General features: G+C 51.9%; 34 protein-coding genes and 2 pseudogenes (1 of these 36 running past the window's edge). 26 read left to right on the top strand and 10 right to left on the bottom strand.

Annotated elements, in window-relative coordinates:
• On the top strand, window positions 1–666 hold the 3' portion of the coding sequence (locus K7P76_RS32125) for an S-layer homology domain-containing protein (protein WP_232190181.1). Its footprint begins 5,226 nt before the window's first position; 666 of the gene's 5,892 nt are visible here — the last part of the coding sequence; its start codon lies beyond the left edge, outside the window; the stop codon is at window positions 664–666.
• A gap of 372 nt (window positions 667–1,038) precedes the next feature.
• On the top strand, window positions 1,039–6,582 hold the full coding sequence (locus tag K7P76_RS32120; protein WP_232190180.1) for an InlB B-repeat-containing protein: 5,544 nt from the start codon (window positions 1,039–1,041) through the stop codon (window positions 6,580–6,582).
• Window positions 6,583–6,695: 113 nt separating this feature from the next.
• Here K7P76_RS32120 and K7P76_RS32115 read toward each other — a convergent pair whose 3' ends face one another.
• A complete protein-coding gene (locus K7P76_RS32115) occupies window positions 6,696–7,466 on the bottom strand; it encodes a helix-turn-helix transcriptional regulator (protein WP_232190179.1) in 771 nt (256 codons plus the stop codon).
• Between the two features lie 5 nt (window positions 7,467–7,471).
• Between K7P76_RS32115 and K7P76_RS32110 the strand changes: the two genes are divergently transcribed.
• Window positions 7,472–7,717, top strand: a complete 246-nt coding sequence (locus K7P76_RS32110; RefSeq protein ID WP_232190178.1) for a glycoside hydrolase family 99-like domain-containing protein — start codon at window positions 7,472–7,474, stop codon at window positions 7,715–7,717.
• Between the two features lie 9 nt (window positions 7,718–7,726).
• Here K7P76_RS32110 and K7P76_RS32105 read toward each other — a convergent pair whose 3' ends face one another.
• Both K7P76_RS32105 and K7P76_RS32100 read right to left on the bottom strand, forming a co-directional pair.
• Window positions 7,727–9,166 carry a sensor histidine kinase gene (locus K7P76_RS32105; protein ID WP_232190177.1) on the bottom strand — a complete coding sequence of 480 codons (1,440 nt, stop codon included), beginning with the start codon at window positions 9,164–9,166 and terminating at the stop codon, window positions 7,727–7,729.
• Window positions 9,163–9,858 (bottom strand): response regulator transcription factor, encoded by a 696-nt coding sequence (locus K7P76_RS32100; RefSeq protein WP_232190176.1) that lies wholly within the window; start codon window positions 9,856–9,858, stop codon window positions 9,163–9,165. The genes K7P76_RS32105 and K7P76_RS32100 overlap by 4 nt, the downstream gene beginning before the upstream one ends.
• Window positions 9,859–10,040: 182 nt before the next feature.
• On the opposite strand from K7P76_RS32100, the gene K7P76_RS32095 reads away from it, so the two are divergent.
• Entirely contained in the window at window positions 10,041–14,321 is a 4,281-nt protein-coding gene (locus tag K7P76_RS32095; RefSeq protein WP_232190175.1) for an RCC1 domain-containing protein, read from the top strand.
• Between the two features lie 28 nt (window positions 14,322–14,349).
• On the opposite strand, the gene K7P76_RS32090 is transcribed toward K7P76_RS32095, so the two are convergent.
• Window positions 14,350–14,541, bottom strand: a complete 192-nt coding sequence (locus tag K7P76_RS32090; protein WP_232190174.1) for a type II toxin-antitoxin system RelB/DinJ family antitoxin — start codon at window positions 14,539–14,541, stop codon at window positions 14,350–14,352.
• Window positions 14,542–14,607: 66 nt separating this feature from the next.
• Here K7P76_RS32090 and K7P76_RS32085 point away from each other — a divergent pair, with 66 nt between their 5' ends.
• Both K7P76_RS32085 and K7P76_RS32080 read left to right on the top strand, forming a co-directional pair.
• Window positions 14,608–15,174, top strand: coding sequence for a sigma-70 family RNA polymerase sigma factor (locus K7P76_RS32085; RefSeq protein WP_232190173.1), 567 nt, complete (start codon window positions 14,608–14,610; stop codon window positions 15,172–15,174).
• Window positions 15,146–15,928: a hypothetical protein gene (locus tag K7P76_RS32080; RefSeq protein WP_232190172.1), complete on the top strand. Its 783-nt coding sequence runs from the start codon at window positions 15,146–15,148 to the stop codon at window positions 15,926–15,928. The genes K7P76_RS32085 and K7P76_RS32080 overlap by 29 nt, the downstream gene beginning before the upstream one ends.
• A 202-nt stretch (window positions 15,929–16,130) precedes the next feature.
• On the opposite strand, the pseudogene K7P76_RS32075 reads toward K7P76_RS32080, so the two are convergent.
• A pseudogene (locus K7P76_RS32075) lies at window positions 16,131–17,248 on the bottom strand (RNA-guided endonuclease InsQ/TnpB family protein).
• Window positions 17,249–17,383: 135 nt separating this feature from the next.
• Here K7P76_RS32075 and K7P76_RS32070 point away from each other — a divergent pair.
• A pseudogene (locus K7P76_RS32070) lies at window positions 17,384–17,711 on the top strand (DinB family protein); the annotation flags it as partial.
• A gap of 289 nt (window positions 17,712–18,000) precedes the next feature.
• Window positions 18,001–22,935 (top strand): SGBP N-terminal domain-containing protein, encoded by a 4,935-nt coding sequence (locus K7P76_RS32065; protein WP_232190170.1) that lies wholly within the window; start codon window positions 18,001–18,003, stop codon window positions 22,933–22,935.
• A gap of 38 nt (window positions 22,936–22,973) precedes the next feature.
• Here K7P76_RS32065 and K7P76_RS32060 read toward each other — a convergent pair whose 3' ends face one another.
• The 3 genes from K7P76_RS32060 to K7P76_RS32050 all read right to left on the bottom strand — a co-directional run bounded on the left by K7P76_RS32060 (window position 22,974) and on the right by K7P76_RS32050 (window position 26,183).
• Window positions 22,974–23,585: a DUF1796 family putative cysteine peptidase gene (locus K7P76_RS32060; protein WP_232190169.1), complete on the bottom strand. Its 612-nt coding sequence runs from the start codon at window positions 23,583–23,585 to the stop codon at window positions 22,974–22,976.
• Window positions 23,586–23,709: 124 nt separating this feature from the next.
• The gene (locus K7P76_RS32055) at window positions 23,710–25,440 is read right to left on the bottom strand and encodes a sensor histidine kinase (protein WP_232190168.1); all 1,731 of its coding nucleotides are present in this window, start codon (window positions 25,438–25,440) and stop codon (window positions 23,710–23,712) included.
• On the bottom strand, window positions 25,437–26,183 hold the full coding sequence (locus tag K7P76_RS32050) for a response regulator transcription factor (RefSeq protein ID WP_232190167.1): 747 nt from the start codon (window positions 26,181–26,183) through the stop codon (window positions 25,437–25,439). Before K7P76_RS32050 ends, K7P76_RS32055 begins: the two co-directional genes overlap by 4 nt.
• A gap of 173 nt (window positions 26,184–26,356) precedes the next feature.
• Between K7P76_RS32050 and K7P76_RS32045 the strand changes: the two genes are divergently transcribed.
• From K7P76_RS32045 to K7P76_RS32020, 6 genes are all read left to right on the top strand, one after another.
• Complete coding sequence (locus K7P76_RS32045; RefSeq protein ID WP_232190166.1) at window positions 26,357–27,262, top strand: ABC transporter permease; 906 nt, start codon at window positions 26,357–26,359, stop codon at window positions 27,260–27,262.
• 27 nt (window positions 27,263–27,289) lie between these two features.
• Complete coding sequence (locus K7P76_RS32040; protein WP_232190165.1) at window positions 27,290–28,171, top strand: carbohydrate ABC transporter permease; 882 nt, start codon at window positions 27,290–27,292, stop codon at window positions 28,169–28,171.
• Between the two features lie 40 nt (window positions 28,172–28,211).
• The gene (locus K7P76_RS32035; RefSeq protein WP_232190164.1) at window positions 28,212–29,816 is read left to right on the top strand and encodes an extracellular solute-binding protein; all 1,605 of its coding nucleotides are present in this window, start codon (window positions 28,212–28,214) and stop codon (window positions 29,814–29,816) included.
• A gap of 262 nt (window positions 29,817–30,078) precedes the next feature.
• Complete coding sequence (locus K7P76_RS32030; protein ID WP_232190163.1) at window positions 30,079–31,884, top strand: glycoside hydrolase family 36 protein; 1,806 nt, start codon at window positions 30,079–30,081, stop codon at window positions 31,882–31,884.
• Entirely contained in the window at window positions 31,871–33,856 is a 1,986-nt protein-coding gene (locus K7P76_RS32025; protein ID WP_232190162.1) for an alpha-amylase family protein, read from the top strand. Before K7P76_RS32030 ends, K7P76_RS32025 begins: the two co-directional genes overlap by 14 nt.
• A complete protein-coding gene (locus tag K7P76_RS32020; RefSeq protein ID WP_232190161.1) occupies window positions 33,853–34,686 on the top strand; it encodes a helix-turn-helix domain-containing protein in 834 nt (277 codons plus the stop codon). Before K7P76_RS32025 ends, K7P76_RS32020 begins: the two co-directional genes overlap by 4 nt.
• Window positions 34,687–34,697: 11 nt before the next feature.
• Here the strand turns inward: K7P76_RS32020 and K7P76_RS32015 are convergent, their stop codons facing one another.
• On the bottom strand, window positions 34,698–35,516 hold the full coding sequence (locus K7P76_RS32015) for a phytanoyl-CoA dioxygenase family protein (protein ID WP_232190160.1): 819 nt from the start codon (window positions 35,514–35,516) through the stop codon (window positions 34,698–34,700).
• A gap of 571 nt (window positions 35,517–36,087) precedes the next feature.
• Here K7P76_RS32015 and K7P76_RS32010 point away from each other — a divergent pair.
• From K7P76_RS32010 to K7P76_RS31970, 9 genes are all read left to right on the top strand, one after another.
• On the top strand, window positions 36,088–37,818 hold the full coding sequence (locus K7P76_RS32010) for a sensor histidine kinase (protein ID WP_232190159.1): 1,731 nt from the start codon (window positions 36,088–36,090) through the stop codon (window positions 37,816–37,818).
• Window positions 37,808–39,364: a response regulator gene (locus K7P76_RS32005; RefSeq protein ID WP_232190158.1), complete on the top strand. Its 1,557-nt coding sequence runs from the start codon at window positions 37,808–37,810 to the stop codon at window positions 39,362–39,364. The genes K7P76_RS32010 and K7P76_RS32005 overlap by 11 nt, the downstream gene beginning before the upstream one ends.
• Before the next feature lie 113 nt (window positions 39,365–39,477).
• The gene (locus K7P76_RS32000; RefSeq protein WP_232190157.1) at window positions 39,478–40,857 is read left to right on the top strand and encodes an ABC transporter substrate-binding protein; all 1,380 of its coding nucleotides are present in this window, start codon (window positions 39,478–39,480) and stop codon (window positions 40,855–40,857) included.
• A 67-nt stretch (window positions 40,858–40,924) separates the two neighbouring features.
• Window positions 40,925–41,803 carry a carbohydrate ABC transporter permease gene (locus K7P76_RS31995; protein WP_232190156.1) on the top strand — a complete coding sequence of 293 codons (879 nt, stop codon included), beginning with the start codon at window positions 40,925–40,927 and terminating at the stop codon, window positions 41,801–41,803.
• Window positions 41,803–42,645, top strand: coding sequence for a carbohydrate ABC transporter permease (locus K7P76_RS31990; RefSeq protein ID WP_232190155.1), 843 nt, complete (start codon window positions 41,803–41,805; stop codon window positions 42,643–42,645). The genes K7P76_RS31995 and K7P76_RS31990 overlap by 1 nt, the downstream gene beginning before the upstream one ends.
• Before the next feature lie 6 nt (window positions 42,646–42,651).
• Window positions 42,652–46,119: a glucosidase family protein gene (locus tag K7P76_RS31985; RefSeq protein ID WP_232190154.1), complete on the top strand. Its 3,468-nt coding sequence runs from the start codon at window positions 42,652–42,654 to the stop codon at window positions 46,117–46,119.
• 106 nt (window positions 46,120–46,225) lie between these two features.
• Window positions 46,226–49,858, top strand: coding sequence for a LamG-like jellyroll fold domain-containing protein (locus K7P76_RS31980; protein ID WP_232190153.1), 3,633 nt, complete (start codon window positions 46,226–46,228; stop codon window positions 49,856–49,858).
• 101 nt (window positions 49,859–49,959) lie between these two features.
• On the top strand, window positions 49,960–50,304 hold the full coding sequence (locus K7P76_RS31975) for a response regulator transcription factor (protein WP_232190152.1): 345 nt from the start codon (window positions 49,960–49,962) through the stop codon (window positions 50,302–50,304).
• Between the two features lie 949 nt (window positions 50,305–51,253).
• Window positions 51,254–54,499 carry an S-layer homology domain-containing protein gene (locus K7P76_RS31970; RefSeq protein WP_232190151.1) on the top strand — a complete coding sequence of 1,082 codons (3,246 nt, stop codon included), beginning with the start codon at window positions 51,254–51,256 and terminating at the stop codon, window positions 54,497–54,499.
• 107 nt (window positions 54,500–54,606) lie between these two features.
• On the opposite strand, the gene K7P76_RS31965 is transcribed toward K7P76_RS31970, so the two are convergent.
• Window positions 54,607–55,536 carry a VOC family protein gene (locus tag K7P76_RS31965; protein ID WP_232190150.1) on the bottom strand — a complete coding sequence of 310 codons (930 nt, stop codon included), beginning with the start codon at window positions 55,534–55,536 and terminating at the stop codon, window positions 54,607–54,609.
• A gap of 230 nt (window positions 55,537–55,766) precedes the next feature.
• On the opposite strand from K7P76_RS31965, the gene K7P76_RS31960 reads away from it, so the two are divergent.
• From K7P76_RS31960 to K7P76_RS31950, 3 genes are all read left to right on the top strand, one after another.
• Window positions 55,767–56,576 (top strand): helix-turn-helix transcriptional regulator, encoded by an 810-nt coding sequence (locus K7P76_RS31960; protein ID WP_232190149.1) that lies wholly within the window; start codon window positions 55,767–55,769, stop codon window positions 56,574–56,576.
• A gap of 91 nt (window positions 56,577–56,667) precedes the next feature.
• Window positions 56,668–57,102, top strand: a complete 435-nt coding sequence (locus K7P76_RS31955; RefSeq protein WP_232190184.1) for a VOC family protein — start codon at window positions 56,668–56,670, stop codon at window positions 57,100–57,102.
• A gap of 196 nt (window positions 57,103–57,298) precedes the next feature.
• Complete coding sequence (locus K7P76_RS31950) at window positions 57,299–57,520, top strand: hypothetical protein (protein WP_232190148.1); 222 nt, start codon at window positions 57,299–57,301, stop codon at window positions 57,518–57,520.
• Window positions 57,521–57,671 lie beyond the last annotated feature (151 nt).

The following is a 57,671-nucleotide window of genomic DNA, read 5'->3' as shown; positions in this document are numbered from 1 at the left end:
GACCCGCGCCCGAGCATGCTGGTCCAATACTTGTACAATAACGGATATAAGAATATCGACGATCTGGTCAAGGCGCTTAAGATTGTGAATTGCAATCCATACGACTACGCCATTAGCTTGTGGTTCGGCCCGTACGGCCCATGGACTTTGGGGACGATCGCTCAAGCGATCGCAAGAAACTCGACGCTGACGCTCGTACAACTGGGACAATCCTTGATGCAGTCCTATGACAATAGTAGATATTTTACGGATATGCAAGTGTACGAGGCGCTTAAGTCGGTCTCGAATATCGGCGTGAGCTTCATCCAAGCGGATCTGGACAGCGCGATCAGCGCGATGCTGACGGATCTCTCCGAGGGCATACCGTTTGCGATTATGCGCGAAGCGGGACTCAGCTCCAATGACGCCGCTCGTGTCATGAGGAAGCTCGGCTGGGACTGGATACCGGCGTGCATCCAATTGGTGCAGGCGGGATATAGCGCCGGCGATACGTGGGGCACGCTGTGGGACGTGTACCATAACGAGCTTGGCTTCCAGGTTTTGAACATCATGTCCGCCGTCGCGCCGCTCGCGTCGCTTGGCTTGGCCGATAATTTAACCCTATTCCAGACCGTCACGAGGGCCGCTTTAAGAAAGGCGATGATGAACTACTTCTTGAGTCAATAAGAATATTGGCGGAAAATCTAACCACATTCCAGTCGGTCTCCAGATTCGCCTTCAGGAAGGCGATGACTTACTACGCTATGAATCGTTAAATCTATCTAAGCTCAAGCAGACACAACGCTTGGGCTTTTTTTTATGCAACTTCATAACCCCATGTATTCTCCCCAACCTCTCGTCCACTACTTTCGACAAAATATTCGTCAATCGATAAAACCCGGTAAGGGCCGTTTTTTTTGTTTTTTTTCCGTTTTCATGATCATTTTCGCAAATACCTGACATGAAGCGCTTTCTTTTCAGTTTAAACCAAGATGGCCGCGCTATGCTGGAGGTAGATTCGACAATTTTAGCTGCCTATTTAAAACGAGGTTAAACCGAATGAACCGTAAAGCAGCGTTGTGGACGCTTATCGTATCGCAAGGGTGGGTTCTCTTCTCCGACGCGTTCGGCGATACGCAAACATGGCTCATTTATCGTCTGGATCGTGTCTTTGGGCGGATTCCTTTTGTATGCCAATTTAAGTTGATCAATCTGGAGGGGAAAATGATGAGATTTAGTTGGAGAAAAGCAAATCTTGCGATGCTGATGGCGATTGGCTGTATGCTTGGACTGCTCGTTCTTGGAGGAAGCTATGCCCATGCATCGATAAGTAAATGGGTGACGGTAGGCAACGCCGGATTTTCGGATGGCCAAGCCGATAATACTTCGCTGTTTATCTATAATGGCACCCCGTATGTTGCATATGCGGATGGCGGGAATCCCAACAAGCTCACGGTGAAGAAGTTCGACGGGAGCAACTGGGTGACGGTAGGCAACGCCGGATTTTCGCCGGGCACCGTTTCCTATGTGCAACTGTATATCTACGAGGGTACCCTTTATGTCTCTTTTAACGATTGGACACAAAGTGGAAAGGTTATGGTGATGAAATTTGATGGGAGCAGTTGGATAATGGTAGGCAGCGGCGGGGCTTCTCCCGGCGAAGCCATCCAAACCTCGTTGTATGTATATCAGGGCACTCCCTATGTCGCCTATCGGGATACGCAAAGTATCTATAAAGTTATGGTGGCGAAGTACGATGGGAGCAATTGGGTGACGGTAGGCAGCGCAGTTTCCGAAGGGATGTCATATAACCCGTCACTGTATGTGTATAACGGCACGCCTTATGTTGCTTATACAAACTACGGAGGTATAGAGAGAGCTAGCGTAAAGAAGTATAACGGAAGCGCTTGGGAACTGGTAGGCGCTGCCGAATTCACGGTAGATGCCCTGAATATATCGGTGAAAGTGGCGGATGACGGGACCCCTTATTTGTCCTATTACGAATATGACGCACCTCGTAGAACCACAGTGATGAAATATAACGGAAGCAACTGGGTGATGGTCGGGGGTGACTGGCCCATATCCACCACTTCCACCAATACGTCGCTTTATCTGGACGGCAACACTCCTTACGTCGGCTTCTGGGATGTAGCTGCAGGCGGCAAGGCCACGGTGATGAAATATAATGGAAGCAATTGGGAGTTCGTAGGCAATCGCGGATTTTCCGCGGGCGGGTCTGGATATATGTCACTTTTCGTCTATAACGGCATTCCTTATGCCGCCTATATGGATTATGCAAATGGCTACAAGGCTACCGTAATGACGCTGAAAAACGCCGTCCTTTACGACGGCAACGGCAGTACGGGCGGGACAGTGCCGGAGGACCCCAACGGCTACGATAACAACACAAGCGCGACGGTTCTGGGCAACACGGGCGGTCTGACCAGGACCGGCCATACGTTCGCGGGGTGGAACACGAAAGTGGATGGAACCGGCACGGACTACGCGGCAGGAAATACGTTGACCATCGGTACGGATGGCGTCATTCTGTATGCGAAATGGAACATCAACAGCTACATGGTTTCTTACGATGGCAACGCCAGCGAGAGCGGCAGTACACCAGCGGGAGGCAGCCGTCTCTATAATTCGGGCGTCACGGTGCCGGGCAATACCGGGAATCTGACGAAGACGGGCTATTCGTTTGCGGGGTGGAACACGAAACCAGACGGAACCGGAACGAACTACGCTGCAGGAAATACTTTTGCGATGGGTGCGGAGGACATCACTCTGTACGCGAAGTGGACGATCAACAGTTACACGGTCTCCTATGATGGCAACAGCGCTACGTCCGGCAGCGTGCCAACGGTCAACAGCCACAATTACAATACGAGCGTTACCGTGCAAGGCAGCGGAAGCTTGGCCAAGACCGGTCATACGTTCACGGGATGGAATACGAAGGCGGACGGAACCGGAACGAGTTATACAGCTGGAAATACGTTTATGATCGGTGCGGCTAACGTAACGCTGTATGCGAAATGGACGATCAACAATTATACGGTTGCATACGACGGCAATGGAAGCGAGAGCGGCAGCGCGCCGGGGGGCGGCAGCCACGTCTATAATACGAGCGTCACGGTGCAGGGCAACACCGGGAACCTGGTAAGAACAGGCTACTCGTTCGCGGGATGGAATACGAAGGCGGACGGAACCGGAACGAACTACGTCGCTGCAGCCTCGTTCACCATCGGTGCGGCAGACGTGACGCTGTACGCGAAGTGGACACCGAACAGCTACACCGTCTCCTACGATGGCAATGGCAGTACGGGAGGCAGTGCGCCAACGGTCAGCAGCCACAATTACAATACGAGCGTTACCGTGCAAGGCAGCGGAAGCCTGGACAAGACCGGTCATACGTTCGCAGGATGGAATACGAAGGTGGACGGAACCGGAACGAGTTATACGGCTGGAAATACATTTATGATCGGTGCGGCTAACGTAACGCTGTACGCGAAATGGACGATCAACAGTTATACGGTTGCGTACGACGGCAACGGAAGCGAGAGCGGCAGCGCGCCTGCGGGCGGCAGCCACATCTATAATACAAGCGTCACGGTGCAGGATAATACCGGAAACCTAGTAAGAACAGGCTACTCGTTCGCGGGATGGAGTACGAAGGTGGACGGAACCGGAACGAACTACGCCGCTGCAGACGCGTTCACCATCGGTGCGGCAGACGTAACGCTGTACGCGAAGTGGACACCGAACAGCTACACGGTCGCCTACGACGGCAACGGCAGTACGGGCGGCAGTGAGCCAACGGGCGGCAGCCACGACTACAACACAAGCGTGACGGTGTTGGACAACATCGGAAGTCTGGAGAAGACGGGTTATACGTTCGCGGGGTGGAATTCGAAAGCTAACGGAACCGGAACGAATTACGCCGCAGGAAATCTTTTTGCCATCGGTGCGGCAGACGTGACTCTCTACGCGAAGTGGGCGATCAACAGCTACACGGTCACTTACGACAGCAACGGGAGCACGGGCGGCAGCGCGCCAACGGACAGAACTCACGTTTACAACACGAATGTCACGGTGCAGGACAATACCGGTAATCTGGTAAGGACAGGCTATACATTCGCAGGGTGGAATACGAAGGTGGACGGAAGCGGAACGAACTACGCCGCTGCAGCCGCGTTTACCATAGGTGCGGCAGATGTGACGTTGTATGCGAAGTGGACGGTCAATATCTATACGGTTACCTACGACGGCAATGGCAGCACGGGCGGCAGTGAGCCAACGGGCAGCAGCCACGACTACAACACAAGCGTCACGGTGTTGGACAACATCGGAAGACTAGAGAAGACGGGTTATACGTTCGCGGGATGGAATACGAAAGCGGACGGCAGCGGAACGAACTCTGGCTCGGGAGACACGTTTACCATTGGTGCGGCAGACGTAACGTTATACGCGAAGTGGACGATCAACAGCTACACGGTTGCCTACGACGGCAACGGCAACGCGGAAGGTACCGCGCCAAGCGGCAGCAGTTACGACTACAACAACATTGTCACCGTGTCGGGCAATACCGGAAGTCTGGAGAAGACAGGCTATACGTTCTCCGGATGGAATACGAAGGCGGACGGAACCGGAACGAACTACGCCGGTGCCGACACTTTTGCGATCGGTGCGGAGGGTTTGACGCTGTACGCGAAGTGGAAAGCGAACAGCTATATGATCGCCTATGACGGGAATGGCAGCATGGGAGGCAGCGCGCCCAGCGGCAGCAGCCACGACTACGACACGATCGTCACCGTGCCGGGCAACATCGGAAATCTGGTGAAGACAGGTTACTCGTTCGCGGGGTGGAATACGGCGGCGGACGGGAGCGGCACGAGTTACCGCGCGGGAGACGCGTTCTCCATGGGGGCAGTCAATCTCACGTTATATGCGCAATGGTTGAGCAGTAATGCTCTGTTGTCCAGTTTATCCGTAGACAAGGGAACATTAGCCCCAGCATTCTCGTTATCGGATCTGAATTACAACGTGGACGTGGATTTTGACGTGTCCAGTCTAAACCTAAACCTCGCCAAGGCGGATGCAAGCCAAATTGTTTCGGTTACGGGGGCCGTATACCTGTCGGTAACGGACGCGGTATATTCCTATCGGGCATCCGACTTGATCGTGGGACCGAACTCCATTCGGATTGGGGTAAAGGCTGAAGATGGAACGGAGAACGTATATACGGTAACCGTGAATCGCGTATCCGGCAGCAACGCGGACTTGAACGGATTCATCCTGTCGAGCGGCACGTTAAGTCCCGTCTTCGCGCCCGGGAGAACGGCCTACGTTTCCAATGTGGCGAATGGCGTATCCAGCCTTACCGTAACGGCGGCAGTATCCGATCTTCGTGCAACGATAACCATAAACGGCCAGCCTGTTATCAGCGGACAAGCAAGCGATGCCATAGACCTTGCGGTAGGCGATAACCCCATTAACGTCGAAGTGAAGGCGCGGGACGGCACAATGAAGAGGTACACGGTAATCGTTAAGCGCGCATCCATCAGCAGTGGAAACAATGGCGACGACGGAAGCGGCAGCGGCGGTAATGGCGGTGGGGCAACAAATAGCGGCAAAGCAATATCCACTAACGGTCAACTAACGCTTCCCGTAGGGAAAGAGGGCGAGGTTAGCATGGATAATGCCGTCATGATCTCTATTCCAGTAGGTGCTTCTGCCAAAGAATTGAAATTAACGATCGAAAAAGTATTGGACACGAAAAGCTCTCTAACGGATAAAGTCGTTCTGGCCAGCCCGGTCTATGAGATTCTGAAAAACTTCTCGGAAAACTTCAGCAAGCCGGTAACGCTGACCTTCGCTTTCGATCCGGCAAGCTTGAAGAGAAACCAAAAGGCAGCCGTATTCTATTTCGACGAAGTGAAGAAGGTATGGGTCGAAGTCGGAGGCAAAGTAAACGGCAATTATATTACCGTAGACGTCAATCACTTTACGAAGTATGCCGTGCTTGCCATAGGACCGATGGAAGAGGCGCCGACAGGGCAACCGATCGTCTTAAGCGATATCTCCGGACACTGGGCGGAAGCAAATATCAAGCAAGCAGTGAACATCGGAATCGCCAAGGGATACGCCGACGGAACGTTTAAACCGGGCAAAACCGTTACACGTGCGGAATTTGCGGTTATGCTGATGAATGCGTTGAATCCGCAAGCAGAAGGGGCGGCGCTGACTTTCGCGGATACGGCGAAAATCGGAGCCTGGGCACAGAAAGCGGTCGCGCAAGCGGTGCAAGCAGGCATTATTCACGGTTATCAGGACGGCTCGTTCAGACCGGATGCGGAAATTACGCGCGCGGAGATGGCTGTGATGATCGCGAGCGCGCTCAATCTAACCGCAGAGTCGAATCCCGTAACCGGTTTCGCGGATGATAAGAAGATTTCGTCGTGGGCGAAAGGCCCAGTGGCTGCGCTGAAGAAGCTGGGCATCATAAGCGGTAAAGGCGCGAATGATTTCGTTCCTGATGGCAAAACAACGAGAGCAGAAGCTGTCACCGTTTTGCTGAACATGTTGGAGCAAGACGGAAAGTAATTTGTTTTTGGACCAAGGGTTATTCGGCGAGCGCTCCAACGAGCTGCTTAAGGAATAACCCTTTTTTCAAGGAACAGTCAAATGTACCGATGTGGAATTGTTGATAGAGCAAATCACAAATTCTTATACGCGCTCGGCGTAAGCCCGATTTCCCTCTTGAATACTTTGAAAAAATATTTTTCATTCTGAAAGCCGACCATTTCGGCAACCTGATGCGCTTTGTAAATCCCTTCCTTCAACAGCCCGCGGGCTATATTCATCCGATAGTTCAATAGATAAGCGAAGAAGTTCTCGCCCACCTCCTCTTTGAACAGCTTGCTTAAGTAGGGCGGGCTTAAATGGACATGATCCGCTAAACCCTCCAGCGTAATCTCTTTGTTGAAGTTTCGTTGAATATACTCCTTTGCTTTTTCGAACAAATTCGTATGGCCGTTTTCTTGTTTGGATCGAATGAGCTCAAAGCAAACGCCCATTTTCAAAGCGAACCAACTGATGACGGAATCGATATTGCTATAGGAATTGACTTGGCTGTACAGCTTAAACTCATCGCCTAACGTTTCTACGGGATTAACGCCCAGATGGTTCATAATTTTAAACATCAGCATAATGAGCTGGAAGTGAAGTTTCATCAGCTGACTGACGTCAATGACGGCCGCACTCTTGAAGGGGGCAAAAAGTTGTTCGATGAATTGCAGGGCTGCCGTTTCGTCGCACTGTTCGAAGTAACGGACTAAGGCTTGCTCCTTCTTCAGGCTGATAGCGTTGAAACTTTGCGGCTCCATAGCGGAGTCGTCGATCATAATCACGCGGTTAATGCCTTTGACCATTCGCTGCATGACGGCTTGCTCGGCTGCATCAAACGATTGTTTGAATCTCGACGCCAAGAACGGTGCAATCCGACATTCACGAACCCCTTGGCTATCCTTTCACGTCCGTATTGGTCGACAATACGCCGGAACATTTCAAAGCTTCCTTGGAAGCGGTCAAAAAGTTCCTGCAGGAAGACGCAACGACGCCCCCGATCGTCACGATCAATTCTTGGAACGAATGGACGGAGGGGAGTTATATTGAACCGGACACTGTGCATGGCATGGCCTACCTTGAGGCTATTCGTGACGTGATCTATGGCAAATGAATTAGTCGATTATTTAGAGTAACTCCCTGCGATTGGGGTTTTTCCTGAGGAATTTAACGGCAAGCTAACCGTAAATATTGTGCTCTTATTCGGAACGCTACGGATGGTGATCCTCCCGCCGTGCCGATTTACAATTTCGTTTGACAGCGACAGACCGATGCCTAATCCATTGCTTTGCCGACCTTTATCCACCCGATAAAACCGGTCAAAAACATGCTCCAGCTCCTCCTGCGGAATTCCTTTCCCTCTATCCTCGATTTCAATTTGTACCGATTCGTTCCCCACGTTTAACCTTATACCTAGAAATTTGCCGTCACCCCCATGAAGGATGGCGTTGTCGATCAAATTTCGAAACACTTGCGCCAAAGAATCGCGGTCGTATTCCAATTGAACGAAGGGTTCCGGCAATTCCGCTTGCCATTCAATGCCCCGATCTTTCAAGAGGAGCACATATTCCGCAATGATCGACTGTAAGAGAAAATGGATGGAGCCGCGTTCCATGCGGAATGCCTTCGAAGGATCGTCGAGTTCGGCAAGCCGGAACAGCTGGTGCAGCAATTCGTTCATATATTCCGACTTTTGCAGGATGATCGTCGAATGCCTGAGCCTCGTCTCAGAATCATGTGCCGAGCCCCGCTGCAACGTTTCCGCATAGCCTTGAATGATCGAAAGCGGCGTCCGCAAATCGTGGGACAAGCTCCCGACCAGTTTGGTGCGAGCTTGTTCGATTTGACGGGTGTGAACATACTGCCGATACAGTTTATCGGACATCTCGTTGAATAGACGGGTTAGCGCTCCGATTTCATCGCCTGAATTATCCTGCAAGCGAACTGGCTTTTCCTGCAAATCGACATGCCGCATCGCGCGATTCAACTTACCAATCCTGCGTGTGACGAACAGGATGAAGACGAACGCAATCGTCGCGGGCAGAACGATAATCAAGAGCAATGGAACAAATAAAAAAGGGTAAGCAGAATATTGATTTAAATAAATAAATAGCTGGACTTGCTGGAACGCCTCTCCTTTCACATCAAATACGACAAAATACTGTTTACCGTCAGCCGCGATATCGTAAGCCAATGTAACGTCCTGTCCTTGGAACATACGGGCGGGCTGATTGGTGAAACGAGCGGTCATTTCTTGGAGGGAGTAGGGTTCTGTCCGGTTCGCGGATGAATACAGCAGAGTCCCATCGCTTCCTAACAATTCCATGTCCACCCCTTCGTAGTTGGCTTTGAACTTTTGCATTTCTTGGGTTAGTTGCGTCTCATTCCGCACTTTCGCACGTTCTAGCTGTTCGGATAACTGCACGCTCATTTCCTGAAGTTTGGCGTGATTATATCCGGATACAAACAAGCTGGTGAAGACGAAGATCATCACCACCAACAAAATGACTGTGAGCAGAACGGATGACGTGATAATCCACACCATCTTAGTCTTCAGCTTCATACGGGATCACCAACCAATAGATAGCCGACTCCCCACACTGTCTGGATGTAACGGGGTTGGCGGGGATCTTCCTCAATTTTTTTTCGCAAAAAGTTCATATAGACATTAATAGAATTCTCATCATAATTCGTATGCCCCCAGACTTCTTCGAACAGTTGGATTTTCGCGATCGTTTGATTGGGACGCTTCATCAGGGCGAGCAAAATTTTCGTTTCCGTGGCGGAGAGCGAAATGGCCTGGTTCTCTTTGTATAAAATTTGCCCAGCAGGGTCGAGCGTCAGATTCCTATACGAATACGATATCATCTTCTCGATTGGCACCGTTTTATTGGCGCGGCGAAGATGGGCCAGCACGCGGGCGACCAGTTCGGAGGGGCTGAACGGCTTCGTGACGTAATCGTCCGCTCCAATGCCGAGACCGAATATTTTACTGTCCAGCTCGTGTTTAGCGCTTAGCAGGATGACGGGCATCTCCATTGCATTGCCGCGGATTCGCTCTAGCACCGCGAAGCCGTCCAATCCGTCCATCATGATGTCCAGAATGACAAGGTCGAACGAAGTTTCGTCAAGACGCTTTAATGCGGCAAGACCGGAATCCACTGTGGTAACGCGTAGATTGGATTGTATGAGATGAAACTCGACAAGATCCAGCAATTCCGGTTCGTTGTCTACGACAAGAATATGTTTGTCCAACAGAAAACACCCGCTCGATTAGTATTTTTGTGAAAAGTATAACGCATATAGAGTCGAAAAATGTAGTGTTTTAAGAATGTTTTAAGATGATTCCAGCGTTCGCTTTGCTAACATGAAAGCGTATCAAAGTGTGTCGTTTTCGCGGGCCTATCTTTCTGTACAAAATGGAGTGTGAAAGATTCATGTTATCGATTAAATGGCGAAAGATCGTTCATCTTGCTTTATCCTTCGTGCTGCTGCTGAGCGTGGCGGTGCCATACGGTCCCCAATTGGCGGATGCAGCGCAAACGGGAATCGGAAGCCGAGTTGTGAAAATCGCCGCGGGAGCATACCATTTGTTGGCGTTGAAAGCGGACGGCACTGTCGTCACCTGGGGGAATAGTAATCGTCAAACGAATGTGCCGGTAGGGCTCTCTGGGGTGCTGTCGATCGCTGGGGGAGGGAACCATTCGTTGGCGTTGAAAGCGGACGGCACTGTCGTCGCCTCGGGGAATAATAGTACTAGTCAAACGATTGTGCCGGTAGGGCTCTCTGAGGTAGTATCGATCGCCGCGGGAGGGTTCCATTCGATGGCGCTGAAAACAGACGGTGCCGTCGTCGCTTGGGGATATAATAGTGACGGTCAAACGACCGTACCGGGTGGGCTCTCTGGAGTAAAGTCGATTGCTGCGGGATACGCGCATTCGATGGCGCTGAAAACGGACGGTGCCGTCGTCGCTTGGGGATATAATAGTGACGGTCAAACAACCGTACCGGGTGGGCTCTCCGGGGTAGTATCGATCGCCGCGGGAGGGTACCACTCGCTGGCGCTGAAATCGGATGGCACAGTCGTAGCATGGGGACAAAATAATAAAGGTCAAACGACTGTGCCGGCAGGACTGAACGGGGTCGTGTCGATTGCTGCGGGATTAGAATATTCGCTGGCACTGAAAACGGACGGTACCGTCGTCGCCTGGGGCGATAATAGTTTGGGTCAGACGACCGTGCCGGCAGGACTGAATGGAGTGGTGTCGATCGCCGCAGGATACTTATATTCGATGGCGCTGAAAGCAGACGGCACCGTCGTCGCGTGGGGAGATAATAGTCGAGGTCAAACGAACGTGCCGGCTGATCTTGTCTCATCGATCAAAGGAAGTAAGATCGCCGCGGGAGGGAACCATTCGATGGTGCTGAAAACGGACGGCACCGTCGTTGGTTGGGGACATAGAGAGCTCATAAGTGATCCGTACGTGCCGCCAGGTCTGAATGGGGTGGGGTCGATCGCCGCGGGAGAATTCCACACACTGGCGCTGAAAGCGGACGGCACCGTCGTCGCTTGGGGTCGTAATGATTCCCGTCAAACGAACGTGCCAGGCGGGCTCTTCAGTGTGGTGTCGATCGCCGCGGGATACTCACATTCGCTTGCGCTGAAAGCGGACGGCACCGTTGTCGCTTGGGGAGATAATAGTAGTGGTCAAACGACCGTGCCGCCAGGTCTGAATGGGGTGGGGTCGATCGCCGCGGGAGGGTTCCATTCGTTGGCGCTAAAAGCGGACGGCACCGTCGTCGCTTGGGGATTTAATGTTGATGGTCAAACGAATGTGCCATCGGGTCTGAATGGGGTCGTATCGATTGCTGCGGGATATTACCACTCACTGGCGCTGAAAGCGGACGGCACTGTCGTCGGTTGGGGCAATAATGATTGGGGTCAATCGAACGCGCCGGCGGGGCTCTCTGGAGTCGTGTCGATCGCCGCGGCAGGGTACTATTCGCTTGCGCTGAAAGCGGATGGCACCGTTGTCGCCTGGGGAGCAAATGATAGAGGTCAAACGACCGTGCCGACGGGGCTCTCTGGAGTCATGGCGATCAGTGCGGGATGGAGGCATTCGCTTGCGCTGAAAGCGGACGGTACTGTCGTCGCTTGGGGAAATAATGAAAGTGGTCAAACGAACGTGCCAGGCAACGATAACCTGAACAATCTAACGATGCAAGAAGGGTCCTTTGACACAACATTTTTACCCTCCGTCACGTCTTATACGTATTCCTATTTCGGACCTTCGGTATCGAACGTGCATGTAACGGCTACGCTGACAGACACAACCAACGCTGTATTATTTGTCAACAATCAGTTGCAAGCAAGCGGTAGCGCCGCGACGGTAGCCGTCTCGGGAGCGTCGACCGTAATCCCCGTGCGGGTCGAGCCGTACTTGAAACCGGGCAAAACGTATACGATTACCGTGCTTAGAGATTCGACGCCTCCCAATGTTCAATTTAATGTGAACGGTAATGCGTCATCGTCGAAAACGGCGGCAAGCATAGTGACCGTAACGGACACAGAAAGCGGCGTCGATGCCGATTCGCTGCAATACGCGTGGACGCAAAGCACGGCCGTTCCTACCGGTGGATGGTTGTCTTTTGCTAGCGGAGATACGCTTAAGCAGATAAGCGGCGACGGCAACTGGTATTTGCACGTTCGCGCGACAGATCAAGTCGGGAATGTCCTTGACGCCGTTTCGAATGCTTTTGTGCTTGACAACACGGCGCCGACGATTGCGTTTAACGGCAGCAATCCGATGAATATCCCGCAAGACGGGACCTATACGGAACCGGGGGCAATCGCAATGGATGCGATAGACGGCGTGATCCCGACATCGTCCATCGTGATTTCGGGCACGGTCGATACCGCAACACTGGGAACTTATTCGGTTCAATATGTTGTTTATGATCATGCGGGGAATCGCGGTGTGGCAACTCGAAGCGTGAACATCTACGATGGAGACGCGCCGGCGATTTATTTGAATGGGTCGAGTCCGATGACGGTAGAAGTGGGAAGCGTGTTTACCGACCCAGGCGCAACGGCGTATGACAAGCAGGACGGCAACATAACTGCCTCGATAACGGTGACCGGAACTGTAGATACGAATACAATCGGAAACTATAAGCTCGACTATAATGTTCTCGATTCGGCAGGCAACGCAGCTTTGTCCGTGTCGCGCGCCGTCTACGTGAAAGATACGCAGCCTCCAGTTCTCGTCTTGCGCGGCAATCCTGCGATGAGACTACCTTATGGCGCGATGTTCAGCGATCCGGGAGCGCAAGCGACGGATGCTTATTCCGGCGATGTATCCGACCGCATTGTCGTAACGGGAACTGTGAATACACTACAAGCGGGCGACTATACGCTTCGTTATAACGTTCAGGACCCGGCCGGTAACGCTGCCGCGGAAGTTACGCGTACGGTAACGGTGGAGCCTGTGCATAGCATCGGCGGCGGCTTTACGCCTCCAATTGCAAAACCAATCATCGACCAGAACGGCGCGCCCTTAGATCCGGCTGCAATCGACACCTCGAAGCCGTCCGTTACGCTTGAATTGACACCGAAGAACGGCACTGCCTATGCGAGCCTGCCGGCGTCTGTGTTAACCGGCTTAGCAGCCCGAAACGCTAATTTCCTGATCGAGATCAAGACCCCTTACGGCAGTTATCAAGTGCCGGTCAATCTGGCGTCGCTCATTCCTGGACTTAATGATTTGCTGGCTGCCAACAACCTTAAAGCCGAGGATGTCAGCTTCAAGATTAACCTGACGGACAAATCCGGCGACAAAAATATCCAGACGGCGTTTGCAAGCGGCTTGCCGCATGGCGAAATTCTGGGCGCAATCGTGGATTTTCACGTCGAGATCATAAGCGCCAAGACTGGACAATCGATCGGAACGGCTGACCAATTCAGTAAGCCGCTTACTAGAATCATCCCCATGCCGAAAAATATGACCCGGTTGCCGGAGCAATGGGGCGCGTTCCGTTATAACGAAAAGATGAAGATGTTCGAGTTTGTCCCTGCTCGAACGATACAGGTCGACGGTTCATGGTACGCAATGATCAGCTCTTATTCAAACAGTGTATACGTAGTAGCCCAAAATTCCGTGAGATTCACCGATGTGCAGAAGCATTGGAGCCAGTCCTATGTCGAGCTTGCCGCAGCGAAAGGGCTAGTTGACGGAGTGGGCGGAGGGAAGTATGACCCTGGTAAAACGGTAACGAGAGCAGAATTTACCGCCATGTTAGTCCGAGCGATGGGACGCAGAATATCGACAGGCAGCTCAGCGGCCTATGACGATGTACAACCTGATGCGTGGTATTTCAGCGCGGTGGCCCAAGCGAGGGAACTTAGTCTGCTTGGATTTGTGAGCGGCAAGCGCTTCAATCCAGATCAGCCGCTGACCCGCGCGGAGATGGCCAGTATGCTGGCGGCGGTCATTAAACTCGATAAGCTGCCGATAACTGGCGAGTACGTAAGCTTGGACGGCTACAAGGATGTCGGAAGCCTGGACCCGGCCGATCTGGAGAACATACGCCTCATGATCAAGCTTAAAATCATGACAGGTACTAATGCCAAATCGTTCGATCCGAAGGGTGCAACAACACGCGCTCAAGCGGCGGTCGTGTTCATCAGGACGCTGCAAACGCTCGAATGGATGGATTGATTAATGGAGGGGCAGTGGTTCGATCCCGTTATGGCCCGCCATTCTTAACCTTTAAAACGGCAGAGATGCCGTTTTTTTGTTGTGGTTTTACCGGCAGCACTTCAAAAGGGATTCCACCTTGCCGCAAAGACTGACGAACAAAGATATTAACCGCTGTGGACATGTTTAACCCCAGATCAGAAAAAAGGGATTCTGCTTCTTTTTTCAGGTCTTCATCCATCGGCGAATGCAACATTATAACGCTAAACTGGATATATATATACGAAAGCCTTTAGGAGGTGGGAAGTTGGAGGAAACGACTCTAATTCAACAGTTAAAACAAGGGCATCATTCCGCTTTGGAAAGGATTATTGATATTTATGCTGCCTACGTAAGTACGGTTGTGAGAAACGTGATCGGTACATACATGAAAGTCGAAGATATTGAGGAAGTCGTATCCGATGCATTTGTCTTGCTTTGGCATAATGCGGCAAAGATTCATGAAAACGGTACATTGAAATCATACCTTGCTGCAATCGCAAGAAATCAGGCTCTCAAAAAGTTGCGAAGCTATTACCCCCAGATTTGTTCGTTAGACGATGATATTTTAATATTGGATGATTCCAGTGATCCCATCGAACAATCGGAGCTAAAGAATATGCTCGAATGGGCACTGTCATCAATGAAAGAGGTAGACCGGGAAATCTTCATTAGGCATTATTTCTTCATGGAGACAACTATTGTTATAGCAGGTCGGCTGGAAATGAATGAATCCACTGTGAGAACAAGGCTTTTACGCGGACGCGACTACTTGAGACAAGTATTAACAGAAGGAGGGTACCTACTTGAAAATAAAAATTTCCGAAATGTTTGAGGATGCTTTTGTAAATACGGATGCCATTCAACTGAAAGAGGATTTAAGCATCGACAAAGACAGGGTTCGGCAACTGGTCATGTCTAAAATCAATTGCCAGCAAGCGGGAACGGATAAGCTTCCCCCCAAAACAAAGAGAATCTCTGCGAAGATCACTCTAATTGCCGCAGCTATTATCGCCTTGTTAATGTCTGCAGTAGCCGTTAATGCTGCTTCTGGAGGCAAGCTATTTGGCGCGATGCTCTTAAATAACGAAAACAGGCATATTGCTAAAGAGCCCAATTATGCATCCATGGAAGAAGTCCCTGCCGGAACTGTAATCGAAACATCTGAAAGGCGGGTTCTCATCAGTGATATTATTAATAAAGATAAACTCCACACGCTCAATGCCGGTTCGGTAACGAATATTGCCGCAGCGGAAAATAACGGAAAATATGCGATACCAGAGTTGCTGACTAATAACGGTGATCTAGTTGTTTTCACAAAAGTTGACGAATCCGGTTGGCATTTGAATAAAGGTGATAAGCTGTCCATCCGGTTCGCGCTTGATATAAAAACCAACAAATACTCAGATCGCACGGGAGAAAGGATGGAAATCGGCTATATAAAAAATGGTGTATTGATCACTGGCTTTGTTAAAAAGGAAAAGGAGTTTTCCTACACCATTACGGCAGATGAAGCAGGGGAATATTATTTCTACGCCGAGAATTATTCTGCCAGCTATATTATCATTCAATCTGGAATCATTAACTGATAACAAAAGACGTACCCAAAAAAGGAGCAGTTCTGTCAATAACCCCCACTTAACTAACTTTTGAAGTGGCGGCTTGTGACAACCCAATCGTGCAAACGTCTTTCGACTCCGATCTTTGGCTGTTCATTAAGAACTTGGTGTCACATCTACGGCAAGCTTACGCTTACCGACGGGCAGATTGACAGCTGCCCTACAAGCATAGTCATGCTATGCTTGCACCTTCTTCAAGGTATTTCTTCCTTTGGCTAAAAGGTTCATCGCCGCTATCCGGTCATCGTTGCTCTGATAGCCGCAATTTCGGCAACAAAAGTGATGCTTTTTCTTGTCCCGATTGGTTTTCTCCTTGTGGTTGCATAGTGGACATTGTTGAGAGGTATATTTCGGGTCCACTGCAATTATCCTAGATCCTGCAAGTTGTGCCTTATACTCTACCATCTTGCGCAGTTGGTGGAACGCCCACGATACCGATACATAACGGTCTTTGAGCTTGACCTTTTCTGTCGCGTTGCGCACACCCGTCAAATCCTCTAGCACAAACAGCGTTTTCGCACCAAATCGGCTAACGAGTGCCTTACTGACCGCGTGGTTTACATCGGTCATCCAACGGGTTTCTCGTTGCCCCATTTGTTTAAGCTTACGGCGGGCGGATGGGGTTTGCTTCTTCTGCAACTGCTGGCGCATTTGTTTGTATTTCGCCCGCTTGCGTTTAATCGCTCTACCCGGAAAAAAGGTGGTTTTGCCCTGCGTGTCATAAGCTGTCGCGAGAAAGTTAATCCCCAGATCGATGCCTACAATCTGTGTCATCTCTTCCAATTGCGGCTCGGGCATCTGCTTGGACATTGGAATATGCAGAAACCACTTGTGATGCTTGCGGACAAGCTTCGCGGTTCCGAACATCCAGGAACCATCAAAGTAGAACTCCATCGCTTTCCTCTCAAAGGGCACCTTGATTCTCCCTTGCAAGGTGTTCACTGAAAACAAACCGGAGGTTAACGAATAGTCGCGATTCCATACGAGATCGTACTCCGGCTGCTTAAACTGTACTTGTGTCCAATCGTGGCCATTGCTTTGATTGGTCTTGTATCTGGCGATGACGGTCTTCATGGCCGATTGAGACATCTGGGATCGAAGGCCAATGGTGCTGCGAAGCGTATTGTAAGTGATTTGATGCAGGGTAGGCTGCCTGAATTGTCTGGTGGTAAACACCACCGAAGATACGAGGTTGCAGCCTTTACGATAAGCGAAGACGGTTTTCAGAAGCGCTTCTGCTTGAGCTTGCGTTGGCTTGATTTTTATTTTCGCTGTCACCGTTACGATCATATGTTCGCCTCCTCACATGCTGATTATAGCACATTTCAGAGGAGAAGGAAGCATCCGAAAAAGGCATTCAGGCTCACGCCTGACACTCATTCCTCCCCGACTTATAGAAGATCGGAGTATCCTGCGCGATTTTTGATGAATTTTAATATGCAAGAAGCCATTGAGGTTCTGGAGCGTACACCGCAAACATTGGAGTATTTTTATCCGGATTATCTTATGGATGGTTGCAATGCAATGAAGGCGATGGAACATGGAACGTCTCTGAAGTGATAGAGCACCTTATTGAAGGGGAGAAAATGAAGGCTCTGAGAGATCGATTGAACAAAAGTTGCTAGAATTTAAAACGATTAGATCACTAAACACAACCAAACTTAAGGTTCTAATCGAACCTGAATTGCATCTTGAATTGACTGGCTCACACCCTGCGTTCGGTGTAGTGAAGTTAAGAGAATTGCTCTCTACGGACCCCGCATGGATGAATTAAATATTACGTCAGTTAACAAAAACCGCGAAGGCTTGATGCTACGCGGTTTTTGTCTATTTATTGCCGCTTCGGCTGTCGGTAAATGTCTTGTCGAAAAATAAAATTATACCAGTGGATAAGAGCTGAAAAGGCTTGATATCATGCGGTTTTTTGTGTTTTCTGTTGTCGATTTTTCATTATTCTTTTATTCGGCTTCAGTAGACTTACATTATTGAGTCGTAATTCTGCCTTTTTTAAGAAAAGGGATAGGCCGGGAGGAGAAAAAGAAATGCGCAAATTGGGAAATAAAGCGATGAAAATGATATTGACGATGATAATGGTGTTCAGTGCCATATCCGGAGGGGCTTTCGGAAGCGGGAAAGCCTTTGCGGCAGGACCTGCTTTTCCGGGAGACGGTACGTCCGTTAACCCTTATCTTATCGGGACGGCTAGCCAACTTAATTTGGTTAGGGGAGCTTATTTAGATCCGAACACTTATTTTAAGTTGACGGATGATATCGATCTGAGCGGTTACACAAGTTGGGTTCCGATCGGAGACTTCGACACCCCATTTTATGGTCAGATGGACGGCAACGAGTTCAAGATCACGGGGCTGACGATAAACGATACCGACATCGACTATATGGGTTTGTTCGGGTATTTGGGATCGGGGAGTTCCTTAATGAGCATGAATATCAAGAATGCGAACCTAAACGGTAATCAACAAGCGGGCGTTTTAGCCGGGTACAACGACGGAGGCACGATCAGCGACAGCTACGTTTCGGGAGACGTTAGCGGTTTCGATAATATCGGCGGCTTGGTCGGCTATAACGCCGACGGAGAGATTCGCAACAGCCGATCGTCAGCGCGCGTCGTCGGCGGAAGCGGGAGCTCCGCGATCGGCGGTCTGGTCGGCTTATCTGGTGGCAATAACGCGATCATCAGCGATAGTTCCGCGTCGGGGGAAGTCAGCGGAAAGAATAGCGTTGGCGGACTAATCGGCAGCGGCTACTCGGGTACGGTCGTCGATAGCCATGCTTCGGGCAAAGTCGGCGGAGAGCGTGAAGTAGGCGGCTTGATAGGTGAAGAGTCCGATATGATCATCGATAAAAGCTTCGCTTCCGGGCAAGTCGACGGGGATATGGAGATCGGCGGCTTGATCGGCAACAATTCGGGAGCCGGAGAGATCCGATCGAGTTACGCTTTAGGCAAAGTCGGAGGGAAGGAAAACGTGGGTGGACTAGTCGGTTGGAACAAAGACGCCCAGATCGCCGACAGCTACGCTTCGGGGGATGTCAGCGGGGAAGCCGGGCGTTTTTCGGTAGGCGGTTTGGTCGGCAACAATCTTTTAGGGAAAATCAGCAGAAGCTTCGCTTCGGGCAATGTAAGCGGAGGCGGCAGCATCGGGGGGCTCGCCGGTCAGAACTATTCTGCAGAAATCTCGTATAGCTATGCCGTAGGAAGCGTGAGCGGAAGCGACGGAAGCAACGCCATCGGCGGCTTGATCGGGAATAACACCTCCGGTGCGATCGTGGCGACATTCGCCTCGGGGGACGTGAGCGGCGACAGTGTTCAAGCCATCGGTGGCTTGATCGGAAACATGAACGGAGGTTCGGTTAGCGAAAGCTATGCCTCTGGGAATGTCATCGGAAACTATGAAAGCTCTTATGTCGGGGGTTTAGCGGGCGAAAATGCGGGGAACGTATCCGATAGTTACGCTTCCGGCGGCGTGACCGGCAAATATTACGTCGGCGGCTTGGTCGGTTACAACCATGACGTCGTCATTGGCAACAGTTATGCTTCCGGCAGCATAGCCGTCGTTAGCGGAAGCCAAGAAGTAGGCGGTCTAATCGGATACAACATGTCCGCGACGACGCTGGATAGTTTCTACGACGCCGATACGACCGGGCGGTCCGCGTCGGCGGGTGGAACTAGCCGATCCATGGTACAGATGAAGACGCAAAGTACTTACAATAGTTGGGACTTTACAAACATCTGGGTGCTGGATGCGACGCGTAATAGCGGATATCCCTATTTGAACAATGCCCAGGTTTACTTGGATTATGACGGTAACGGCAACGACGGCGGCACCGTACCCGATAGCGGATCTTATCCGCCGGGAGCGCCGGTTCTTCTCCCTACGGCGAATTTAGTCAAATCCGGGTACGAATTTTACGGGTGGAGCACGAGCGTGAACGGAAGCGGGGTTGCTTACAAACCGGGGGATGCCATCAAGCTTTCGTCCGAGACGAAGCTATATGCGAGATGGATCGTTCCAAGCGCGGATGCGACTTTGACTTCCGCGATCGGGGACGTGAGCCCGGGCGCATCGCCTATTGAAACGATCGCAAATATCCCTTACGGCACGAAGTTATCCGCGCTGAAGGCAGTGATCACGCCCGCGGCGGATGCGACTTTCGAAGTCTATGACGCGGACGGGACAACAGTCGCAACCCGATTGGCAACGGGGAAAAAGGTGATCGTAACCGCGCAAGATGGCACGACGAAAGTAACTTATACGGTGTCGGTCATCAAGAACAGTGAAAAAGCGATTACGTTGTTCAGCCTGGCGGAGGAAACGAATGCGGCTACGATCGACGGGACCGCTCATACGGTCACCATCGAAGTCGCATATGGGACGAACTTGACGGGCTTAAATGCCGCATTTTCATTATCCGCTGGAGCTACGGCGAAAGTCGGCGGAGTCGGTGGAGTCAGTCAGACGAGCGGCACGACCGCTAACGATTTTACGGGGCCGGTCGTGTACACGGTCAAAGCGGAAGACGGCAGCACGCAGAATTGGACGGTTACCGTTACCGTGTTGATGAGCGCGAAAGACATCACGTCTTTCAGCGTGCCTAATCAAACGAAACCGGCCGTTATTGATTCGAACTCACACCTGGTGGTTATAGAAGTTGTTTACGGTACAAACCGGAACGGTATGATCGCCACATTCGCTTTATCCCCGGGGGCAACGGCGAAGGTGGGCAGCGCCAATCAAACGAGCGGAACGACTCCTAATAATTTTGCGCCGAGTGTTACGTATACGGTAAAAGCGGCTAACGGAACGACGCAGGACTGGATGGTCATCATCACCGCGCCGAACACCGAGACGGACATCAAGTCCTTTAGCCTTGCCGCGCAGACTGGACCGGCCATCATCGACGCAACTACGCATGAAATTGCCATCGAAGTCGCGTATGGGACTAACGTAAGCAGCTTGATCGCCACATTTACGACATCACCAAATGCAATAGTGAAGGTGGGTAGAAGGACGCAAACGAGCAACACGACCGCCAACAATTTCACGACCCCTGTCACTTACGTTGTGAGATCGGAAGAAGGATCGACGGTGCAAAATTGGACGGTCACCGTCACAGTTTCGACAGGCAACGCGAAAGACATCAAGGCTTTCAGCTTGGCTGCGCAAACCAGAGCCGCGACGATCGACGCGACCGCGCACACGGTGGCGATTGAAGTGGCGCATGGCACGAACTTGAGTAACTTGATAGCTACGTTTGTTTTATCCGCGGGAGCCTCGGCGAAGGTCGGTAGCATCAACCAAACGAGTGGTACGACCCCTAACGATTTCTCGAGCCCGGTTACGTACACGGTGACAGCGGCGAACGGAACGACACAGGATTGGAAAGTTACTGTGACCGTTGCGGCGAGCAGTGCGAAAGACATTACGGCTTTCAGCTTGGCGGCGCAAACCGGAGCCGCGACGATCGACGCGACCGCACACACGGTGGCGATTGAAGTGGCGCATGGCACGAACTTGAGTAACTTGATAGCTACGTTCGCCTTATCCGCAGGAGCGACGGCGAAGGTCGGTAGCATCAACCAAGCGAGCGGAACGACCCCTAACAATTTCACGAACCTAGTAACGTATGTAGTAACAGCAGCAAATGGCGTTAGCACGCAGAACTGGACGGTAACGGTGACCGTTGCTCCGGCTTTAAGCAACGCAGCAACGCTAACCTCAACGATTGGGACAGTGAGCATAAACGGAACTGCGAATGAGAGCATTACGAACATTCCCTACGGAACAACGGTAGCGTCATTAAGAGCGGCGATCACGCCAGCGGCTAACGCAACGTTCGAGATTTACGATGCCAGTGGAGTAACCGGCGCGTTCACATTAGCGACGGGCATGAAAGTGATTGTCACCGCTCAGAATGGAACTAGCAAGGTTACGTATACGTTGTCGGTGAATGCTGCACCTTCTAACGGCGGCGGATCAACGCCTCCAACTGACACGAAAGTAAACTCGACGGATGGCAGGCTGACGCTTCCTGCAGGTATGGCGGGCGAGGTCAGTTTGAACAATGAGGTCGTCGTTTCGATTCCGGCCAATGCTACGGATAAACAATTAAAAGTAACGATCGACAAAGTGACGGACGCGGCAAAGCTTCTCTTGAATAATGAAATTCTGAAAACAGCGGTATATGAAATTCTGAAAAATTTCCCGGAGAACTTCATTAATTCGGTTACGCTTACCTTCAAGTTTGATCCTGCTAGCTTGAAAGCCAACCAATCGGTAGCGGTCTTCTACTATGACGAGGTGAAGAAAAGCTGGGTAGAAGTGACTGGAAGCGTGATAAGCGGTAATCAAATCACCGTAAAGGTCAATCATTTTACGAAATACGCCGTATTCGTAATCGGCGAATCGACAGAGGAGCCTACGAATCAATTAAGCGACATTGTCGGACATTGGGCTGAAGCCTCGATCAAGCAAGCAGTTAGCAACGGAATCGTCACGGGCTATCCCGATAAAACGTTTAAGCCGAATCGTACCGTGACGCGCGCGGAATTTACGGTTATGCTGATGAATGCGTTAAAGCCGAAAGGAGCGGGAACGGCACTGACTTTCACCGATGAGGCGAAGATCGGGGCATGGGCGAAGAGCGCGGTGGCGCAGGCGGTGCAAGCCGGCTGCATTAAAGGCTACGAGGACGGGACTTTCCGTCCGGAAGCGGTCATTACTCGCGCCGAGATGGCGATGATGGTTGCAAAAGCCTCTGGTCTGTCTTTGGAAGCGAATGTACCGACCGGCTTCGCGGATGATAGGGATATTCCGGCGTGGGCGAAAGGTGCAGTCGCAGCTATTAAGAAGATTGGCTATATCGAAGGTAAAGGATCAAACAAATTCGACCCGCATGCCCAAATGACAAGAGCAGAGGCCGTAACCGTTCTACTGAAAGTGTTGGCAACCAAAGAGTAAAGTAAAGAATGAGGGGCGAGCCTAAATAGGTTCGCCCTTCATTTCAGCTGGAAACCATACATGACTTGATCCCAGGCAAAGTTGGACCCTCTCCAATCCGCTCCGTTAGGCACCGTTACGGAACCAATATGACGAAGTCCCCAATCTTCGTGTCTCACCTCTTGGACTCTATCGCTATTGTTAACGATTAACAGTTGGAATTCGCCAGGTATGATCGTTGTTAGCGCTGCATACAGTTGCTGCGCCTCCATCATGGACGTATCGATTCTGACCAAGCAGAGAGGGCTGTTCTTAGCGGCCGTTATCATTGCGTTCACGCGTCGATTCAATTTTTGTTTAAAATCGGGATAAGCATCCGTCCATCTCCGCATCAACGGAAAATCGTGATAAGAGACAATATCATAGCTGTTATCTCTTACTATGAAGTGGGCGGGTTCAGTACCAAGAACCTGGAGATGATTCAATTCCATAAACCCATTAAAACGATTCCGGATCAGACGGGCCACATCGGTAACCGAGCGCGAGATAAACCAATCTAACGGACCGGCAAATTTCCTAAGATTAAGCCTCTGTAACTGATAAGCGGTTTGACAAGTCGAACCTAAGCTGATGTAAGCCATATAGGCACCCGCGCAGTCTTTCCATTTCATCAGGCTCACTCCTCGTCTTTTCCGGATGAAGTGGTGATATCCATGGATCAGTATATAAAGGCCAGTTTAGGCAGGTCACGGCAAAATGCCCCTTTTTTTGACTTCAGTAGGGGATTATGCTCGTCTAATCAGACGGAGGACCGCGATATTTCGGTATCCGAATGACAACCGTGGTGCCCGATCCCGGTACGCTTTCAATGCGAAGGCCGTACGCCTCCCCGAACAGAAGCTGAATCCGGTCGTTCACGTTTTTGATCCCGTAGCCTCGAGAGCCCGCGACCAATATTTCGTCGATCAGCGACGGGTCCATTCCCGGGCCGTTGTCGGATACGACGAATTCGATATCGTCTCCCGCGAAAGCAACGGAGATCGATACCCATCCTCTTCCGTCTTCCTTGCAGTCGATACCGTGCTGCAGCGCGTTCTCCACGATCGGCTGGAGCATCAGATTGATCGTCTTGTACTCATATATCTCCTCGTCCAGTTCCAGCGCGACGTCGAATTTGTGGTCGTGCATGGCGAGCTGGATGGTGAGATACGCTTTCGTGTTCTCCATCTCGTCTCGGATCGCGATCACGTTGTTGCCCTTATTCAGAGCTGTGCGGTAGTAATTGGACAAGGTCGTCACTAGGTGGCTGATGTTCTCCGCCTCGATCTCGAGTGCGCTCCAGTTGATGATCGAGAGGGTATTGTACAGGAAGTGCGGGTTGATCTGCGCCTGCAGCGCCTTCAATTCCGCATCTTTCTGCACGATTTTATTTTGGTAATTTTCCTGAATCAGCTCGTTGACGTGCCGGATCATTCTCCCGAACCGGTTGGTCAGTTCCCCGATTTCGTCTCCAACGTGGCTGGTCACCTCGATCTGAAGATTCCCGTTTTCAACCAGCTTCATCTTTTTGTTCAGCTCATTGATTCTTCGCAGCAGCGTCTTCGTGATCAGCCAGATGAGAACAATCAGCACGACGACGCAGAAAGCGATGATCAGGAGCGTGGCCCTAGCGATATTGCCGGCATCCAGCGAGATCGATTGAAGCGGAACGAGATAATAGAGCCGCCAATGGACGGATGGAATCGTTTTTTTGACCAGAATATAGTTTACGCCGTCGATCTCCGTCAGCTCGTTTTCCATAGACGATAGCTGGCCGGCATTCAATTCCGCGCGAGCGCTGTGCTCCCCCCGCTTGACGAATAATGGCTGAAGCCGGTCATCATATACGAACATTTCATAATCGTCCGTCGTGGTCTTGTCGTTAAACAGATCGAACACCTTGGAGGCGTCCAGTTCGAGATATAAGACGGTGTCTTTGCCGTTCATGAGAATGTCGGGAAATTTCCTGGCCGCGTACAACTTATCGTGATCGAGCATCCATACCGTGGAGTAATCTTGTGTTTGTTTTGATGCCTGCGTATACCAAATCTGATCCTTGACGCCAGTCGCGGACTTATAGAATAAGCCTTTGTCCGGCAAGTTGCTGGAATGGTAGATCATGATTTTCGCGATCTCTTTGTGAACCGTGAGAATGGTTTTGAAATAAGGCTCCAAATAGTTGCGGTTATCCCAGGCGAAATTGATATAATCCACGTAATCGTGGTCGAAGATTTGTTGGATTCCGGTATTGAGAATGATAGAGTCGACGATGCCATTATACTGCGAGAAGCGGTTGTCGATGTTGCCTGCGACCGTTCCGACGGTATTGTTCAGCCCCGCGATCGCTTGGTTGTGAATGAATGTCTGAGATTGCTGGTACGAGTATATGCCGAGTACGAGCACGGGCACGAGTGCGCCGATTAGGAAGGAAAGGACGACTTTCGTTTTAAAACGGAGAGCAATCTTGGCCAGCCAGAGCCTGTTCATGCATGATGATCCTCCCGGTATTGGGCGGGCGTGGCGCCGTACATGTTGCGGAAAAGGGAACAGAAGTAGGACAAGTCCGTGTAGCCGACAGAGGTGCAAATTTCGGAAACGCGCATATTCGTGCCGAGCAGCTTCTTCCGGGCTTCTTCCAGGCGAACGGTTTTGATGAATTTGGCGATGCCGGAGCCGGTTTCCTTCTTGAACAACTGGCTCAGATAGCTCGGGGTCAAATAAACCTGCTTAGCGAGCATATCCAGATGAATGTCCTGCATGTAATGCTTGCGAATCAACTTGATCACTTCCTGGGTTACCTTGCGGCTCGCTTCGAGCGGGAGAGCTTCGGCTTCTGCGTCATGTCGCGGGCTGGGGGACTCGCTTTCGAGGCGGGATACCGCCTTGGTCATGACATTGACGAACTCCTTGACCTTCAGCGGTTTGAGCAAGTAGCTCTCTACGTGGATATCGATCGCCTTCCGCGCATATTCAAACTCGCCATAGGCACTATAAATAATAATCGTTACATTGGGATAAATTTCCTTTGCCTTCTGCGATAGCTCCAAGCCGTCCATAAAGGGCATGCGAATATCCGTAATTAAGATGTCTACGGGGTTCTCCCGGATATGATTCAGCGCTTTGACGCCGTTCTCGGCTTCCGCCACGTTCAGGCGGAAGTTGTTATTTTCGATCAGCCGTATAATGCCGTCCCGTTCCAGCTTTTGATCGTCGACGACCAGGATGTTCATTGCGACAAGCCTCCTCGATGGTAAGCGCTTACGTTTGTCACCCATGGATTGCATCGAAAACATAAGAATGTTGTGCTTTTCTACAAAATGACCTCAATCCGGGAGGACGTCCCCCGTGTTATCCTAACTGTACCAAAGCAATACGGGGGTGTAAAGAAGGGGGTTACAAAAAATTGGCTGTACTGAAAGAAATAAGAAAATATCGCACGCTGCTGCTGATGATGGTCCCTGCGATGATTTACTTCCTGTTGTTCAGGTACGGACCGATGTACGGCATCGTCTTGGCCTTCAAGGATTTCAAAATCACGCAAGGAATTTGGAACAGCCCGTGGGCCGGGTTCAAATATTTCGACATGGCTTTCTCGGATCCGTACTTCTACGTCGTCGTCAAAAACACGGTCATCATCAGCCTGTATAAGCTGCTCTTCGGGTTCCCGGTGCCGATCCTGTTCGCCATTCTGCTCAACGAAGTCAGAAGGGCCGTTTTCAAAAAATGGGTGCAAACGGTTTCCTACTTGCCTTACTTCATTTCGTGGATCGTGCTCGGCGGTATGTTCCTGTCGATCTTCTCGCTCGACGGCCTGATCAATCAGATCGTCCAACTGTTCGGCCACGAACCGATCCTGTTTCTCGCCGACGATGCGTATTTCCGCACCATTCTCGTATCCACCCATATTTTTCAAACGTTCGGCTGGGAATCGGTCATTTACTTCGCCGCCATCGCCGGCATCGATCCGCAATTGTACGAAGCGGCCGTCATGGATGGCGCCAATCGGTTCCAGAGAGCGATCCGCATTACGCTGCCTTCGCTGCTGCCGGTCATCTCCATCTTGTTCATCCTGCGGATGACTTCCGTTCTCGATGCCGGCTTCGACCAAATTTTTAACCTGTACAGCGTAAGCGTGTACAATGTCGCGGACGTCATCGACACCTTCGTCTACCGCAAAGGGCTGGTCGAGTCCGAATACAGCTATTCTACCGCCGTCAATTTGTTCAAGTCCGTCATCGCGCTTGTCCTCGTGGTCGGCGTGAACCGCATCGCCAAATCGGCCGGCGGGAAAGAAAACACCTTATGGTAAACGCGAAAGGCGGGTGACGGAAAGCTCATGTTTAAGATCAACGGCGGACACGTATTCAACTTCTTTCTCTACCTGTTCATGATTGGCGTCATCGTCGTTACCTTGTATCCTTTTTGGACGCAAATCATGATTTCCTTGACGCCTAAGGATGCGCCTCCCGTGTTCAACGCGCTGAAGATTCCGCAACGTATTTCATTCGACGGCTACCTGCTTATTTTCCAATACAAGTCCGTATGGGTCGGATATGCCAACACCATCCTTCGGACGGCGCTCGGAGTGACGCTCAGCTTGATATTCACCGCGCTTGTCGCTTACCCGCTGTCCAAGGCGGAGCTTCCGTTCAATCGAACGTTCACGTTCATCATTCTATTCACGATGATGTTCGGCGGCGGACTCATTCCGAGCTACATGCTCGTAAAGGAGCTGCACCTGATGAATTCGATCTGGGCGCTCGTGCTCCCGGGGATGGTCGAAGCTTTCAACGTGCTGATTATGCGCAATTTCTTTCGGTCGCTGCCCGAAAGCCTGGAGGAATCGGCCCGGATCGACGGGGCGGGGTACGGGACGATATTCCGCGCGGTCGTTCTGCCGCTGTCTAAGCCGGTACTGGCGACAGTCGCTCTGTGGATCGGGGTTCAAGTCCATTGGAACGGCTGGTTCGACGCGATGATCTATATCAACGACCCGAACAAACAGGTGCTGCAAATCGTGCTTCGGAAAATCATCTACGACAACAACGTACAAACGTTAAAGCAAATGATGACGACGATGGGCATCGGGGGCAAGTTCTCGGGTCCGCAGCTGCAAGCGACGATGATCATGTTCTCCGTTATCCCGTTGCTCCTCGCGTACCCGTTCGTGCAAAAATATTTTGTGCGCGGCATTATGATGGGGGCTATTAAAGGATAAAAGCTTCACACCACACAAGAAGAGGGAAGGGTGTACAAGCATGAGGGTCAGAAAAATCGTATTCATGAGCTTAATTCTCGTACTGGTTGCCGCGATTATCGCAAGCTGCTCCAAAAATAACGGCGGAGATTCGACTAACGAACCGACGAATGGCCAGACGGAGAGCGCTTCCGGCGAGCCGAGAATGGACGTAACGTTCACGACGCATAACATCGACAAAGTCAAGCCGGACGCTTACGCGCTGAAGTACATGCAGGACAAATTCAACGTGAACATCCACATGGTGACAAGCAACGGCGGCGACTACCGGGAGAAGCTGATGCTGTCCGTCGCGTCCGGCGACATTCCGGACTACATGGGGAACCTGCCGATCTCGGACTTCTATAAGCTGGTCGATCAGGGCGTGCTTGCGGAAATTCCCGAGGATCTGATCAAGGAGCATATGCCGAAGTACTATCAATATCTCGAACGGTCGATCGGACCGGAACCGTTAAAGGCTTTCGCGGTAGACGGCAAAAATTACGCGCTCCCCGGCCCTTGGTCGATCGGGAAAAACATCAACGTCGTCGGCATTCGCCAGGATTGGCTGAAAAACGTAGGCATCGAAAAAACGCCGGAGACGATCGACGAGTTCGAAGATATGCTATACAAATTTACGAACAACGACCCCGATCAGAACGGCAAGAAGGATACGTACGGCATGACTTCCAGAGGCAAACTGGAAATTTGGGATATTTTCGCCCCGATCTTCGGCGCTTACGGCGTCTACCCTGGCATCTTCACACTGGACGGGAGCGGCAAAGTCGTGCGGGGCGAAGTGGAACCCGGTGCGAAAACGGCGCTGGAGAAGCTGGCGAAGTGGTACAAGGACGGCGTGATCGACCGCGAGTTCCTGCTCAACGACTGGGAGGAAGTGGAGAAGGCGATCATCGCCGAGAAGGCGGGCGTCGCCCAATGCGAATGGGGCTGCTTCATTCCGGGCGAAGCGTTCTGGGAAGGCAAATACGACGCGATGAAGAAAAATAACCCGAAAGTCAATTGGGTGACTATGCCAGGCCCTAAAGGACCGAACGGCGATTACGGTACATTCCAAACCAATCCGATCGGCGACGCGGGCATGTTCTTCGGGAAGCAGCTGGCGGACGACCGCGCGAAAATGATCAAATACATGGATATGTTCGAAGCGTACTCCTTCGATCTGGAAACGTACGTTAACGTAAACCGCGGCGTGAAGGGGAAGACGTACGAGATGACTGCCGACGGCGACTACGCCTGGATTCCGCCTTACGACACGGAAGAGAAGCAAACGGAATTCGGCTTAGGCGGAACGTACGCATTCCCGGGCGCCTTCAACGACTATGATTTCCAGAAGCCGTTCATGACGCCGAAGAAGTATTTGAAAGTCAGGGAAGCGGCAGAAAGCGTGGGCGTCGGCAAAGTCGACCTGATGGGCCCGATGCTGACTCCCGTCAATAACGAATACAAGGATCGGTTGAAGACGTTCACGTTGAAGAGCTTCTACGATTTCATCGGAGGCAAGAGACCGGTTAGCGAATTCGACAAGTTCGTCGAAGAGTGGAAGGCGATGGGCGGCCAGAAAGTACTCGACGAAGCCCAGCAGATCTACGATCAGAAACTTAAATAATGGCTGAGTTCCAATTGCAGGGAGTTGCTCGAAATAATCGATTAATTTCTCTGGAAAAGGCCCAATTGCAGGGAATTACTCGAAATAATCGATTAATTCCTCAGGAGAAGGCCCAATTGCAGGGAATTACTCGAAATAATCGATTAATTCCTATGCTATACCCACCTAAGCAACAATTGCGCGGAACACAGCCTAAATAAGAGAGGAAGCCGCATGCAGCGGACTGCTGCATGCGGTTTCTGTAAGGAGTTGGATAAGCGAGATGGAATGGCTGAAACGGATGGCCTCGATCGCGAGATTGACGGATGAAACGGCCGCTTCGGAAGAAGCGGTGCGCATCGAGAAAAATTGGAATGGAAACCTGCTGCAGACGACGGTAACGAACATATCCGGCGAACCTCTCAGCATCAAGGAAGTGGTACTTTTCGCCGGGGAATGGCCGTATTCGCCCGACACTCCCTTCTATGGCGAAGGTTATCAGATGCTTACGCAATATGCGGGTACATTGGAGTCGCCTTACTCAATTGGCGAATACGGTGCGGACTGGGACTTTTTCCGGTTGCCTCGGACCGGGGGGGAGCGCGGCCTATGGACAACGTACAATTTGCTGGAATTGTTCCCGGAGGGTGCGGGATCGGTGTTGATGGGTTTCGCATCGTGCTGGCGGTTTTCCGGCGAATTCCGGTTTTGCAGCGATTACGTGGAAGCGGTCATGGACACGGAAGGCTTGCTCCTCGGGCCGGGCGAATGTTGGGAACTGGAGTCTTTCTTGGCGGCTAGCGGAACGGATCGCGACGCTTTGTATGAGGAATTGGCGGCCACGATTCAAGCGAGCCATCCGACGCCGCGGTACAAAGAAATTCCGACCGGCTGGTGTTCGTTCTATTGCTTGCGGCCGTTGACCGCAAATATGCTGTACGAGAATGCGCGTGCGTTAGCGGAACGGGTTCCACAGCTCGGACGGATTCAGATCGACGCCGGTTATGAAGGGGAGAACGGAGATGTACTGATCACGAAGGCTGCGTTCGGGGCCGATGACATGAAGACGGTTTGCGACACGATCCGGGAAGCGGGCGCAGAGCCTGCCGGCTACTTTTCTCCCTTCATCGTGGGCAGAAATTCCGAAGTGTTCAAGCTTCACCCGGATTGGCTTGTCCGCGATGAAGCCGGCAACCCCAATGCCGAAGTAGGGGCGAATCCGGACTGGTTTATGCTGGACGGCTCCCATCCGGAGGTGCAACGGTATTTGAAAAATATCGCCCGGGTCATGCACGACGAATGGGGCGTTCGCTATATCAAGCTGGATTTCCTCTCCTACGGGGCGCTTCCGGGCGGCCGCCGATACAACCCCGAGTTGACGCGGGTCGAAGCTTATCGGCTCGGAGTCAAGGCGATCGTGGAAGGGGTCGGAAACGACTGCTTCATCCTGGGCTGCAATGCAGCGTTCTGGCCGAGTCTCGGTCTGTTCCATGGCAACCGGGTGACGAATGATACGTTCCGCACATGGAAGGTCGTGGACGGCAACGCGCAAGAATTGTTCGGCCGAAACTGGCAGAACAACGCCTTGTGGATCAACGATCCCGACGTCCTGGTCATGGAAAAGCTGGATCTGATCAACGACGACAACGGGCAATGGGATTACGCGACGTTGACGGAGGACGAGTTCGAGTATCACAAGGCGTTCATCGTCGCTTCAGGAGGCATGATCCTGAGCGGCGACCCGCTGACGACGATGCCGGAAGAGCGCATGCGAATGCTGAAGAAGCTGCTGCCGCCGATCGGCGTCGCCGCTCGATTCGACGATCGCAGCCATACGATCGGACGAATCGATCTCGGTGACCGGCTGCTGCTATGTTTGTTCAATCGGGAAGAGGAAGAGAAGGAATTGGCCGTCAGCCTCGAGGGGAAATACCGGGTGTTCGACTTCTGGACGGACGAGGAGTTAGGCGTATTCGCCGGCATGCTTCCCTTGAAGCTGCGGCCTCATTACGCGAGAGTGCTTGTCTTGCGACCCGTGGAACACGGGACGACGAATTCATTAATGGAGGTCAACTATGAACCCGCTTAAGCTTCGTTTCAGGCAAGTGCATTTGGATTTCCATACGAGTCCCGACATCCCGGGCATCGGAGCGGACTTCGATTCGGAGCGATTCGCGGATACGCTCGTCAAGGCCGACGTCGACTCGGTCACGTTGTTCGCGCGCTGCCATCACGGCATGCTGTACTACGATTCCGCCCGGTTCCCCGAGCGGGTCCATCCTCATTTGACGAACAAGAACCTGCTTCCGGATCAGATCGCCGCTTGCCGGAAGCGCGGCATTCGCACGCCGATATATACGACGGTTCAATGGGACGATTATACGGCCAAGGAGCATCCGGAATGGTTAGTGGCTGAAGAGACCGGCGCGCCTCACGGCACCCAGCCTTACGAGGCCGGCTTCTACCGGTATTTATGCGTCAACACGCCTTACCGTCAGCTGCTCAAGGAGTTGACGGCGGACCAGTTGGAGATGATCGACGGAGACGGAGTGTTCTTCGATATCGTGCAGCCCGTTGATTGTTCCTGCCGCTGGTGCCGTGAGGATATGATCAAGGCGGGAATCGACCCATCCGTCCGACATAACCGGATGGCTTTCGCCAAGCGGATGATGAACGAGTTCATGTTCGATATGTCCGCATTCGTCCGGGGCATTCGCGATGGGCAAAGTCTGTTCTACAACAACTCGCATATCGGACCGATGCACGCTCCCGTTCGGGACGCCTTCTCCCATTTTGAGTTGGAATCGCTGCCGAGCGGCGGCTGGGGGTATGCGCATTTTCCGATTGCCGCGCTGTACGGACGTAATCTGGGCCTCGACTGCCTCGGCCAAACCGGGAAGTTTCATACGGAATGGGGCGATTTCCATTCCTTCAAAAACCCCGAGGCGCTGCAATACGAAATTTACCGCATGCTCGCTTTTAACGCCAAGTGCATGATCGGAGATCAATTGGAGCCGGGCGGCAAGTTGTCCGAGTCCGTGTATGAGTTGATCGGCTCCGTGTACGCCCAGGTTCGGCAGAAGGAAGCGTGGTGCGAGAACGCCGTCGGCTTGGCGGATATCGGGGTGTTCACGACCGAGGAGTTCTCGGATTCGCGTTCGATTCCGGAGGAGATGTTCGGCGTGACCCGGATGCTGCTGGAAGCCGGGCATCAGTTCAATATCCTCGATACGCGCAGCGATTTATCGCCGTACAAAGTACTCGTGCTGCCCGACCGGGTCCCCGCGGACGAGGCTTTCGCCGCGAAGCTGGAAGCATACGTTCGGGGTGGGGGCTCGGTCATCGCTTCATTCGAATCCGGCTTGTCGCCGGACCGTTCGAGCTTCGCGCCATTCATGGGCGTGTCGTTCAAGGGCGTTGCGCCGTTCAGCCCGGATTATCTCGTTCCTTCGGGCGCGATCGGAGAAGGGCTCCCGCTGACGGAGCATGTCATGTATATAGGCGGTTTGGAGGTGGAGGCGGGAGCGGACAGCGAGGTGCTGGCTCCGGTGAACGTGCCGTATTTCAATCGGACGTGGGAGCATTTCAGCTCCCACAGGCATACGCCGTCTTCCGGCAAATACGGTTATCCCGGCATTGTTAAGCACGGCAGCGTCATTTATTTTATGCATCCGATCTTTCGGCAATATCAGGACAATGCGCCGGCTTGGTGCAAGAAACTGTTCCTGAACGCCTTGAAGCTGTTGCTGCCCGAGCCTCTTGTCCGGCACGACGGTCCCAGCTCGATGCTCACGACGCTGAACAGCCAGAAGGAGCGCAACCGCTGGGTGCTGCACTTGCTTCATTATATTCCGGAGCGGCGTTCGGGCACGATCGACACGATCGAGAACGTCATTCCGCTGCACGAGGTGGGCTTGTCCGTCCGTACGACGGAGTTGCCCTTAAAGAGCATAAGGCTTGTGCCTCAAGGGACAGAGATCGTCTTCGCCGAACGGGACGGACGGGCGGAATTTATTCTGCCCCGGCTGGACGGGCATCAGATGATCGAGTTGACCTTTTGAACGGGCGAGGGCTGGAAGAAGAGACTCCGAGGGATAATCCCGGAGTCTTTATTTCCGAACATTACCGCAAAGGTTTCGGCTATACGACGTTCCGGTCGAACGGAACGGACGATTGGCTGATCGCGTTTACCTTGTCGGGCGAAGGAGTCTTCGAAGACGGCGGGGATATGTTCCGGTGCGCCTCGGGTGACCTCGCGCTCGTTCCCCCCAGACTTCGGCACCATTACTATACGCCGCAAGGCGCCGAGTGGGAGTTCGTTTGGGCCCATTTCAAACCTAAGCCCTACTGGTCCCACCTGCTCAGGCTGCCCGTGCGTTTGAATGGCCTGATGACCGTTCGGATCGAAACACCAGCCATTCACGAGCGAATCCGCGGGACGTTCGAACGAATCATCGGCGATTCATTGGATATGGAGACGAATTGGGAAGAACTCTGCTTGTCCGCCCTGGAGGAAATTTTGCTGCTTGTCCACCGCCAGTTGGCGGTAGATGAGAAAGGGCTTCAGGATCCGCGCGTTCAATCCGTGCTGGAGCGGCTGACCGCGGACATCCGTCGGCGGCACTCCATCCGGGAGCTGGCGGCATCAGTCAATCTATCTCCGTCCCGCTTGACGCATCTCTTCAAGGAGCAAACAGGGGAGTCGGTGGTGGAGGCGTTGAACCATATCCGCTTGCGGTTAGCCGCGCGGTATCTTCGGGGAAACGACGAATCCGTCGGCCACATCGCCCGGGAGGTCGGAATTCCCGATCCATTTTATTTCGCCAAACGTTTCAAAGCCCGATACGGCGTCAGTCCGTCCGAATACCGGGCTTCTTTTCGCCGCTTTTGAACATGGCCGCCCTAGTGAATTTCCAGAGTGGTATCGAATTCGGTTCCGCAGGGTCCGGAAATTTCAGAATCGTCCACCTCGAACGGGGTATGATCCGCCCGGTACAGCGGGGTGTAATAGGCGTTGGCATGGGTAAGAGAAATTCCGGCGTAGTGGGCGATGAACGCCCTGCGGAATCGGTCCGCGGACCGGTTCGGATAAGAGCCGTGGATGACGCTCCCGTTGAAGAACAGCACATCCCCGGCATCCATCAGTACCGGTACCGGCTGCATTCCTTCCGGCAGCTCCACCAAATCCTTCGTGAAGGATAACTCCGGATCCGCCAGCTTGGGGCACTGAATATCCTCCCGATTCGAGCCAGGCACGACCATGATGCATCCGTTCTCCTCGTTAGTCGGATCGACGGCGGTCCACGCCGCAACGCAAGTGCCTGGCCGAATGCCGAGATAGTAGTTGTCCTGGTGCAGCGCCTGGCCCTTCGCTCCCGGCGGTTTGAAGTAAAACATGCTCTGAAGGGCCAACGGCTCCTCTTCGAGCAAATCTTGCAGCACTGCCATGACCTTCGGATTCAGCATGTAACGGAAAGCGACCTCGTTGACCTTCTGCGGGTGGAGCATACGCGGATATTGCTTAAGGACGTCGCCGTTCGCCTCCTCGGCCGACACCGGCTCGAAGCAGCCCGGTATCGGTCCGTTCGCATGCATCTTCATGAAATTGTCCTTGATTTCCGTCACTTCCCCGTCCGTAAACAGCCCCTTCAGCACAACGTATCCCTCTTGGTGAAATTGCCTTATTTGCTCCTCGCTTAGCCTATCTTTCGATTCTTCCAAAGATGCTCTCCTCCTTCACAGTTTCCGATTGGAATGGCTTACTTTCCTTCATCTTAAACGAAAAGTGAGGCGCCAAGGAATGGAGAAACTCGTTGACTTCCTGTACGTTTCTGCTGCGATGATAGCGAACGCATTGGATGTGTCTATTGAAGCGAATGCCGCAACTGGCTACATAGATGACAAGGACATTCCGGCATAGGCGAAAGCCGCAGTAGCTGCAATAAAGAAGCTGGCCTTATGGAAGATACGGGCTTAAGGTAAGATTTTGAGGGCTTAGCTCAGCTGGGAGGCTCTAGACGACGCAGCGCCATGGCCCGAACAGATGGCTTCCGTCCACGTTTATGCCGACTTTGCCCGGAAAGCTGTTTTATTTGCAGGAGCTTGCCGGTCCGCTTGAGGCGGATGTGAATTAATACAATGAGCCGATAATGGCGCCTGTTCGTCTGGTAAAGACGGATACCGGAACATCTGCATCTGCCCTCGGATTCGTTGACAGGTTGGGATCGGGAGCATAGAATCTATAATTACTATATCATCTCGCAAAACCTTTGAAGGGGGGCGCATTCGCAAAATGTCACGCGGGGGCATGTTTATACTGCGTTTATTCCGGTTGATTCGTTCCAGATTGCTTTACAAAATGGTGCTGATTTACTCCTTGCTGACACTTATTCCGTTAACGCTGGTAAGCGGCACCTTTTACTATCGATCGAGCACGATTTTGAAAGAGCGGATTGTCGAGTCGAACGCCCAAACGCTCGAGGAAACAAAAAACAAAATAGATACAATTTTGAAAGCGTTTTCAGAAAAGTTGTTGAACCTTTCGTCGCAACGCCCCCTCGTCACGATTTTGAGACACGACGCTTTTCCGGATCAGTTTCCTCTCCAGCCTGCCGAACGCGCCTTTATCGAAAAGGGCATTTCCGAGACGCTGCATGTCGAATTGACGAACATGAACAAGGAGATCGGCGATTATGCGGATGCCATTTATTTAATCAACAGCAAAAATCGGATTTACACTTCCGACGGCCTGTCGACCGTGCAGTATTTTGAAGCGCTGCATTTGATGCCGTTCGAGCGTTTAGGGACGCCGGAGTGGGCCTTTTATCTCGACCGGGGCCGGATGGTATGCGCCATGAAAATGGTCGACCCGCAGACCGGACAAGAAGTGGGCATTCTCTCCCTGATGCTTCATTCCGAAAAAATACGGAAGCTGTACGCCTCCTACCCGAAGGATTCATTTTATATTTTGAATGGGAGCAATATGATCCTTTCCGCTGACGATCCGAAAAAAATAAAGGACATTTTTATCAGTCCCTATGCGAAGTCGCAGTGGATTACGAAAATACAAGCCTCCAATGAGGCGAACTACAAATATGTGAGTTTGATCCAGACATCCGATATCAGCAAGGCCATTCGAGGCCAAGCATTGTTTGCGGCAGTCGTAACGATCGTTTCCTGGATCATCGTAGTCATCATCACCTATGCCATTTTACGAAAAATAACGAATCCGATCCGCACGCTGACCCGGTTGATGCGCAGCGCGGAAAGGGAGCAATACCAACTGGTTAAGGACATTAAGTCGTCGGATGAGATCGCGATTTTGTGCCATAGCTTCAACGGTCTGATTTCGGAGACGCGCGATTTGATCCAGAAGGTGTACAAAACGGAAATTCTCCAGAAAGAAGCGGAATTGAAGGCGATCCGGACATACATCAACCCGCATTTTCTATACAACACGCTCGAACATATCAGCATTTTATCCAAAGATCCGGTACGTGTGGCGCACATCCCGGAAGTCGTCAAACAGATTGCGACCATTCTGCGCATTTCCATCTCGCCGAGCGCTCCTATGGTGACACTGGAAACAGAAATCGAATTTTCCCGCCTTTATATTTTGATCCACCAGTACCGTTATGGCGACCGATTGCAGTACAGGATCGATTTGGAACCGCATTTGCGCAAAGTAACGGTGCCCAAACTCATTCTTCAACCCATTATCGAGAACGCGTTTGTGCATGGCATCGACGGAAATCAGGAAGGCGGATGGGTGGAGGTTCGTGTTTACGAAAAAAATTTCAATATGATCCTTGAAGTGGAAAACAGCGGAGAAAACCCGCAGCTGAAGACGGAGCCGAAAGGGTTCGGTACCGGATTGAACATGGTGCGCGCCCGTCTTGCCCATCACTACGGAGCGTCGTCAGCCCTCGAACTGATTCACTTGGCACGGGGAACTCTTGTCCGATTGCAGCTGCCGATCCTGCTTCCAGATTCCGAAAGCGAGGCCGAACAAAATGAAGCATGAATCCAGAAAACTTTTGATTGTCGACGACGAGCAGTCCGTCCGGGACTTCGTCATCTCCATTCCCGGTTGGACCCGGCTCGGGTTCTCGATCGTCGAGCAAGCAGGCAACGGAACGGAGGCGCTGGAAAACATCATCCGTACGGGACATGCGCCGGAAGTGATGGTGACAGATATCCGCATGCCACATATGGACGGAATACGGCTTGCCGAACAAGTCAGAAGGGATTATCCGCAGACGCATATTATTTTCCTGACGGCCCACAGCGAGTTCGAATACGCGAAACAGGCCGTAAAGCTGGGCGTTTCCGATTTTATCACGAAGCCGTTCACCGAGGAAGAACTGGTGGACAGCGTGCGCTGCATCAGGAGCCTGGGGCTTGAACCTTCCAATAGTGCGCAAACCCGCAAGGAAGAATGGCTGCAGCTCGTACTGGATCCGGAAATTGCGCAGGATGACAAAAGGGAGCGGTTAACCGGTTCGGAAGTGCCGGAGGGCAAGCTGATCGTGCTGTCCGTCGAGATTGACAATGTGGAGATGCTGCATCATATGGGCAAGCCGTTCTCCAAACTGTCGTTGCGGGAGCGGATTACTTATGTACTGGATAACGAGCCGTTCGATTACTGGACGACGTTGTCCCAGAGCGGCATCTATGTGTTATTGTTTCAACCCGATATCGAAGAAGAACCGATGGCGGGAGAAACGTTTCGTCTTTCCCGCTCCATCCTGGCCGCTTGCAACGAGACGTTTCCCCATAGCGTTTCCATTGGCATTAGCAGCCTGCTGGATTCCTTATTGGACTTGCCCAGAGGGATCGAAGAAATCAGGCAATGCGCCGATTACCGCATGTTGCTCGGCGAGAAATCGATCGTGTCCTATCGCGCGGTCGCGGCGATGAAGGAAGATTTGCGCGATCGCAAAGAGTTGACCAAAAGAGATTTGGAACAATTGCTGCGCAGAGCCGATGGAGCGAACATAAGCGAATTCCTGTCCGGCGCCTACAAAGAAATTATCTCGACCGGGCTGAGCAAAAAGCAGGTTCAACAATTCGCCATGGAGATGATCCAAACAGCCGAGGAGCTGCTGAAGGAATTCGATCCGACGTTCGAACAGGCCGAAGAACGGTTCGAAACGCGTAGAAAGATGCTGTCTTACGATATTTTATCCGATCTGATCGCTTTCCTGGACAGCTACTTGAAACAGGTCGCCGACGTCGTTTCCCGATCGCGTGCGCACGCGCAGGATGGGGTAATCGATCAGGTCCGGCAATATATCGCACAGCATTACAAGGACGATATTACGCTGCATCAATTGGCCGACCAGCTGTATATGAATTATTTTTACTTGAGCAAATGCATTAAGAAAGAATCGGGCAAAAACTTTCGCGACTTGGTGCTCGAATACCGGATCGAGATGGCCAAACGGCTGCTGCGCACTTCTCCGATGAAATCGTATGAGGTGGCGTACGCCGTCGGTTTCAAAGATCCCGCCTACTTCAGCCAATGGTTCAAGAAAGTGGTCGGTGTTAGCCCCACTGAGTTCAAATAATCAAAATTGCCCTAGGGATAGACAAAACAGCGTATTCAGCCGAAGGGCGGCTCCGGTTTAAGATGGAGTCAGTCAGGCGAAGAGCCGACATAAACGATCAGGGGGCTTTAACGATGAAGCGAACATTAAGTTTGACCGCTGTGCTGCTCGTATTCGCCGTCATGCTGGCGGCGTGCGGCGGCTCCGGATCCTCCGGAAACGGCGAGACGCAAAGCGCAAGCGCGGAAAGCGGCACTTCGACGAACGCCGGCAGCACGGGGGAAAAGAATGAGGAAACTGCTGCGAGCGGAGAGCCTTTCGTCATTCGGCTTGGCTCATGGTTTATCGATGACCGGCAGCATATGACCGATTTCAAGGCGAATGTCGAGAAGGCGTTCAAAGAGAAATATCCGAACGGCACGATCCAATGGGATATTCTGCTGTCTGCCACCTACATGGATAAACTGAAAGCCGAGCTTGCTTCCGAAACGGCGCCGGACGTCTTCTTTCACCAAAACACGTTGGGACAGTACGCCGAAGCTGGCTATTTGATGGATTTATCGGGCGAGCCTTGGGCGGGCAAACTGCGGCCCGGTTCGAAAATAGCGACCCACTACAAAGGGAAGGTGTATGGCGCGTCCATGGCGCTGAATGCCGTCGGGGTATGGTATAACAAGAAAATTTTCAGCGACTTGGGTTTGTCCGTACCCAAAACCTGGGCGGAATTCATCGATATGGCGGAAAAAATCAAGGCGGGGGGCATTACGCCCATTGCGCTCGGATTCAAAGATTTGTGGACCGCAAACTTATTCCTTGAACTTGTGGTGCAATCGATCGGTTACGAGAGCAGCCCGACTTACGGCAAAGATTTATATGATGGGACGAAGAAGCTGAATGGCGAGGAAATGCAGTCGGCGATGCGGAAATTTGAAGATATGACGAAGCGGGAGTTTTTCAACAAAACGGCTTTGTCGCTTGACTGGCCGCAATCGGCCGAATTGTTCTCCTCCGGCAAAGCCGCGATGATCGTCCAAGGTCCTTGGATGCCCGGCGTAGCTGCCGACAATTTCGCCAAATACGGTTTTGAGGCTTTCGAAGTCGGATACATGCCGATCCCGACGGAAAGCGGTTATTACAATTTGAATATTAGCGCGGGAGAATCGCTTTCGATCAACGTGAACACGAAGCATCAACAAGCTGCCAAAGACCTGGTATCCATTATCGTAAGTCCTGAGGTGCTCGGACCTTTCAGCGAGGGCAACGGCTCGATTCCGGCATTGGACGGGGTGGAAGCGACCTACCCGACCCCGGCCTTGAACGAGATGCTGGCGGCGGTCAACAATGGCCAAACTTCTCCGGGATATTCGTCTTTCATTCCGGTCTCGGCTGCGACGGTAACGCAGGAAACGGTTACGAAAATTGTGTCGGGCGTCAATTTCAATCCGAATGACTTGAAAGAAGCGCAAAATAAACTGGAGAAAGACAAAGGCACTGTCATTTTGCCTCCGGAGTAACATAACCGGGCCCGTCCGAATACTATGCCGGCCGGGCCCCTTATTATGAATGGCAGGGGATGCAAGCTTGAAATCGTCAGCAAAAAATTATGGGTTCGGCCTGTTGCTCGTGCTGCCCGCAATGGCTGTGTTTACTCTCTTCATCTACTATCCCTTTATCCAAAGCTTATATTATTCGTTTACGGAGTGGGATTCCATCAGGGATCCCAAATTCATAGGGTTCGATAACTATATTTATTTTTTTCAGGATTCCAAGATGATGCAAGGGGCGAAAAATACGATATGGATGACATTGTTCGGCCTGCTCATCCAAAATCCGCTCGCCCTGCTGCTCGCCGTATTGCTCAACCGGTCGTTCCGAACAAAGGCATTTCTGCGAACCGCCTTCTATTTGCCGGTTATCGTCAGCCTCGTGGTCGCGTCCGTAGTGTGGAACAGCATTCTGCAGTTCGACGGGGTGTTGAACTACATTTTGACCCATATCGGACAGGAACAAGCGGCGCGTGACTGGCTCGGCAACATTCGGACCGTATTCCCCGTAATCGTGCTGCTGACCCAGTGGCAAGCGCTCGGATACTGTGCCGTTATTTATTTGGCCGGCCTGCAGAGCATTCCTGCGGATTTGTACGAAGCGTCCACGATCGATGGGGCGGGGCCGTTTATGAAGTTCAGATACATTACGTTTCCGCTGCTCATGCCTGCCGTTACGGTAGTCGTTTTTATTACGATCGTCGGCGGTTTGCGGTTGTTCGATTTGCCTTACGTGTTGACGAACGGCGGACCGGGAACCGCCTCCTACACGCTTACGCTCGCGATTTACAATGCCGCTTTCAAGGAATTCACCTACGGGTATGCAACGGCCGCGGGGGTTGTGCTGATGATCATCATTATGATCGTCACTTTCGCGCAGCTTCGTCTCACCAGATCACGGGAGGTGGAATTATAATGCGCCGGATTGCTGCGCGGCCGGACAACCGGGCCGGCTTGCTGACGGAGCTCGCTATGATCGTGGTGGCACTCTTATTTTTGTACCCGGTCTTCTATCTGTTCGCGGCGAGCTTCAAAAAACCGGAAGACTTCTACAATCCGCTTAAACTGCCCGATTCCTTTTATTGGGGACATTATGCCAAGGCTTTCGACAAAGTGGATGTGTGGGCGGGTTTCCTAAATACGGCCTTCATCAGCTGCGGTGCGCTTGCGCTGACGATCGGGTTGACTTCCATGGCGGGATATGCCATTGGCCGGAGGCCGCAAAAAACGTTTCAGTTCATCCTTTATTTTCTGCTCTCGGGAATGGTCATCCCGATTCAGACCAACATGATTCCTTTATTCCAGCTCGGAGTGGACGTGCATTTGATCGATACCCGTACGTTCCTTGTTCTGCTGTACACGGCGGGTACGATTCCGTTTGCCACCTTCTTATATGCGGGGTTCACCAAAACGATTCCGCGCGAGCTCGAGGAGGCGGCGGATATCGACGGGTGCGGCCGTTTTCGGACGTTTTGGTCGATTATATTTCCGCTTCTGCTGCCGGCTACGGGTACGGTTATTATCATCAATATTTTGTCGTATTGGAACGACCTGTTCACCCCTCTCTTGTACTTGAAGGATCCGGACAAAATGACGCTGATGCCTCAAATTCTGCAATTCAAGGCGAACAATCAATCGGTCGATTACGGTCCAATTTTCGCGCTTAGCGCGATGGCCACGCTGCCGTTGATCGTGCTGTTCGTCTTTACGCAAAAATACATGATCAAAGGAATGGTAGTCGGTTCGATGAAAGGATAGATCGAGATGGACAACAATCGAAATTGGAATGAAATTATAGAGCGGATGGCGGCATGGCAGGAGACGTCCGTCGTCATTGGAGACAGGAGCCCTAATGCTGCAATCTCCACCTATGATACGGAAAATGCTACTGCGCTTACGCAAATTTTGCTTGCGAAACTCATGGTTTATATCGAATCGGATCTTAGATGGATCGGTCCAGAGTCCGCCGAAGACTTACGGGTTGAAGACGTTCCCGGCGGAGTGAAGGCGGAATACGCCATTGGAGACGTGACGGTCCGGCTATTGATCGCCCCGCTTATGTTCGGGCGGGAAGACCCCGAGAAAATGGGCGCGGCCTTGTTTCGTGTTTCAGCGGAACCTGCGGTTCCGGTACTCGTTCGCTGCGGCGGTTCAAGCCGGGTAGATATGGTGGGGTGGCAGTGGAACGAGCGAAGCGGGGAAAATATCGGCATCATGAAAGTTTGTCCGCGGGATTGGCTGGCGGATACGAGCATGCGCTCGGAACGCGACGAAGTATTCATCGATCGTCAAGCAGCCATTATCAGAAGCGAGAAGCAGCCGCTTCCGGTTGCCGTAACATCGCAGGGAGACTTGGCGTTCGGGCTTTCCGCCGGGGACACGCCCGCGCTTGAAATTTGTTTTCCCTCCGGGACGGGCGGCGGAGACGTGCTGATCGGTTTCGCTCCTTCGCCGGAGCGCGCGCTTCGGATCGTCCGGGAGATGGATGCGGACGCCGAACTGAAGAAGCTGGAGGCTTACTACGACGAACTGCTCTCCAGTCGTATCGTCACGCCCGAACCGTCTATGGACGAAGCGTTCGCAAGCGCGATCCGCAATCAGGAGTACAACTGGTTCGCTCCTTACGGATGGCTGGAAGCCATTCACCATTGGTTCGCCATGTGGCACATGCAGAATACGGCGGCCGCCGATTGGCTCGGCCAGACGGATCGTTCGAAATCGTGCATCCTGACGCGGGCAGAGCGGCTCTACGAGAACGGCGCCGTCGCGATGATGTATCCGAATGGAGAGTTGTACCGCGATTGGGGCGGCACGAATCAGTTTTACGCTTGGCAAGTTCGTCATTATTGGAAGTTTACCGCCGATTTGGAATTCGCCCGTTCGATCGCTCCCGTCATGGACCGGGTCATCGCGCAGACGTTGGAGGAATACGATCCCGAAGGCGATGGGCTGCTTGCCTGGGGAGAGCAGATCGGCAATCAGGAAGATTATTTAAGCCATCTCCATGGCAGCGCCATTCCCACCATGGAATTCATCAGCATGCTGCGCACGCGAATGGAAATCGCCGAAGCGCTAGCCGATGAACCGGCTCGGGTGCGCTGCGAAGCGTTGATTGCCCGTTCTTCGGCAGCGTTGCGCAGAGAATTGTGGCGTCCCGATCTTGGCCGCTATATGTTCTATAAAGATCCGCATGGAATGGAGCGCTTGGACGCGGCTTACCAAGCCTATGTGTATCCTGCCATTCACGATATGGCCAAAGACCGGCTGGACGCCTGGACGGGGATCCGGCATTTGCGCGACCGATTGACGGGACCGAATGGGGAACTGTTCGCCTCGAACCATTTTCCGACTCACGCTACTTTGACGTTGGGATGCCAGGCAGCCGTAGCCCAGCAGCCTTGGGGGGCGATGGGATTGGCGGCGGCCGGTTTGCGCAATGAAGCCTATAAACCGTTGAAGCTCATGGCCGATTGGGTGACGGGCGATCCACTCAAGGGTGCTTGGCCGGAAAATACCGACGAACATGTGACATCCTACTTTTCTCCGCCCGCGGCCATGTATATTCAGGCGATCGCGGAATCGCTGTTCGGACTGCAAGTCGACAAAGCCGCAAGCATTTTGCATATATCGCCGTCGTTCCCCGACCATTGGCCCGGCGCGGAGCTGCGGTTGCCCGAGTATAAAGTGACCTATCGCAAGGAAGACGGCTTGATCGCGTTCGAAGTCCATACCGGCGAACCGATGGTCCACGCCTTCCGCTGGCTGCTTCCGGTCGGGCGTGTCACGGAAGTAACGGTCAACGAAACGGCCGTAGGCTTCGAAACGCGTCCGGGCGTCGGCTGCATTGAGCTGGTTTTCGATACGCCGCCTCTTGCCGCAAGCCGCATCGGCATCGGTTTCTCCGCGTCCGACTACCGGATCGGGCATCCGCTTTCCGTCGCGGAGGGCGACAAGATTGCCATTGAGGCGGACGGGGCATTCATTCGGGGAATCGACGACCGGTGCGGAGTTCTGATGTCGACTGTAATTACGAATAACAGTCGGGTAGAAGCCGTCATTCGGGACGGCCTGCTGGCGCCATATTCGGGTTTCGGGAATTTGGGCACGCTGAATTTCGCAAGGCGCACCTTCTTTCTTTCCTGCGAAACGCCGGAAGGCATCCCGTTCTGGCACCCGGTCGACCTGACGCTGCTTGCCGCCGCCGAGGCGGAACAAACGGGCGAATGGACCGGGCTAACGATCCCTTTGAACATTCGCAACAATACTTTTTCGGCCGTTAGTGGGAATGCGACGTTCGTATTTCTGCAGCAGATGGAAACGTTCGCGGTCGATTTGCCGCCAAGATCCGAAGCTGTCTTGAACGTGCCGATTCCGGCGGGGCAGATGGATCTTGTGTCGGCCGGCGGCAATGCCGCGCACATCCGGATGCCGTCTGGGCAATGGATCGATTTGACGTTAACAGCGGGGAAGACGGCGGACAATCCGGCCATCGCCGAAGCGATTCGCAGCCGTACGGTGGCGGTCCCGCTTCCGGAAGAACGATGGACGACGGACGACAATTGGCAGGACCTTCGCCGCTATCTAATTGTCAATCATATGCCGTGGACCAATGTGAAGTCGCCGCTGAAAGGACTGGATTCGGAAGTTGTCCGGGTCCCGGGACTCCCGTTCGATTTTCGAGTAAAACCGCACAATTGGATCCCGCTTTCCAGCAAAATCGGCCAGCCAGAACTGTCTGTTACGTTAGAAGATCGCTTATACAAGAAATTTTATTTGCTGCTCGTTCCGCTGCTAACGAATCACGACATGTTTTCTCCTGTCTTCCGCCTTCACTTCGAGCGCGACGACGGCCGCATGATGGGAAGTACGTTTCGGATGCCCGGAGATTTGGACTGGTTTTGGCCGGAAGAGTTGGTCGGGCTCCTTGCGACATCCGGACGGGAACGCCCGAATCGCCATGGGCTGCTGCCGCTGCTGCGGGCGGATGAAAGCGACTGGCGGGAAGGCCGTCCGCTGCGGCATGGCTTCGACTTGCTCAAGCGTGAGGAAGCGTTCGGGTTTCCGCAGCCCGAATACTGGTCGCGATCGCTTTGCTATAAAACGGTGCATGGCGTATTTAGCGTGATCGAAGTCGATTTCGGGCAAGGCATTCGTTGGGATCGGATGCGGCTGTCGCTTTGCGGGGTCGACCCGGCGATCGGAATTCTCGCCGTTCACGCCGAGGTTTTGTGAGGCTGGGCCGGTGATTATCGGAGAAAGAGGGGGGGGCTGTGATTATAGGAAAGTGATCGTGGAAGGCGTAAGACGCTTCTCAAATCTATCATCTGGAGGGGTTTCCATGGGATTTGTAACAAGGACCTGGATTCGCATGATCATCGTATCGTTAGGCATGACGATTGCCGCTTTTGGATGGTTTGTTGTTTCGTCGCATACGGCAGAAGCTTCAAACCCGCGGAACAGCAAGATTGGCGCCATACGTTGGGACGGGTGGACCGGTGAACTGAACACGGATCCCATCGGCCCCTATATCGGTCTCCAGGTGGAAAGAAGCCTCGGCCCGAACCAGTACCATTATCGTTTGCCTTTCTATGCCCAAGAAGTTTCGTACAACACGGTTCGAATCGATGAGCTGTCGCAAACGGTTATGGATCAGCAAATTGCGTATGCGAAAGACGCGGGAATCGATTATTGGGCTTATGTGTATTACAACGACGGCGGCGGATTGGATTCGGCCCTTCAGCTTCACCTGGCCAGCGCTAACCAGAACGACGTCAAATTTTCGTTAATCGTCTCCAGCTTCGACAAGGATCATGTCGTCAGTTTATTGAAGGAACCCAATTACATGACGGTTCTTAACGGGAGGCCGCTTGTTTACTTCTTTTACACCGAATCCGTCACGGCTTCGCACGTGCAAGGCTTTCGGGATAAAGTGATCGCAGCAGGGCTGCCCAACCCGTATATCGTAGCAATGGGATGGACCGCTGCGGGCGTGAACGATTACGCCAATCTCATCGGAGCGGATGCCGTCAGCGCCTATTTCAGCACCGGTTGGAATGGGGCTGCGTACAGCGTTTGGTCCGAATGGGAAAGAGGAAGTTGGGATAGTTGGAAAGCGACGGGCAAACAGGTCGTTCCCTGGGTCACCATAGGTTCGGATGTCCGACCGCGCATCGACAATCCCGGACAATGGGGAGGCGATTTGGACCCGAACGGATGGGGGCACATCGGCACGCCGACGGAAATCGGCAATCAGCTGCAAGCCGCGCTGAATTGGAACAATACGAACGCGGCTTCCACGGAAGCGAATACGGCCCTCATCTATTCCTGGAACGAATTCGACGAGGGAATGGGGATTACCCCGACACTGTACAATGGGGCCAAGCTGCTCAACGGCATCGCCTCCGTGCTCGGGAAAGGGCCGCTTCCGGAATGGAATCCGCCCGCAGCGCTGCCGCAGCCGTCGGACAGCACGTTGGCGGGAGAATGGAACTTTAACGGGAATACGCTCAATTCGGTTGGGATTGTGAATGCAGTTATGAGGAATGGGGGCTCATACGGGAGCGGCGTCAGCAACCAAGCGGCAGTGCTCAACGGCAGCAATCATATTTATCTGAACGATTCGAAGCCGCTGGAAGGCATGAGCGAGCTGACCGTGTCCGCTTGGGTCAAATTGTCGGAGCTCCCTTTGCAGAACTATGCATTGCTGGACAAATCGGACGCCAACGGCGGATCCTCTTACCGGATCGCCATCGGGCCGGACGGGAAAGGACACTTTGTCGTTTCGACGGCAAATAACTACTGGTATACGGCAGGGACGAAAGCCGACTTTACGACGGCTTTGCAGCCGGGACGGTGGTATCATATTGCCGGTACCTACAATGGAAGCAGCGTTAAGGTATACGTCAACGGTCGGCTCGAAGGAACGGGAACGCAAACGATTTCGGGCGCGATTTCGAAGTCGATGGCTCCTTTGGCGCTCGGCAACAGAACGGCGACTACGATCGACAACCTGAGAGGGATGGTGGACGAGTTCCGGCTGTACCACCGGGCGTTAACCGGAACGGAGATGTCGGCCCTTTACTCCTCTTACGGTTATTCGGTTCCCAATCTTGTCGGGCAGTGGCGCTTCGAAGGCAATGCGAACGATTCGGCGGGCAACCATGACGGCACGTTCGTTAACGGCGCCTCAAGCGGGACCGGATGGTGGCAGCAAGGCGTCGTACTGGACGGTGTGAACGACTACGTCGAAATTACGGACGGCGGCGGTTTGGACGGGATGAGCGAGATGACTTTGTCCGCCTGGATCCGGTTGAACCAACTGCCGGCCCCGAATACGTATATCGTGATAGGGAAAGAAGGATCGTATCGGATTGTCGTCAATGCGAATGGTACCGGACATGTCTTGATCGCAACCGGCAATAACGCCGCTTATACGGCGGGCACGACAGCGAGCTTCGCGCAGACGTTGACCGCCGGGAAGTGGTATCATATTACGGGCACGTATGACGGTACCCGGGTCAAAGTTTATATCGACGGCGAGCTGGCGGGAACGGGTTCACAGAACATCTCCGGGAATGTCGCCGATTTCGCGAACTCGCTTACGATAGGTCACCAAACTTATCCCAACATCGCGTTCTTCAACGGCACAGTGGACGAATTGAACCTGTATAACGCCGCACTGGGAGCAGACTCCGTCAAGGCGCTGTACCGGTCTTACCTCAAATTCCCGTCGACAATCGGCGAGTGGCGGCTGGACGGCAATGCCAACGATTCGGCGGGGAGCAACAACGGAACTGCCGAGAATGGAGCGTCGTTTGTTGTCAGCAAGAAAGATCAAGGGATCGTGACAGACGGCAGCAACGATTATGTCAATATCCCCGACGGGGCAGGGTTGGACGGGATGAACCGCATGACCGTCTCCACGTGGGTCAAATTGAATCAGCTTCCGTCCACCAACTACGTAATTATAGGCAAGGAAGGGGCGTATCGCGTTGTCGTCAACTCTTCCGGTACCGGGCATGTGCAAATCGCGACTACGAATAATAGCTGGTACAGCACAGGAACGACGGCCGCTTTCACAACTTCCATTACGCCAGGGAAATGGTACCACATTGTCGGCACATACGATGGAAACCGCGTAAGGGTATACGTCAACGGCGAGCTGCAGGGAACCGGCACGCAGGCCATCTCGGGAGCCGTCGTGAACAACGCTTCTCCGCTCAGGTTCTCGGATCGTCCCGATTTGAATACGACTCAATATGCGCATGGCGTTACGGACGATGTGAAGCTCTACAATGAAGCTTTGACCGACAGTCAAATTCGGACACTATACGACTCCTATAACGGTTTGTTTATCCATCCGATCTATTATCTACCCTTTAACTTCGAATCCACCCGCATTTATAACGGAGCGGATTTTGTACCCGGAGGAGTGAGAGGACCCGCGCTGAGTCTGGATGGGGTGAACGACTACGCTGAAGCCATGGGCGACTTGTTCCCTTTCGACGCCGTCAATCCGGCTTTGTCTACGTTTACCCTGGCGGTGTGGTTCAAGATGGATCAATTGCCCGCCAATAACTACATTGTGATGGGAAAAGAAAACCGTTGGCGGATTGTCATCGATTCGACCGGTGCGGGACACGTGCAAATCGCGACGGCGAATAACGGCTGGTACACGGCAGGAACGATCGCGAACTTTACCACGCAGTTGTCCGTGAACGAGTGGCATCAGATCGTGGGAACCTACGACGGCAGCCGGGTGCGGGTGTATGTCGACGGGCTTTACGAAGGCATGGGCTCGCAAACGATATCCGGAAATGTACTCGACAGCGCTACGACATACGGCGGATTCGGGTATCCGGCATCGGGCGTTAATTACTTCGACGGCCTGATCGATGAAGCGGCGATCTACAAACATGCGTTGACGGACAGCGAGGTGTACGAATATTATCACGGATACGTAAGTCAGTAGAGTGAAAGAACAAACCCGACCGGGTAGCGGTCGGGTTTGTTCATGAGGTACATGCTTTTATTTATGGGAACCGAACTTCGGCATTCGTAACAAATCCTGAATTGAATGGCTTGTTGTGCTGCAGGTTTGTCCGTTATGGCCTGAAGCATGGAAACAACGAAACGTTTACATTCATGCTTGGCGCATACGGCTTGATGCTTACCTTTGCATTTCCACGTTCCGCGGCCGGCACACGATTAACGAATATCGCGTTTGGGCTGACGAGCCGTGAAACGGAGATATTGTATACGTTGTCGGAAGGCTTATCTATTAAGGAAATCGCCTTTCGTTTCGGGATCACAGAAGCAACGGTCAAAAGCCATGTGTTTCGTCTATACGGAAAACTCCAGGTGAAACGGCGAGGGCAGGCGATCGCACGGGCAAGAGAACTGCAATTAATGGAGTAATACGATCTTGTCCTCAGATAGATGTACAGCTAAGCACTCAACCGGAGCTTTAAGATGCTCGGGGATTGCTTTTTCGACTTTTTTGAACTATCAGAAAGTATAAAATTCGGGGCAAGGGCAGTCCTATTTCATTAAATTAGGAAAGTATTAATGATCTGTGATATAGGGCTGACCTATTTCGTCTGAGTGCTTACGATGCTTTTCATCGTATTGCACGAGTTGTCAGGTCATTTTTTGTTTCTAATGATGATTTTCATCGTATGGGGGAGTAAATTCAGTATTTTAAGCTCAAAACGACGCCGATACGATATTTTATATCTTATCGTCTAACCGAATGCACGAAACTCGGACTGATACGATGATAAAATAGTCGCCGCCTCGTTCTTATGGAGCCAGATTGTCCCATTTGGCCTTAGGTGACAGCAAGAAAGCGTTTATTCGATAGGTCCCTTTTCCCGCTGGCAGAAGATATTCCTTATCGATTAAACCGTGAAGCCATTTTCTCGCTTTCTGTCCTTCAACTTGAAGCAGCTCTGCGACATCTTTCGGACGCATAGGCTTTACTAGACGTAAACGGAAAGCAAGCCGCAGGATTTCCCTTTCTTCGTTTGGTTGGACTTAAGCTGATCGAACTAAAATGGTGCGTTCCCCACAGACAGAGCAAAGCGGATGAGCACGGCAAGCACGGCCATTCGATTATTTATAAGTGGCAGCAGGCAAATGTGGCGCCTATGACATTAGTCTGCAATCAGTTTCAAAACCAATTAATCTATGAGAACTCATTCTGTTATATAATAGAAAATAACTGGATGAGCGTCTTCTTGCCGGCGATATTTCGACGGTGTGAGCCGTTTATTGTTGGGTTAGTATTTGGTTAGAACAGTATGTTTTGGTTTGAATATCACGGTGAATCGCTAACTTAGAGAGTGGGTAGTAGGGTATGTATCAAGTGAGAAGTAAACTGTCGAAGTTATTTTTAGGTTTAATAATCTTAGGGTTGCTGCCTTTGTGCCTAACCAACAAAGCGTTTGCCACCCCTCTAACGGCCACCATTGTAGTCTCTGACGATATTCTGACTCCCGGTCAAACGTCACTGGTAACGATCACCTTCTCAGAAGCGGTGACTGGATTTGACCTTAGTGATTTAGCGGTTGGCGGCAGTTGCACTCTTAACGGGCTCTATACTAGTAACAATATCAACTATACAGCAACCCTCACGCCGCCTCACAGTAAACTCAGTGGTCCCTTCAATATCATGCTCAATTATGCGAGTGTGAATATCGCAGGCGTTGCGGGAAGCGGAACCACAGTATCTAACAATTACTTTGTCGACACCATTGCGCCGTCTGTGATTAGCGTATCGGTTCCTGCCGGTGGCACTTATGGTGCAGGAGCGAACTTGGATTTTATAGTGAACATGGACGAACCCGTAGTCGTTGACACCAATGGGGGCTTTCCAAGTATCGCATTGGTTGTAGGAACACAAACTGTTTATGCTACCTATGTAAGCGGTTCGGGGACAAACGCATTGACATTCAGATACACCGTACAAACCCCACAATCCGATAGTAACGGAATTACCATAGGAGCCTTGTCGTTGAATGGCGGTATGATACAGGATGCAATAGGCGTCGATGCGATATTAACGCTAAATTCAGTAGGAAGTACAGCGGGAGTGAACATCAATTCATCAATCGATGGAAAACCTCCGGAGATAAATGGTGTAGGGGTACCGAACGCTGCTACTTATAAAGCCGGTGATACACTATTGTTTACCATAAACACGGACGAGCCCGTAGTCGTTTTTGGAACGCCGTATATCGATTTGGTTATAGGAGCAAGTGTTGTTCAAGCTGACTATATAAGCGGTTCGGGGACAAACGCGTTGCTATTCAGATACACCGTACAAACCGGACAATTTGATAGTAACGGAATTGCCATTGGAGCCTTGTCGCTGAATGGCGGTTCGATTAAGGATGCAGCAGGCAACGATGCGATATTAACGCTTAACAACGCAGGCAGTACAGTGGGAGTGAAAATCGATGCCATAGCGCCGACTGTTGTCCTATCAAGCACAGCCAGCGGCACGGTAAACGCTGCTTTTCTGATTTCCATCACTTTTAGCGAAGCCGTAAGTGGTTTTGCTTCTGGCAATATTATTGTTGGAAACGGTACGGTTTCAAATCTTGTTGCTACCAATACAACTACATACACCGCCACGATCAATCCGACTACGAGCGGTCAGGCAGTGACGGTAACTGTCACGGCGAATGCGGCAACTGACGCAGCTGGAAACCGCAATACAGCGTCAAACACAATAAGTTTCATGTACGACACCACCAAGCCCGTGGTAACATTCGGAGGCTTCACAGCCAATCAGACATTCATTGCTCCGCCAACCTCGGTCACCGTTTCAGTCAGTGAAGCGGTGTATTGGGTGGCAGGTGGAGCACAGTTGACTTCTTCCAATGCGCTACCACTCGTCAGTATGGAGAAGGACAGCGTGGCATTTTCAACCTACACGGCTAGTTATGACGAGCCTGCTCGAACCTATACGCTGACGTTTAACGGCACGTTAGCCGATGGCACATACGAGGTTAAAGTTGCCGGAGACGTGGTAGAAAACGTGAATGGAAATACACTTGATGCAGCTAATGCAAGCTTCACCGTAGCTGCGCCTAAGATTACGGGGATTTCCGTTAATCCAACAAGCTTTACTAGCTCCGGGGGGAGCACCACTGCGACAATAACAGGTGTTAATCTTACCGGGCAGACGGTAAAGGTATACATTGACGGAGCGGAAGCCTCCACAGCCATCATCAACAGTGCTACAAGCTCAGCAGCAACCGTCACGATTCCGCAGAACGCGAGTACAAGCACGAAAATTCATAACTTGACGGTTGATCTGAACGGCATAGTAGTTGCAGGCCAATCTGCAACGGTCAAAGTAAGCGGTAGCTCTGGCATCATCTACGACGGAGGCAGCCCCACACCTATCGTCATGCCGCCGATCATCGACCAAAATGGAATAACGCTTGACCCGGATAAAATCGACACAACGAAGCCGTCCGTCACGCTTGAAGTGACGCCTAAGGACGGCGTGGCCTATGTGAAAATACCGGCAAGCATTTTAACGAGCTTTGAGGGCAAGAACGCTACCTTTTTCATCGAGATTAAGACCCCTTACGGAAGCTACCAAGTGCCGGTCAATCTGGCGTCGATCATTCCGGGGCTGAAGGACTTGCTTTCGGCAAACAATCTCAAAGCCGAGGACATTAGCTTCAAGATCGCTTTAACCGACAAGTCCGGCGATAAGGATATACAAGCGGCGGTTGCAACCGGCCTGCCTAAAGGAAAAGTGCTTGGCGCGATTGTGGATTTTCACATTGATATCATTAATACCAAGACAGGGCAACCCATAGGAACGGCCGATCAATTCAGCAAGGCGTTAACTCGGGTTATTCCGATGTCGAAGAACACGGTGAACATGCCCGCGCAATGGGGCGCGTTCCGCTATAACGAAACGAGCATGAACTTTGAGTTTGTCCCCGCCAAGAAGGTACAGATCGACGGTGTGTGGTATGTGATGATCAGCTCATACTCCAACAGCGTGTACGTCGTGGCAGACAATGCAGCAAGTTTTACCGATATACAGAGGCATTGGGGCAAAACGGATGTTCAGCTTGCGGCGGCGAAAGGGCTTGTTGAAGGAGTAGGCAATGGCAAGTACGACCCGAATCGCACGGTCACCAGAGCGGAGTTTGCCGCCATGTTAGTCCGGGCGCTGGGACGCGGCACATCGACCGGCAGCACGGCACCCTATGATGATGTTAAGATCGGCGCGTGGTATTTCGGCGACGTAGCCAAAGCGAAGGAGCTTGGACTACTGGACTTCGTGAGCGGCACTAACTTCAAGCCAGATCAGCCTCTGACCCGCGAGGAAATGGCGAGCATGCTGGCAGTCGTGACTACCCTTGATAAGCTGCCGACCACCAAGGAATGGGTTAGCTTGGACGGCTACAAGGATATTGGAAGTGTGGACGCGATCTATCTGGAGGACGTTCGCCTGATGGTCAAGCTGAACATCATGACCGGCACCGGGGCCGATACGTTCAGCCCGAAGGGCCAAACAACTCGCGCACAGGCGGCAGCCGTGTTCATAAGGACGCTGCAAGCGCTAGAAATGATAGATTGATTTACATTCATAACCAAAACCCGCCTGAGTGGAGTAAAACCATTTGGGCGGGTTTTTATGGGTGTGAAACTAATCAACGTGGGAGAGCGCATCGCTGGCAGCGATGGTCAATTCCCAAGAAATGCTCTTTGTAATTCCGCAATGTTAAACTTTTTCATCTTCAAGAACGCCTTCGTGACGCGATCGCGTTGTTCCGGCGTGCCCTTGGTCATCATCTCGTCCAGTGCGGCGGGGGAGATCTGCCACGAAACGCCGTACTTGTCTTTCAGCCAGCCGCACTGCTCAGCCTTGGATAAGGCGGAAAGCTTTTCCCAGTAGTAGTCAATTTCCTCCTGCGTCTGACACTCGACCAACAGGGAAATCGCCTCGTTGAATTGGAACTTGTGTTCTTGCGCGCTGTCCATTGCCGCAAACCAGGTGTTTTCCAGCATGAAGTCGGTGAACATAACCGTCCCCTCTTTGTCCGGCTCCAGGTCGGGGCCATACCGGAAGAGGGTGCCAGGTTTGGCATTTCGGAAGACCGAAAGATAGAACTCGCGTGCCTCTTCCGCCTTGCCGCAGTTGTTGCCCACGAACATTAGAGAGGGGACAATCGTGGGCCGCGGCTCCCCATCTGGATTCGTCAAAATGAGCTGCCATGAAACACCGTACTTGTCCTGAATCCAGCCATACCGTTCGCTGAACGGGTACTTATCAAGCGCCATAAGCGAGATGCCGCCTTCAGACAACTTACTCCACACCTCGTCGATCTTTTCTCTAGCGTTCATTTCCCGGGATGGATCGAAATTAACGATAAACGAGATAGAAGGATTGAAATTAAAGAGCGGCCCCGCAGAGATAGCCATAAACGGATGTCCGCAGACGAGAAAAGAAACGAGATCGCAATCACCCGAGGGCGTATCGTGTAAGGCCGTCGTGCTTGTGATTTTGGAATCCGGGAATATGGAGCAATAGAACTCCGCGGCTTCTTTCGCCTCCTTGTCGAACCACAAATGCGGGGTGATGGGTTGCATAAGACCTCTTTTCGCATCACTCATGATATTTTCCTCCTTTTTTATAATAAGGGGCACTTTTTTTATTTTAACACGAGGATGGATTTTACGTTTCTTTCCGATTGCTTTTTTGGATGGAATAAAATGAGCTTGTCGAAGGGGTGCTTCGTCAAGTCGTTATAGGTCGCCCATGAAATTGCACCGAATATTGTCCTTACGGTAACGTTAACGGTATATTAGAATTATTCATGATGGTATAAAGAAGGGGGAATAATATGGGGATCTATCTTCCTTTGCAACCGCCTTTATTACAAAATGAGTTACAGGATTCCGATTATCGATATCGTGAATTTTTACCAAGCAAGGGGTTGGAATCTCATGTAGCTTGTTATTGGACCGTAGAATTCAATTTGTCTGATAACAGCAAATTGCATCGTATTATACCGGATGGATGCGTAGATATTATTTTTGACCTAAGAGCCTCGTCCTTTTCCAAAGGAGCCTTTGTGGCGGGGTTGATGACTACATTTGAAACGATAAACTTGACACGAAATTACTCCTTATTCGGCATCCGCTTCTTTTCGGATAAAGCCCGCCGATTTTTAAGATATCCTGTTTCAGAGATGATCGGATATCGTGTGTTTCTTGAAGACCTATGGGGGAAAGAAGTAGAGTTTATAATGGAGGAAGTTCAAACCGCCAATGAAGTATCGGAAATAATTGAACAGGTCGAACACCTATTGTTAAAGCAGTTGTTTCGCAGTGAGTCTCAATCCGATCAACTACTACAATGGAGCATGCAATATATGTATGCTAGTCAAGGAATGCTGACCGTTCGCGCTCTGGCGGAAGAACTCAGTTACAGTGAAAGACATGTAAGAAGAATCTTTCAGAAGGAACTAGGGGTTGGCCCAAAAGAACTTTTAGGAATCATTCAATTTCAGAGTCTCTTGCAGGAACTCTATATGGATACTTCATCTCTTTTCACGGATATGGCTGTCAAATACGGATATTACGATCAACCGCACTTTATTCACAATTTCAAACGTTTTTACGGGTTGGCGCCTAAACAAGTTTTCAAATAAACGTGTCCGTTTTTTACAATTATTAAAGAATAGTATAGGCGATCATATAAGCGAGCATGAAAAAAATGATTCATGGAGGACAAATGATATGATGAAGCCACGCATTACAGTACTCACACTTGGAGTAGATGATTTGGAAAGATCATTGGCTTTCTACCGGGACGGATTGGGTTTCCCGACACAAGGTATAATAGGCAGAGAGTTCGAACATGGAGCGGTCGCATTTTTCGACTTGCAAGCAGGTTTAAAGCTCGCCATCTGGAATCGTCGGGATCTCGCTCATGAGACCAAGGTTACATTGGCATCGCCAAGCTCATCTGAAATGACGATGGGTCACAATGTTGCTAGCAAAGAAGAAGTGGATAAGATCATGGAACAAGCTCGTAAGGCAGGTGCCATTATAACGGACCCTGCACACGATGCCTTTTGGGGAGGATATTCTGGCCACTTCCTTGATCCAGATGGTCATCTATGGGAAGTAGTTTGGAATCCAGAATGGGAGATAGAGGCTAGTGCCGATTCTTGATCGAACGTCCGTAGAAAGTCAAGTTGATTAGGATAGGGAAATTAACTACCACGTCCATTGGCGTGGTTCTTTGTTGTTTGGTGGACTGCCGAGGGGGGTGATTAACCCCTATTGTGTCAACTTTTATCTTTTCCTAATTAGCAAAGATGCATTAAAATGGGAGGGACATCATATCCGACCAATAAAGAAGGATACCATGAGCCCAATTCGAATCCGATATATCAAAATCATAGGGGTCGTCGCAGTATTGGCTTTCACGCTGGCAGCATCGGCCCTTCTGCTACTGCCAAAACCGTCGCAGACGAGCCCGCTGCCGGCAGCGGTGCATGGCGAGTTGGATTTGACGAGGTGGGACTTTCGTCAACAGGGCTCGGTTAAGCTGTCCGGGGAATGGGAGTTTTATGAGGCTGTCCCATAAGTAAGCTTATGGGCAGCTTCTTTAACATATAAGAAAGTATAAAATCAGTACCCTATTTCAACATATAAGACTTACATGCCGCTACGCGGCACCACTGATGAATGAAAATATTGTCCATACTGGTTACTGGGGCTGGCGAAGGTAGGTCGTC

Origin of the sequence: Cohnella silvisoli, from assembly GCF_021190915.1 — a bacterium.
Lineage (GTDB): Bacteria > Bacillota > Bacilli > Paenibacillales > Paenibacillaceae > Cohnella > Cohnella silvisoli.
This window is presented reverse-complemented; position numbering and strand designations above follow the sequence as displayed.

Bases quoted from the DNA above. Each gene is read 5' to 3' on its own strand.
- K7P76_RS32120 (WP_232190180.1), top strand. From the start codon at position 1,039: ATGAACCGTAAAGCAGCGTTGTGGACGCTTATCGTATCGCAAGGGTGG.
- K7P76_RS32105 (WP_232190177.1), bottom strand. From the start codon at position 9,166: ATGAAGCTGAAGACTAAGATGGTGTGGATTATCACGTCATCCGTTCTG.
- K7P76_RS32095 (WP_232190175.1), top strand. From the start codon at position 10,041: ATGTTATCGATTAAATGGCGAAAGATCGTTCATCTTGCTTTATCCTTC.
- K7P76_RS32090 (WP_232190174.1), bottom strand. From the start codon at position 14,541: ATGGATGAAGACCTGAAAAAAGAAGCAGAATCCCTTTTTTCTGATCTG.
- K7P76_RS32065 (WP_232190170.1), top strand. From the start codon at position 18,001: ATGCGCAAATTGGGAAATAAAGCGATGAAAATGATATTGACGATGATA.
- K7P76_RS32060 (WP_232190169.1), bottom strand. From the start codon at position 23,585: ATGAAATGGAAAGACTGCGCGGGTGCCTATATGGCTTACATCAGCTTA.
- K7P76_RS32055 (WP_232190168.1), bottom strand. From the start codon at position 25,440: ATGAACAGGCTCTGGCTGGCCAAGATTGCTCTCCGTTTTAAAACGAAA.
- K7P76_RS32050 (WP_232190167.1), bottom strand. From the start codon at position 26,183: ATGAACATCCTGGTCGTCGACGATCAAAAGCTGGAACGGGACGGCATT.
- K7P76_RS32040 (WP_232190165.1), top strand. From the start codon at position 27,290: ATGTTTAAGATCAACGGCGGACACGTATTCAACTTCTTTCTCTACCTG.
- K7P76_RS32035 (WP_232190164.1), top strand. From the start codon at position 28,212: ATGAGGGTCAGAAAAATCGTATTCATGAGCTTAATTCTCGTACTGGTT.
- K7P76_RS32030 (WP_232190163.1), top strand. From the start codon at position 30,079: ATGGAATGGCTGAAACGGATGGCCTCGATCGCGAGATTGACGGATGAA.
- K7P76_RS32025 (WP_232190162.1), top strand. From the start codon at position 31,871: ATGAACCCGCTTAAGCTTCGTTTCAGGCAAGTGCATTTGGATTTCCAT.
- K7P76_RS32010 (WP_232190159.1), top strand. From the start codon at position 36,088: ATGTCACGCGGGGGCATGTTTATACTGCGTTTATTCCGGTTGATTCGT.
- K7P76_RS32005 (WP_232190158.1), top strand. From the start codon at position 37,808: ATGAAGCATGAATCCAGAAAACTTTTGATTGTCGACGACGAGCAGTCC.
- K7P76_RS32000 (WP_232190157.1), top strand. From the start codon at position 39,478: ATGAAGCGAACATTAAGTTTGACCGCTGTGCTGCTCGTATTCGCCGTC.
- K7P76_RS31990 (WP_232190155.1), top strand. From the start codon at position 41,803: ATGCGCCGGATTGCTGCGCGGCCGGACAACCGGGCCGGCTTGCTGACG.
- K7P76_RS31985 (WP_232190154.1), top strand. From the start codon at position 42,652: ATGGACAACAATCGAAATTGGAATGAAATTATAGAGCGGATGGCGGCA.
- K7P76_RS31980 (WP_232190153.1), top strand. From the start codon at position 46,226: ATGGGATTTGTAACAAGGACCTGGATTCGCATGATCATCGTATCGTTA.
- K7P76_RS31965 (WP_232190150.1), bottom strand. From the start codon at position 55,536: ATGAGTGATGCGAAAAGAGGTCTTATGCAACCCATCACCCCGCATTTG.
- K7P76_RS31960 (WP_232190149.1), top strand. From the start codon at position 55,767: ATGGGGATCTATCTTCCTTTGCAACCGCCTTTATTACAAAATGAGTTA.
- K7P76_RS31955 (WP_232190184.1), top strand. From the start codon at position 56,668: ATGAAGCCACGCATTACAGTACTCACACTTGGAGTAGATGATTTGGAA.
- K7P76_RS31950 (WP_232190148.1), top strand. From the start codon at position 57,299: ATGAGCCCAATTCGAATCCGATATATCAAAATCATAGGGGTCGTCGCA.